Origin of the sequence: Nonomuraea aridisoli, assembly GCF_003236395.1 — a bacterium.
In the GTDB taxonomy this organism is placed as follows: domain Bacteria; phylum Actinomycetota; class Actinomycetes; order Streptosporangiales; family Streptosporangiaceae; genus Nonomuraea; species Nonomuraea aridisoli.
Window position 1 is genome coordinate 1 of the sequence record NZ_POUD01000013.1, and the last position, 56492, is coordinate 56492.

The following is a 56492-nucleotide window of genomic DNA, read 5'->3' on the forward strand; positions in this document are numbered from 1 at the left end:
CCCGGGCCCGGGCGCCCACCTGGCATCCCCAACCGCCGACCCGCCCCCCGCTACGACGTGGGCAAAACCGTCAGACGGGGCCGCACCCTCGCAGTACTACAACAATCCGGAGGATAAAGAACAAGCTGAGTGCCTGTTCCAAAGCCGTTGATCTTGGATAGGCCTGATCAGGAAGCCGTTTGGCGAGCGTCCTGGTGGTCATGATGCGGTGACGTCACAGTGGACTCGTGGGCGAGAAGAGCCAGCGACGGTGCCCGAGCTGCGGGCAGTCGCTGCCAGGCTGGTTACGACAGGACGCGGTGTTCTGCAGCACGGCGTGCAGGTCACGACACTGGCGCTGGGTACGGCGCAGCCGGGTCCGGGTGGCGACAATCCTGGACGGCTCGCCGGCCGCGCGGGCGCAGTGCGCGGAGTGTGGGACCGCGTGGGTGATGGGCGCCGAGCGTCAGGCCGGGGCGATCTACTGCAGTCCGCGATGCCGGACGCGGGCGTGGCGGCGGCGTAAAGCCGTTCGCGAGGGCGTCACCGTGACGGCGTTGCGAACGGCTGAATGATCCCGTATTGACCCGATCTGACCTGGGGGAAAGGGCTCCCTGTCCTCCTATTGTGACTTATTGCGATCACGAGCACACTCGCGGTCAGCGGTTTCCCGGATAGACGGGAACCCCGCGAAGGGAGCGCGTGATGGACACGTCCGTGACGCAGCAAGACAAGATCGGCCAGGTGAGCAGCGAGCGCTACCACCAGCTCGTGGCGCGCATCCTGCAGATCGACGAGCAGCAGACCCGCGGCCGCTTCGAGATCGGCGACGCTGGATTGGAGATCGAGCCGATTCAGCCGGTCGGCGGGTCCCGCCCGGGCAGCGACCTGTTCGGGGTGGAGGCGTCGCTGCAGCGGCTGTCCGACGACACCCGGATCCCGGTCAACACCCTCAAGACGCTGCGCTGGGTGGCCTCGCGCTGGCCTGTCGAGCACCGCCAGGCGGGCGTGTCGTTCGGGGTGCACAAGATCCTGGCCGACATCCCCGAGGACGCCGAGCGGTGGGCGCGCATCACCAAACCGCCGCTGAACGAGCGCACCGGCCGGCACGAGTGGACCGAGGACGCCGCCAGGCGGGAGGTCGGGCAGAAGGTCAGCAACCCGGTCTCGGTCACCGAGAAGGTCACCGCGATCCACGACCTGGCCCGCGATGAGCAGGTCGCCGCCTCGGCGGTCACCGATCTGCTGCGCCGGCCGAACGTGGCCTTCAAGGCCATGAGCGACCAGGTGGCACGGCACATGGTCAACCGCGCCCAGGTCGACCGCTCGGTGCAGGCGGCCGAACGCCACCAGGCACCGGCCCGCCCGGCGATCGAGCGCACCCGCCAGGCCGCGCAGTTCCTCGACCTGATCGCGGCCTGCTCGGCGTTCGTCGCCGCTGTCGGCCGCACCATGCCCACCCTGCACGGCCACACCTTCACCGAGCAGGAGCGCGAGGTCATCCTGGCCCAGATCGCCAAGGTCCGGGCGACCACCGACTGGATCGAGACCGCCGTCGAGACCGGCAACCTGAGCCTGGATGAGGCTCTGGCCAACCTGTTGCGCGGCGAGTAACGAAACGAGGCGCGACCATGCCAGCACGCAGGTCGCAGCCAGGGCAGCAGGGCGGGCGGCGCGGTGGGCTGCACGCCAGCGTCTGCGGCGAGCAGGTACGCATCACCCTGATGGAGGCCCGCCCGGCCGGGCTGACGCTCAAGCAGCTCACGGTGGCCACCGGGTTGTCGGCCCACCACGTCCGCAAGGGCCTGAACTACATCAAGGACACCGCCGCCCTGGAGCATCTGACCCCGCTGACCTACACCAGGAAAGACGGCTACCGCTTTCCTCCCGATCCAGCCGACTGGATCGCCTACGAGCTCGCGCAGCTTTCGGTCGAGTTCAACCGGATCAACCGGCTGATCACCGCGGTGATCGCCCCGCATGCCGCCGCCCACCCCGACAAGTTCGCCCAGCTCGCCCTGGAGCAAATCTCCGGCATCAAGGCGGGCCTGGCGATGGTGGTCATGGCCGGCGGCCGCTGAAACCCAGCACCTCCCCCTCCTGCTTTCGTGACCTTGGTCCGGGCGCGTTTCTGGCGCGCCCGGACCAAGCTCACCCCATCTCCCCTGTCTTGAGGATCGAGGCCCGCCCATGCGCCGACGCCGCTATCCCTCCGACACCACCACCGCCGAATGGGCGCTGATCGAACCGCTGCTCCCGCCCCCGGCCTGCCAGAGCCCCTATGGCGGGCGCCCCGAGGTGCACCCGCGCCGCGAGATCGTGGACGCCATTCGCTACGTCTGCGACAACGGGATCAAGTGGAGGGCCCTGCCCTCGGACTTTCCGCCCTGGTCCACCTGCTACAAGTGGTTCGCCAAGTGGGCCCGGACCGGGCTGCTGGCCAGGGTGCGTGACGCGTTGGTCGAACAGATCCGCCAGCGCGCCGGGCGCTGCGCCCGGCCGGTGACCATCATCGTCGACAGCCAATCGGTCAAGGCCGCCGAGACGGTCGCCAAAGCTGATCGCGGCTATGATCCCGCCAAGAAGATCAACGGGACGAAGAGGCACATCGCGGTCGATACGCGCGGGCTACTGCTGAACGCGATCGTCACCGCGGCCGACCTGCCCGACCGCGCTGTCGCCCGGGACATGCTCACCCGGCTGCGCCTGCTCCATCCTCAGATCACCCTGGTCTGGGCCGACTCCGCCTACGGTGGCGAGCTGGTCGAATGGGCCCGCACCCGCCTTTGTCTGACCCTGAAGATCGTGTCCCAGCCGCGCGACCAGCCCGGGTTCGTCGTCCTGCCGCGCCGTTGGATCGTGGAGCGCACGTTGTCGTGGATCATGAGAGCCCGCCGCAACTGCCGCGACTACGAGCGGCTCGCTTCGCACAGCGAGGCGTTCTTGAATTGGACGGCGATCACCTTGATGACCCGGCGGCTGACCCGCAAGCGACCCTCTCGCACCCAGTCCCCGGCCGCGCTGGCCGCCTAGTTAGCGTTACGTTCAAGCGTCACACCGTGACGCTTCCTGAACGCGTGACGGATAACGAACGCTACCGGCTTGTTGCGTCTCGTCGCATCTGAGGCAGTCTCATTGATCTGAGCTCTGGCGGTGAGCATTGTCATCGGACGGCGATTCACACGACGTAGATCGTCTTAGCGATTGGTGGTTACAGCCGCTCAGCCCGCCGCCACCACCTCGATCTCCACCAACCAGCCACTCGCGAGGGTCTGTGCCACGATCGCCGTCGTGGGCACCCGCCGTCCGCCCAAGGCAGCCACCCTGGCCTTCGCATTCGCCTCAGCGTAGGAGGGATCACGCAGGTAACTCGTGAGCCTCACGATGTTGTCCACACTCATCCCTGCCTCGGCGAGAATCACCCGAAGATTCGCCCAGATGAGCTCGAGCTGTTCTTCGAGCGTCGTGCCGGGGACGCCATCGGAATCCAGCCCCATCGTTCCCGCGATGAACAGAAACCGAGACGGACTCCGCACCTCAATCGCGTGCACGAAGTCATCGGTGGCGGCGTAGATACCCTCAGTCGGGTTGTGAACGATCATTTCCATGACCGCCATTCTGTCCCCCCGCAGAGTTCGCCCCAAGAGCCAATCTGACGCGATTGGTCCTCATCGCAAGACGAGATCTCGCCCGACCACCAAGATCAAGCGCGCTACTCCCAATGGGTGAGCATGCCTGCGATCAGTTTGTTCATGGGCACTGAGGCATTGATCGTTCCGTCTCACCTGTCTGAGGCAACCATCTCGGAGCAATCATGCCGCAGGTTCGGTGAGACGCGCACCACGAACGCTACTGGCTCGCCTGCGCTCGAAGATCGGCCAGCCATTTCGGCACCACGCCCTGCCGCTCGCGCCAGGCCGCGGTGCGGCAGCGGCGACTGCAGTACTTGGCGCCGGCGCGCTTTTGCAGGCCCGCCCACCATGTCCGACCGCACACCGGACAGCGCGATCGCGGCCGCCGCTGCTGAATCTCGCGGGTGGTCGGACCCTGGCCAACAAGGCCCTGGGCCACGAGCTCGTCCACTGCGGCGGCGTACTCGGCGCTCGATCGCCGCAGTTCACGCCACTGCTGCGCCCGGCACGCGGGCGAGCAATAGCGTCGCGACGACCGCGATTCCTCCGGCAGCAGGAGCCCGCAGTTCGCGCACGTCCGACCCACCGCACGCTGACCCACGCCACCGATTGTCGCAAGCCGAAGAGCTGATCGCCCTTACCCATCATTTCTGAATATCAGTAGCAAAGCGATCACGCTCCGTGAATCACAAACGGGATGTCCCATCCCTCAACCTGATCTTGATAGAAGATCGCCGGTTCAGGAACAGGCACTGACCGAGGAAATCCTGCGCCACTGATCGCTCACTTCGGCGCCCTACCGACGAAAGCATCCTCAACTACGGTGAGCTACTGACAGAACTTGTCGCCGACCGCTGTCAACTTCTCGCCGCTCAACACAGGGCATCGTCTACGCCACCACCACCGGTGCCGATCACAACGCCATCGACCCGAACCTCCTGGTGGACGCCTCGGGGCGGTGGTGGCTGAGCTTCGGCTCGCACTGGACCGGCATCCGCATGATCCGGCTCGACCCCGGGACCGGCAAACGCCTGGCCGCCGACCGGACCCTCTGCCACCTCGCCACCCGCCCGGACGCCCCGTACGCCGTCGAGGCTCCGTACGTCGTGCGGCGCGGCGGCTTCTCCTGCCTGTTCGCCTCCTACGACCGCTGCTGCGCGGGCGTCGACAGCACGTACAAGACCAAGGTGGGCCGCTCCACCAGCCCCACCGGCCCGTACACCGACCGCTCGGGCCACCCCATGCTGGTCGACGGTGGGCCTCCCCGACCGTTAGGGAGATTTTTTAATGATAGTCGCGCCCCGGCGACCGGGACAATAAGCGTTCATATCGCAAGGGAACGGCAATTCGGCTGCTTTTCGTCGCGCTCGGTGGTGCGGAAAAACCGGCCTACGGCTCCGCGGCCATGGACCTGCTCATGGCTCCCCCGACCGCGATTTCGCGGTCGACGACGAGCGGCAGCGGGATCTGCTCCATCAGGTCGGCGTGCTCAGCCCCGGCGCGTGCAACGCCCTCAGCAGGCACCCATCGAGCGCAGCAGCCGCCCCGGGATCGCGCCGAAGAGGCCCTCGTAGGCCACTCCCACGCCGGTGCCGAAGGCGAGCTTCGCAGGTGCCGTGATCGGGATCTCGGGGGTGGGCCTTGGTCCCGCCGGAATCGACGCCCGCGAACGCCTCCCCGGCCGGCCGGGGAAGGAGCTGGTCTGTCGGCAGGCTTCCGTCTCCGTTCAGTAGGCGATTTCCGTGGAACGGTCCCGCCGGGAACCGGCATGCCAATCACCAAAGATGGTGAATGAGGAATCCATATCCACCACGGCTATATCCCTGACATTTCTCCAGCACGGCCCGGAGCTATATCTCGGATATGTCCAGCGATTACGCTCGCCGGGCGATACCGGACGCCACGCCTGAAGGCGGCGCATTCCCCCGCACGGGACGCTCTGCTAACTTCGCCTTCACCCCCGGTACTCACCACGACGAAGGCGGACGAAGCTGACCACGCCGCAACCCCCCGTCCAGCCTCCGCCCGGCTACTACCGCGACCCTGGCGGGCAGCCCTGCCTGCGCTGGTGGGACGGGATCCGCTGGACCCCGAAGACGGCCCCGCTCCCGCCCGCGCCGAAGAAGGGCCCGGCCGGCAAGTGGCTCGTCGGCATCGGGATCGCCGCCGTCCTCGCGGCACTCGGGTGGCTGGTCCCGACGGCGGTGGCGATCCTCGGGGACGCCGACCCGGTGGTCCTCGTCATGAACGGCCAGGAGGTCCGGCGCGACGACCTGGCCCCGATCCTGGGGACCCTGTCGACGTACACCGGCATGAAGCCCGGAGAACCGGACGGCTCCGCGCGCCGCGCCTTCTGCGACGCCCTGCCGCGGGCTTTCGCGGCGAAGGGGGTGGAGGTGGGTTACCCGAGCGGCGAGGGGTCGTTCGTGGGGTCGTGCGTCCGAGCGCGCTGACCGGCCGCCACGCACTTCCGGCCCGTCCGAATGTGGCGTTGACAGCCGCACAAACCCGACTTTAGGTTGTGCGAAGCGTTTCGACCGCCCCGTTCCGCCCCCCACACGGCACTCCGCCAACGAGGGCCGTCCCATGACGAAGCCGCCCTGGAGGCATAGGCTCTCGAAGCGTGTTGGGAGCGCTCCCGCACCACCGACATCCGCCCAAGGAGTGACATGCCTGCCTTCCCCGACAACTTCCTGTGGGGCACCGCCACCGCCGCCTACCAGGTCGAAGGGGCCTGGAACGAGGACGGCCGCACCCCGTCCATCTGGGACACCTTCTCCCACACCCCCGGCCTGGTCGCGAACGGCGACACCGGCGACGTCGCCTGTGACCACTACCACCGCCTCGAGGAGGACCTCGACCTCCTGGCCGCGCTGGGCGTCGGGGCGTACCGCTTCTCCATCTCGTGGCCGCGTGTGCAGCCGGGCGGGCGCGGCCCGGCCAACGGGCCGGGGCTGGCGTTCTACTCCCGGCTCGTGGACGGCCTGCTCACCCGGGACATCGCCCCGGTGGCCACCCTCTACCACTGGGACCTGCCGCAGGAGCTGGAGGACGCCGGCGGCTGGCCGCAGCGCGACACCGCGCTCCGCTTCGCCGACTACGCCCGCCTCATGGGCGACGCGCTCGGCGACCGCGTGCACACCTGGATCACCCTGAACGAGCCGTGGTGCTCGGCCTACCTGGGCTACGCCTCCGGCGTGCACGCCCCGGCCCGCACCGAGCCCGCCGCCGCGCTGGCCGCCGTGCACCACCTGAACCTCGGCCACGGCCTGGCCGTCCAGGCGCTGCGCTCGACCGCCGCCAAGGACGCGCGGATGTCGGTCACGCTCAACCTGCACCACGTGCGCGGCGTGTCCGAGGCCGACGCCGACGCCGTGCGGCGCGCGGACGCGGTGGCCAACCGGGCCTTCCTCGGCCCGATGCTGGAGGGCGCCTACCCGCGCGACCTCATCGAGGACACCGCGGCGGTGACGGACTGGTCGTTCGTCCGCGACGGCGACGAGGCCACCGCCTGCCAGCCACTCGACGTGCTCGGGGTCAACTACTACAACCCCACCCTGGTACGCCAGTGGGACGGCGCCGGCCCCCGCGAGACCGCCGACGGCCACCAGGACGGCGCCGCCTCGCCGTGGATCGCCTGCGAGGACGTCGAGTTCGTCAAGCAGCCGGGGCCGTACACGGAGATGGGGTGGAACATCGACGAGACGGGCCTGACCGAGCTGCTGCTGCGCCTGCACCGCGACTACCCCTCGATGCCCACGATGATCACGGAGAACGGCGCCGCCTTCCCCGACCCGGTGGGCGAGGACGGCCGCGTCCACGACGAGGACCGGGTCGACTACCTGCGCCGCCACCTGACCGCCGTGGCCGAGGCGATGGAGGCCGGCGCGGACGTGCGGGGCTACTTCGTCTGGTCGCTGATGGACAACTTCGAGTGGGCGCACGGGTACGCCAAGCGCTTCGGCATCGTCCGCGTCGACCGCGACACGATGGAGCGCACCTGGAAGGACAGCGCGTACTGGTACCGGGACGTGGTGGCCACGGGCAAGCTCGGCTAGGGCTCTCCCAGCTCCGCGCGCAACAGGCGTGCGGCGCCCGTCATGGCCCGCATCTTGCCCTCGGCCGACGCCCTGGGCAGGTACTTCATGCCGCAGTCGGTGGAGATGACCAGGCGGTCGGGCGGCACCCGGTCGAAGGCCCGGCGCACCCGGCCCGCCACCACCTCCACCGGCTCGACCTCGGGCGTGGACAGGTCGATCACGCCGAGGATGATCGTCTTGTCCTTGAGGTCGGTCAGCACGCCGAGGTCGAGCCCGGACTGCGCGGTCTCGATCGACACCTGCCGGACGGGGCAGGCGGCCAGCTCCGGCAGGAACGAGTACGCCTCCGGCCGCTCGTGGATGATCGCGGCGTACCCGAAGCAGATGTGCACCGCGGTCGTGCCGGTGACGCCGTCGAGCGCGGCGTTCAGCGCGGCCAGCCCGTACGCGCGCGCCGCGTCCGGCCGGGCCTGCATGTACGGCTCGTCGATCTGCACGATGTCGGCCCCGGCGGCGAACAGGTCGCGGATCTCGGCGTTGACCGCCGCCGCGTAGTCCATCGCGGCGGCCTCGGCGTCGGGATAGTGGTCGTTCTGCGCCTGCTGGCTCATCGTGAACGGCCCCGGCACCGTCATCTTGACCACCCGGTCGGTGTGCGCGCGCAGGAACCGCAGGTCCTCCACCTGGACCTGGCGGGCACGGCGGATGGGGCCGACGATGCGCGGCACCGGGTTCGGGTGCCCGCTGCGGTCGAGCGCCGTGCCCGGGTCGTCGAGGTCGATGCCGTCGAGGGCGGTGGCGAAGTGGTTGGAGTAGCTCTCGCGGCGCATCTCGCCGTCGGTGACGATGTCCAGCCCGGCCCGCTCCTGGGCCCGGATGGCCAGCTCGGTGGCGTCGTCCTGGGCCTGGGAGAGGTGCTCGGGCGGGACCCGCCACAGCTCCCGGGCGCGGACGCGCGGCGGGAACCGTCCGGCCAGCCGGGCGCGGTCGATGAGCCAGTCGGGCTGGGGATAGCTGCCTACCAGGGACACCGGAAGCGATCTCATGACTCCACTGTGCGCTCCCGGCGCGGCCGCTACCAGCGGTCGAGGTGGAGAACCTCGTCCAGCGGCTGCCTGGGGGCGGGCCGGAAGGTGTCGCCGGTGTAGTAGGCGGTGGGCAGCAGCACGCCCTGCCGGACGTTTCCGGGGATGCCGAGCAGCTCGGAGATCTCGCTCTCGTACGCGAGGTGGAGGGTCGTCCAGGCGGTGCCCAGGCCGCGGGCGCGGGCGGCGAGCATGTAGCTCCACGCGGCGGGCAGCAGCGAGCCCCACAGCCCCGCCTGGTTGCCCTCGGGCAGGCCGCCGGGCGTGGAGATGCACCCGATCACCAGCACCGGCACGTCGCCCATGTGCTCACCCAGGTACGCGGCGCTGGACGACACCCGCTCCTGGATCTTCACCCGCTCCGGGTCGGCGGCGTACAGCGACGCCGCCGAGGAGCCGGAGCCGTAGTAGGTGTTCCAGGACCGCGCGTAGTAGTCGCCGATGGCCTTGCGCAGGTCGGGGTCGGTCACCACGATCCAGTGCCAGCCCTGCCTGTTGCCGCCGGTGGGCGCCTGCAGGGAGATCTCCAGGCACTCGCGGACCAGCTCCAGGGGGACGGGGCGGGTGAGGTCGAGGCGCTTGCGCACGCTGCGGGTGGTGGTGAGCAGTTCGTCGATCGTCATGCGCCCATCATGTCAATCGGCGGCGGGCAACCAGAGGTCCGAGCCGAACACCTCGTAGTGGACGTCCTTCGGGGCGACGCCGGCCTTCAGCAGGGCGCCGCGGACCTCCCGCATGAACGGCACCGGGCCGCACATGTAGACGACCGCGCCCTGCGGGATCTCGACGCCGTCCAGGTCCATCAGGCCGGCGTCGTCCTCGTACCAGAAGATCCGCTCGGCGGCGGGCAGGGCGTCGGTGAGGCGCTCCATGTCGGCGCGCAGGGCGTGGTCGGCGGGTGAGCGGTCGGCGTGCAGCAGCAGCACCCGCCGGGGGTCGCCGGTGCGGTCCAGGTGCTCCAGCATCGCGGTGATCGGGGTGCAGCCGATGCCCGCCGAGACCAGCACGAGCGGCGCGTCGCCGTCCTCCAGCGCGACGTCCCCGAACGGCGCCGACAGGGTCAGCTCGTCGCCCTCCCGCACGGTCGCGTGCAGCAGCGTGGACACCTCGCCCTCCGGCGCGTCGCCGCCGCGCACCCGCTTGACGGTGATGCGGCGCAGCCCGTCGGGTCCGTGGCCGGACAGGGAGTACTGGCGGAGCTGGTGGACGCCGTCGGGCATGCGGACGCGGACGCTGACGTACTGGCCGGGCCGGGCGGGCGGCACCGGCTCGTCGCCGACCGGCCGCAGCAGCAGCGACATGGCATCGGCGGTCTCCTCGCGCCGTTCGGCCACCGTCCAGGTGCGCCAGGTCCGCCCGCCGCAGGCGCCGGCCTCGGCGTAGACGCGGGCCTCCATGGCGATCAGCGCGCCCGCCATCAGCCAGTAGACCTCGTCCCAGGCCGCCGCGACCTGCGGGGTGACCGCGTCGCCGAGCACCTCGGCGATCGCGCCGAACAGGTACTTGTGCACGATGACGTACTGGTCGTCGGTCACGCCCACGGCGGCGTGCTTGTGCGCGATGCGCGTCAGCAGCGCGTCGGGCCGCTCGTCCGGGTGGGCGAGCAGCGCGCCGGCGAACCCCGCGATGGCGCCCGCCAGGGCCCGGCGCTGCTCCCCGCTGCGCTGGTTGCCCCGGTTGAACAGCCCGTCGAGCAGCTCGGGGCGCTCGGCGAACATGGTGTCGTAGAACCTGGCCGTGATCTCGTCGAGTCGGGCTCCCACCAGCGGCAGCGTGGCGCGGACGACGGCCGCGCTCTCCCCGGACAACATGCTTGACCTCCCGATGGACCAAAATTGGTATCTGGGATTCAGATTAAAGTGCCGGGGCGCCGGTCCTCTCTCCGGGGTCCGTGAGCGACAGCAGCAGGGGGCCGGTGGGGGCGTCCACCAGGGAGCCGACGGTCACCGTGTCGAGCGAGGCGTAGAAGGCCTCCTGGGCCCGGCGCAGCGCGGTGCGCAGCCGGCAGGCGGCCCGCAGCGGGCACGGCGGGTCGTCCTCGCAGCCCACGACGTCGCCGGCGGACTCTAGGGAGCGCACCAGGGCGCCGACCGTCGTGCCGCGCCCGGCCTCGGTGAGCTGCAGCCCGCCTCCCCTGCCGCGCCGGGCCTCGACCACGCCCAGCTCGCCGAGCCTGGCGACGGCCTTGGCGGCGTGGGTGTACGGGACGGCGAGCACGTCGGCCACGGCGCGGGTGGTGAGCAGGTCGTGCGGGCGCGCCACGGCCAGGCGCATGACGATGCGCAGGGAGATGTCGGTGAAGGCGGTCAGGCGCATGCCATCTACGGTAGGCGCTGCCGCGGACTGGCGCCCGCGTAGACCCAGCGGCCCTCGTGGCGCACGAACCTGCTGTTCTCCTCCAGCTCGCCCGGCCGGCCGCGGTCGAGGTAGTGGGCGCGGAAGCGGACGGTGCCCTCGGTGTGGACGACGCTGCCGCCGGTGGTCTCCAGGATCTCCAGCCGCACCCACCGCACCCGCCGGTCGAGCCCCGCCCTGGGCGGACGGGCCGAGGGATGCCAGGTGTGCAGCAGGTAGGTCTCGTCGCCGACGGCGAACGCGCTGAAGCGGGAGCGCATGAGCTGCTCGGCGGTCGCCGCGGCGGCCTCACCCCGGTGGAACCGGCCGCAGCAGTCACGGTAGGGAACGCTCGATCCACACGGGCACGTCGCAGGCATGCCCCCATTCTCCCCCCGTGCTACGTGCCGACCGTCTCCCCGTCGGCGGCGAGCCGGGCGGCGAGGTGGGTCAGGGTCGGGCCGAGCGGCGCGTCGAGGGTGAGCTCGGCCTCGGTGTCGCCGCCGGTGGGCCCCTGGTTGACGATCGCGATGGGGATGCCCAGCTCGGCGGCCCTGGTGACGAACCGCCGCCCGGACCTGACGGTCAGCGACGACCCCAGCACGAGCAGCGCCCGCGCGCCGCAGACGAGCGCGTAGCACTCGTCCACCCGGGGCCGGGGCACGTTCTCGCCGAAGAACACCACGTCGGGCTTGAGCATCCCCCCGCACGAGGCGCAGTCGACCACCTGGAACCCGGCGACCTGCTCGTCGGTGAGCGTGGCGTCGCCGTCGGGGTTGATCTCGTCGCTGGTGATCTGCCGGCCGGGGTTGGCCGCGCGCAGGCGGCGCTCGAGCTCGGCGCGGGACGTGCGCTCCCGGCAGGCCAGGCACACCACGCGGTCGAGCCCGCCGTGCAGCTCGATCACGCGGCGGGCGCCGGCCGCCTGGTGGAGGCCGTCGACGTTCTGGGTGACGATGCCGCTCAGCAGGCCGCGCCGCTCCAGCTCGGCCACGGCCCGGTGACCGGCGTTGGGGCGGACGCCCTCCATCTGCCGCCAGCCCACGTGGCTGCGCGCCCAGTATCGGCGGCGCGCCTCCGCGCTGCCGACGAACATCTGGTACGTCATCGGCTCGGCCCGCCTGGCCAGGCCGGTCGGCCCGCGGTAGTCGGGGATGCCCGACTCGGTCGACAGGCCGGCCCCGCTGAGCACGGCCACCCCTCCCCGGCCGACCAACTCCATCAGCTCGGCCACGTTCCCGGTGCTCGATCTCACGTTCCCATGGTGCCTCACCCGCGCCCCAGCCTCAGCCACGCTCCCCAGGCCGCGGATACGGGTACGGATGCGGCGCCCCGCCCTCCGTCCTCCTGGGCACCCCTCCAGGTCTCGCGCCGCCGCGCGGGAGAGCCGGAACCGGACGGGTGCCGACCTGCCCGGAGGCGGCCGGGCGGAGGTAGGCGCAGCGGAGTTCGGCCGCGAACCGCCGCTCGCCGTCCCGCAGCCAGCACTCCTCCGGCCCCGGCAGCACCTCCGTCAGCGTGAGCCGCTCGGCCGTGGCCGCCAGGCGTCCGAGCGCCTCGACGAGCGCCGGCGAGCGGGTGTCCACGTAGAACGGCCTGCGCCTGCGCGCCGACGCGGCGAAGAACGTGACCGGCAGGCCATGGGACTCGCGCAGCCGCGCCATCGCCAGCAGCAGCTCGCCGTCACCCGCCGCCTGCCCGAGCCCCTCGAACGACGTCCGGCCCACGCTCCAGCGCCGCCGCGAGATGACGATGTTCCCCAAGGTCAGCCGGGGCACGTGCGGAACGGCGGGAAGGCGCGGCAGCCGGATCATGGGCAGGGCCAGCGCCGTGTGCAGGGCGGTGACGTGCTCGCCGTGGTGGAACAGCAGCGGCTCCTCGACCCCCTTGGCGTGCAGGATGGCCCGCCGGCCGTCGCTGTGCACGTACAGCTCGTCGAGGCCGATCCTGCGGCGCGGGTCGGCCGCCACGCCGCCGAGCTCCAGCACGGGGCCGGGGAGCTCCGGCGGCGGCGTGCTCTCCGAGCGGCGCGGGACGACGTTCAGCACGGTGAACCCGGACAGCGCCCGCCTGACCGCCGCGTCGCGCTCCGCGAGGCACTCGGCGGCGTCCTCGTGGAACTGCAGCGACCACGGCGTGAGCAGCACCGTGTCGTGCAGCCCGCCGAGGACGAGCGGGGTCACCCCCGGTTCGTACGCCTCCAGTGAGGACGCGGCCACCAGCAGGTCGGCCGTGCAGAGCACGGGCGCGGCCGGCGGATCGGGGTCGTCCAGCAGCCCGGCGAGGTCGAGCACGTCCGCGCTCTCGGGCGTCTCCCGGATGAGGGAGGCGAGGCGGCCGGTCAGGCAGTCGCCGTGCTCGACGCCGAGTTCGGCGGTCGTCCGCAGCGCGTCCGCCAGCGCGAACGTGCCGGGGCCGAGCCGTCCGGCGACCAGCCGGTTGGTCAGCCTCCTGGTCAGATCGGCCTCGTCGGCGAGCAGGTCGAGCACCCGCGGCACCCGGTCGCGCAGGTCCGCCGCCAGCGCGCCGCCGAGCGTGACCCGCAGGGTGCCGGCGGCGGCCTCGTGCACGACGACGCGGCCGTCGCCCGGCCCGCCGCCCGCCAGCGCCTCGATCCGCCGCTGCACGGCCGCCTTCACGTCGGGCGAGGCGCCCGGGTACTGCTCCAGCAACGCGGAGATCTCACCGACCCGCCGCCCGACCGACGGCTCGGAGGCGGTACGCGCCCCGGCCGCGGGCCGACGCTGCGCCGGCACCTCGGCCGCCCCTCCCCCGACGACCCCCGGCGGTAGCGACCGAAGGCCGGGCTCGGGGACGTCCGTGATGCCCTGATCGGCGCCCGCCGCCGAGGAACCGCACGGCGCGTCATCGTCGTCCGGACCGCCGGGCGGACCGGTCGGTCCGCCCGCGCAGACCCGCACGCCGCCGGGCACACCGTCGGGCGCACCGTCGGGCGCACCGTCGGGCGCACCGTCGGGCGCACCGTCGGGCGCACTGGCGAGGGGCGGCACGGCACGGGCGGCCAGGCGGTCGCGCAGCCAGCCGAGGGGGTCGCAGACGGTGTCCGGCGGGCACAGGTCGTGGACGAGCAGCCCCCGGCGCACGGCCACGGCCAGCGCCGCGGCGGCCCGCTCCATGCCGATCCCCGTCTCGGCGGCGATCTCGGCCACCGTGCGGCGCCCGTCGCACCAGGCCACGAACGCGGCCCCGTCGGGCACCGGCCCCGCCCACGTCCTGCGCCGCGGCACGAGCCCGGCCACCAGCACCGGATCGGTCAGGATGCGCTGCTGGACGGCCTCGGCCACGCGCGCCGCCGGGAACGCCACCCGGCGGGGGCTCACCTCCGGCCCGTCCCAGACGTAGCCGGGGACCACGCCGGGGACCGCGCCGGGGGCCACGGCCGCGTAACCGACCGGCCCGAAGCAGCCCGCCGTCTCGGTCGCCGCCGCCAGTCGTTGCACGTGCGAGGCGAGCTGCCGGCGTATCTTGCCGCCCTTGGCCCCGTGACGCAGCTCGCGGTAGAGGCCGGGCGAGGAGCACACGAGCGCGTCGAGGAACCGCTCGTCGGCCACCATCGCCGCCACCGCCGCCCGTACGGCCGCCGCGTCCTCGCCGACCGCGCCGGCCAGGGTGGCGCGCGCCTCCTCCAGCAGGTGCGTCAGCTTGTTCCAATCGGCCAGCCAGTCGCCGGATCCGGGCGTGTCAGGGGGCAGCGGGCGCAGGTCACGCAGCCGGCTGCGCACGGCACGCAACAACCGCCCGCCTCCCGGTCCCACGGAGGTCGCGGCGGCGTCCCACCCGCTCTCGCAAGGCCCACCCGGAGGCGCCGGGGAGTCCCGGAGCGGCGGGGTGGCGAGGAGGCGGAGGGCCTGGCGTTCCAGGTGGACGACCGACTCGGCGGCCTGCGCGGCCCGGATGCAGGCGAGGGACAGGACCGACTCCCAGGGGAATCCGGCGCTGCGCACGACCACGGCCGGCAGCAGGGTCCAGGAGCCCTCCCCCACGCGCTCGCCCGCTCCGGATCCCGCGCGTTCGATGTCCATGTGGGCCGCTCCCTTTCCTGACAGGAATTTTGCGCAGCGCTTCTGAACTCCGATATTTACAAGATCATTTTTTTCTGTCAACGCATTCACCGATAGCAAGAAAAGAAGCTTCGATAATGCGCCCCAGGCCGGTCCGAACATTCTCCGTCAATCCCATAAAAACCCCGTCATAAGGGACGCGACTGTTTACTTTCCGTATCCGCCGTGCCTAAGATTCCATTACGTACAGTCATCACCGCTGGCCCACGGCCACCCCGACACGCCGGCGAGCACCACAGTCGAACCGCGCTTTCACACGTCGTCGAACGGTCCCGAAAAAGCGCGCCGGCACCAGGCCGCCGCCCATTCTCCGGCGCTCTCACAAACCGCGCCCGATAATCAATCGGCCCGTGTTCTTTATCGCGCCAGCCCCCGGAGAAGGGGGTCAAGGGCGCGCGCCGCACCCCTGGGAAGGACAATGGGCCTGGTACTCAGGCGAAACGGGGGTGACGGGGACCGGTGACCGAAGACGGCACGCGCGCGGGGCCGCGCCTGTCGGCGCTCGCGTTCGTGGTGGGGATGGTCCTCATCACGGCGGCGGTGATCGCGCTCGACCTCACCACGGGCCCGGTCGTACGGCTGTTCCCGCTGCTGATCTTCCTGCCCGCCATCGTCTCCGGCCTCGGCACGGTACGCCAGACGATCATCGCCTCGGCATGGGTGGTGGTGGCGGAGAGCGGGATCATCGGATTCACCGGCGCCGCGCTCGACGACAACCTGCTGGCGACGGCGTGCACGGCGGTGTTCGGGGCGCTGAGCGTCGCCGGCTGCCGTTATCGCGTGCGCCGCGAGGAGGAGGTCCACCGGCTGCGCTCGGCGGCGGCCGCCCTGCAGCGGCTCATCGTCCGCCCGCTGCCGCTGCGCACGGCCGACATCGTGGTGAACGGCGTCTACCAGCCGGTCGAGGAGGACGCGATGGTCGGCGGCGACATGTACGAGGTCGCCGTCTCCCGGCTCGGCACCCGCGTGCTCATCGCCGACGTCCAGGGCAAGGGCATCCCCGCGATCGGCACCGCGCTCGCCGTTCTCGGATCGTTCCGGGAGGCCGCCTACCGGGAGGACACCCTCACGGGTCTCGTGTCGTCCCTGGAGAACACCGTGGTCCGGCAGAACACCTTCGCCGCGCAGACCGGCGAGCCCGAGCGCCTGGTCACCGCGCTCGTGCTCGACTTCGGCACCGGCACCCTGGTCGAGGCGGTCAACTGCGGGCACATCGCCCCGTACGTCATCGCCGACGGCCACGCCCTGCAGGTGAACCTGGGCGAGCCGGCCCTGCCGCTCGGCCTGGCCTCGCTCACCGACACACCGCGGGGCGGGGTGCGGTTCGCGTTCCCGCCGGGCGCGACGCTGGTCCTGTGCACCGACGGCGTGACCGAGGCCCGCGACCCCGACGGCGCGTTCTACCCGCTGGAGGAACGGCTGCGCGACTGGGCCGCCGCCCCGCCCCCGGGCCCCCTGGCGCAGACGCTCGCCGAAGACCTGCGCGCCTTCACCGGCAGCGTCCCCCGCGACGACATCGCCATCCTCACCCTCACCAGGACGGCCCCCGGCCTGTGGGAGGCGTGAACGCCCTCAGGTCCGGATGCCGGCCATCAGGCCCGCCATGCCCCGCACGTACGCCCGCATCCGGGCCATCCCCAGCTCGCGCAGCTCCTCCACCCGGGCCGTGATGCGCTCCGGCCCCGCGCCGGCCTCCTCGCGGCGCCGCCGCAGCCCCGCCTCCAGATCCGCCAGGGCGGCGTTCACGGCGCTCACCACGCGCGCTTCCACCTGCCCTACCCCGCCGTGCAGGACGCGCGCCGGCACGCTCAGCGACACCAGCCGCGGCCCCGGCGCGCACACGGCGCCCACCGGGCCGCCGGACATGCCCCGCACGTCGTCGTCCGGCACACGGCCGATGGTCTCCAGCACGTCGATGAGCGGCCCGAACAGCTCGCCGAAGTCGAGCGCCGGCACCCCGCCGCCGGTGCGCACGCTGGCCTCGATCGTGGCCGTCACCCGCGCCATCCGCGCGTCGAGCCCGGCCTGGACGGCGCGCAGCTCCCGGGCCAGCGCCAGCGGCTCCACCAGCCCCGCGTCGCCGCCGTCGGCCCTGGCCTGGCGGAAGGCGGCGTCGACGGCCTCGGCGACGCCGGCCGCGACCCTGCCGGGCGGCTCGCGCAGCAGCCCGGGGCCGATCTCCAGCGAGACGAGCCTCCCCTTGGCGTAGACGGCGCGCACGCGCGTCCCCCGATCATTTCCACGCACTCGAACGAACTCCGACGACCGACCGGCACAACCAGTGCTGACACGGTATCCGCCGCGAAGAGCCGCGGGCGGCGGGGTCGCCGGGCGTTCGTCGTGATTTCACGGGGCGTTGGCGGGCCCGCACGTATTGTCGGTCCACCGGGGTACGCTGTCGCGTCCATTCCCCCTTGGCCAGGAAACCCTTCGCCCAGGAAACCTCTTTGCCAGGAAACCGCCGCCCCGACGATGGAAGGTCCCGTGCGATCCCACGACCACACCGCAGCTGACAGCCATGACCACATCCAGGTCCGCGGCGCCAGGGAGAACAACCTCAAGGGCGTCTCCCTCGACATCCCCAAGCGCCGCCTCACGGTCTTCACCGGGGTCTCCGGCTCCGGCAAGTCCTCGCTCGTCTTCGACACGATCGCCGCCGAGTCGCGCCGGCTGATCGACGAGACCTACACCGCGTTCATCCAGTCGTTCATGCCGAGCCTGGGCCGCCCCGACGTCGACGCGCTGCACAACCTGAGCGCGGCCATCATCGTCGACCAGGAGCGCATGGGCGCCAACCCGCGCTCCACGGTCGGCACCGCGACCGACGCCCACACCATGCTGCGCATCGTCTTCAGCCGCATCGGCGTCCCCTACGTCGGCCCGGCGTACGCGTTCAGCTTCAACCGCGCCGAGGGCATGTGCCCGGAGTGCGAGGGCCTCGGCAAGGCGTCCGAGATCGACGTCGACGAGCTGGTCGACCGGGAGCTGTCGCTCGACGAGGGGGCCATCAAGGTCCCCGGTTACGCGGTCGACAGCTGGCCGTGGCAGGTCGTGGCCGGCTCGGGCCTGTTCGACCCCGCGGTCAAGCTGAAGGAGTTCACCCCCCAGCAGTGGGACGACCTGCTCCACAAGCCCGCCACGAAGCTGAAGTACGGCAGCAACAACTTCACCTACGAGGGCCTGATCCTCAAGGTGAAGAAGTCCTACCTCGGCAAGGACCGCGACTCGATGCAGCCGTCGGCGCGCGCGTTCGCCGAGCGGGCCATCAAGCTGGCGGTCTGCCCGTCGTGCGGCGGCTCACGGCTCAACGAGGCCGCCCGTTCGGCCCGGATCAACGGGCTCGACATCGCCGAGTGCTCGGCGATGCAGATCAACGACCTGGCCGAGTTCGTCCGCGGCATCGGCGAGGCGGCGGTCGGCCCGGTGCTCGACGGGCTGCTGTCGACGCTCGACTCGCTGGTGGGCATCGGCCTGGGCTACCTCAGCCTCGACCGCGAGTCGTCCACGCTGTCGGGCGGCGAGGCGCAGCGGGTGAAGATGGTGCGCCACCTCAACTCCAGCCTCACCGACGTCACGTACGTCTTCGACGAGCCCACCGCGGGGCTGCACCCGCACGACATCCAGCGGATGAACACCCTGCTGCTGCAGCTGCGCGACAAGGGCAACACGGTGCTCGTGGTCGAGCACAAGCCGGAGCTGATCGCCATCGCCGACCACGTCGCCGACCTCGGCCCGGGCGCGGGCACGGCCGGCGGCCAGGTCTGCTACGAGGGCGACCTGGCGGGCCTGCGCGCGTCCGGCACCCTCACCGGCCGCTACCTCGACCACCGGGTGAGCCTGCGCGAGAGCGTCCGGCAGCCCTCCGGATGGTTGCCGATCAGGAACGCCACCCTGCACAACCTGCGCGACGTGAGCGTCGACCTGCCGCTCGGCGTGCTCACCGTGGTGACCGGCGTCGCCGGGTCGGGCAAGAGCTCACTGATCCACGGCCACGTCGCGGGCCGCGAGGGCGTGGTGGTGGCCGACCAGTCGCCGATCCGGGGCTCGCGCCGGAGCAACCCCGCCACCTACACCGGGGTGCTCGACCCGATCCGCACGGCCTTCGCCAAGGCCAACGGCGTCAAGCCGGGCCTGTTCAGCGCCAACTCCGAGGGCGCCTGCCCGGCGTGCAAGGGCATCGGCCTGATCTACACCGACCTGGCGATGATGGCCGGGGTCGCCTCGGTGTGCGAGGACTGCGAGGGCAAGCGGTTCACACCGCAGGTCCTGACGTACCGGCTGCGCGGCAAGAACATCAGCGAGGTGCTGGAGATGCCGGTGGCCGAGGCGCGCGACTTCTTCCCCACCGGCCAGGCGGGCGTGATCCTCGACCGCCTCGTCGGCGTCGGCCTCGGCTACATCGGCCTCGGCCAGCCGCTGACCACGCTGTCCGGCGGCGAGCGGCAGCGGCTCAAGCTCGCCATCAACATGGCGAAGAACGGCACCACGTACGTGCTGGACGAGCCCACGACGGGCCTGCACCTGGCCGACGTCGACCAGCTCCTCGGCCTGCTCGACCGGCTGGTCGACGCCGGCAACACGGTGATCGTGATCGAGCACCACCAGGCCGTCATGGCCCACGCCGACTGGATCGTCGACCTCGGCCCAGGGGCCGGTCACGACGGCGGCCGGGTGGTGTTCTCCGGGCCCCCGGCGCGGCTGGTGGCGGAGTCCGACTCGCTGACGGCCGTCCACCTGCGCGAATACGTGAGCTAGCCGGGAGCTACACGGCCAGGCGGGCCAGCACCCTGGCGAACTCGGGGGGCGGCGCCACCACGAGCCGGGTCTGGCCCTCGCGGGTGACGATCTCGGCCTTGATGAGGGTCAGCCGCCCCCCGTGCCACCAGTAGACCTGCGGGCTGAGCCCGTCGGTCCGGGCGGCGTGCACCCGCAGCCGCTCGATGGCCCGCACGACGCCGATGCCGTCGACGGGGTGCAGCAGCAGCGTGTACGGGTCGGGCAGCACGACGAGGGCGCCGTCGTCCGGCACGGCCAGGTAGTCGGCCAGCCAGCGCAGGTGCGTGGCGGCCGACGGCCGCTCGGCGGTGAGCCGCGTGACCGGGGTGCCCGACAACACGATCGACTCCGTGCGCAGCCGTTCGGCGCGGACGTTGGCGACGGCCAGGTCGAGCGCCTGCGCGGTCGCGAGCGGCCAGCAGCCGGCCTCCTCGGGGCGCACGACGCGCCCGCCGACGGTGAGCAGCTCCACCAGGTCGGCATTGAGGTGGCGGCCGACGACACGGGTCAGGTCGGCCACCTCGTCCACGGCCTCGACGCGGGTGCGCATCAGCGGCCGGGCCTGCTCCAGGTCGCACACGTCGACGCGGTCGGCCGCGGTGGCCAGGGCGTGCGACAGGTGCTCGGAGACCAGCATGGGCCAGTCTTCCCTGGCCCTGCGCCCGGCCTCGCGCCGCAACCCGGTCAGCTTGACGACCAGATCGCCGTCCGGCCTCCCCCGCAGCGTCAGCGAGGCGCCGTCGCGGGCGAACTCGAAGGTGTACCCGAGGGACTCCGCGACGAGCGCCAGCAGCGAGTCGAGGTCGACGTCCTCGACCGGCCGGCGGGAGGGCTCGCGGTCACGTCGAAACCAACTCACGCGCCGTGTCCCTTTCTGTCGGATTCGTCCCTCTTACCTTGCCTGCTCCCCATCGCGGTTCGAACCGGTCAGCGAGCACGATTCGGTATCGATAACACCAAGCGTCCCCAGCCACACGCTCATCTGGGGTGACTCGTGCCCCACCGGCAACCCGGCCAGGATCGGCACCCCGAGCGGCCCCAGCCGCTCGACCAGCACCGCGTACGGGTCCCCGCACTGCACCCACGACCCGAGCGCGATCCCCCGCACCCCGTCGAACGCGCCCGCGTGCAGCAGCTGGGTCAGCATCCGGTCGATCCGGTACGGCTCCTCCCCGATGTCCTCCAGGAAGGCGATCCGGCCCGCGAACGAGGGCTGCCAGCGCGTGCCGCACATCGAGGCCAGCAGCGACAGGTTACCGCCGCTCAGCACGCCTTCGGCGCGGCCGCGGGCGAGCACCCGGTCGCCGGCCACCCGGACGGGCTCGCCGGACAGCGCCGCGCGCAGGCTCTGCCACGTGCGCGGCTCGGGCCCGTCCTCGGCGGCGATGGCGTCGCAGGCGACCATCGGCCCGTGCAGCGTCGGCACGCCCAGCTCGACGGCGAACGCGTTGTGCAGCGCCGTGATGTCGCTCGAGCCGAGCAGCACCTTGGGGCCGGCCGCCCGCAGGGCGTCCCAGTCGAGCAGGCCGAGCAGCCGGCCCGCGCCGTAGCCGCCGCGGGCGCAGAACACCGCGGAGACGGACGGGTCGCACCAGGCGGCCTGCAGGTCGGCGGCGCGGGCGGCGTCGTCGCCCGCGAGGTAGGCGAACTCCTGCCGGTCGAGCGCGTGCGCGCCCACGACGACCTTGTAGCCGAGGCCCTCCAGGCGTTCGACGCCGCGCTCCAGCATGGCGGCGTCGGCGGGTCCCGACGGTGAGACGACGGCGACGGTGTCACCTTGCTGCATCGATCAGCTCCTTGACGAGCGCGGGCAGGGCCTGGCCGATCGGCTCGCGGACGACCCGGCCGGCGAAGGGATCGTAGGGCGTGGGCTCGGCGTTCACGATCACCAGGGTGGCGCCCGCGTCGAGCGCCACGCCGCAGAGCCCCGCGGCGGGGTGGACGGTCAGCGAGGTGCCGACCGCGACGAACAGCTCGCACGAGCGGGCGGCCTCGACCGCCGCGTCGATCACCTCGGGCCTGAGCTCCTGGCCGAAGGAGATCGTGTTGGACTTCTGGATGCCGCCGCAGCGCGGGCAGGGCGGGTCGTCCTCGCCGGCGGCCACCCGGGCCAGCACCTCGCTCATGGGCGTGATGAGGTCGCACGACAGGCACTCGGCGCGGTGCATCGTGCCGTGCAGCTCGATGACCTTCTCCGGCGCCGACCCGGCGCGCTGGTGCAGCTCGTCGATGTTCTGGGTGATGAGGGCGCGCAGCAGGCCCGCGCGCTCCAGGTCGACCAGGGCGCGGTGGGCGGCGTTCGGACGGGCCTCCCAGGCGGGGTGGCCGAGCCGGGTCCGCCACGCGGCGCGCCGGACCTCGGGGTCGGCCAGGTAGCGGTCGATGGTCGCGTTCACCGCCGCCTGCGGGTTCTTCGTCCACACGCCCTGCGGCCCCCGGTAGTCGGGGATGCCGGAATCGGTGGAGATGCCCGCTCCCGTGAGCACCGACACTGGCGTTGGCTCGTTCACCTGGCAAACGGTGTCACACTTACCTGACGTATGCGACTTCCGCCCCACATCCTCGTGGTCAACGGCATCAAGGTCCGCCGGCCGGTCTTCCTGCTCGGAGCTCCGCATTCCGGCACGGACCTGCTCGCGCGCGCGCTCAAGCGCTCCCCCGGCTTCCACGTGACGATGGGCCGCTCGTGCGTGGCCCACGTGGTGTACGCCTTCGCCCGCAAGCCGTCCATCGCCCAGACCTCCGGCGCCGTCCGTGTGCTGCGCGACGCGCTCGCCGAGTCGTGGCAGGTGCTGCCGGGGTCGTGCGGCGCGTGCGCGCCGGCGTGCCGGGAGGCGGGCGGCGTCACGGGCAGCGGGCCGTGCGTGTCCACCGCCGAGGTCACGCGCTTCGGCGACGGCAGCCCCGACCTGCTCTACAGCGCTCCCGTGCTGCTGCGGGCCTTCCCCGACGCCCGGTTCGTCCAGCTCATCCGCGACGGCCGCGACGTGGTCGCCGACATGCTGGCCGACCCGGCGTGCCTGGCCTGGTTCAGGCCCGCGATGCTGACCGAGCAGACCGAGTTCCCCAACGCCTTCCTCGGCCTCAACAAGGACGAGCACCTCGACCGGTGGAAGGTCATGCCGGCGGCGGGGAAGAGCGCCCTGCGCTGGCGCAGCGCCGTGCGCCTGAGCGCCGAGCTGCGCCGCGCCCTGCCCGCCGGCCAGCTCATGACCGTCCGGTACGAGGACCTCGTGCGCAAGCCCCCGCAGACGGCCTCGGCGCTCGGCGAGTTCCTGGAGACCAGGGTCGCCAAGGCCGTGCTGTACGACGCCGCGGTGCCCCAGGTGGGCGCCTGGCGCACCCGGCTCAGGGGCGAGGACCTGGCGCTGGTGGAGAAGGTGGCCAGGGAGGAGCTCAAGCGGCTGGGCTACCGGAGTCCTTGAACTGGGTGCGGTAGAGCTCGGCGTACAGGCCGCCGCGCGCCAGCAGTTCGTCGTGCCGGCCGCGCTCGGCGACGCGTCCGTCGTGGACGACGAGGATCTCGTCGGCCTCCCTGATCGTCGACAGCCGGTGGGCGATGACGAGCGACGTGCGGCCCTGCAGCGCCGTCTTCAGCGCGACCTGTACCGCCGCCTCCGACTCGGAGTCGAGGTGGGCGGTGGCCTCGTCGAGCACGACCACGCGCGGCGCCTTCAGCAGCAGCCGGGCCAGCGCCAGGCGCTGCTTCTCGCCGCCGGACAGGCGGTAGCCGCGCTCGCCGACCACGGTCTCGAGCCCGTCGGGCAGGCTCTCGACCAGCTCACCTATCTGCGCGGCCCTGAGAGCCTCCCAGATCTCCTCGTCGGTGGCCCCCGGTCTGGCATAGCGGAGGTTGGCCGCGATCGTGTCGTGGAAGAGATGAGCGTCCTGCATGACCACGCCCACGGTGTCGCGCAGCGAGCCGAGCGTGGCCTCGCGCACGTCGAGCCCGTTGATCCGCACCGCGCCCTCGTCGACGTCGTAGAGCCGCGACACCAGGGAGGTGATGGTGGTCTTGCCCGCGCCGGAGTGACCGACGAGGGCGATGAGCTGCCCCGGCGCGGCCGTGAACGACACGCCCTTGAGCACGGGCTGGGACGGGCCGGTGTCCTGCCTGGCGACCGACTCCAGCGAGGCCAGCGACACCTCGCCGGCGGCCGGGTAGCGGAAGTGCACGTCGTCGAACTCGATCGTCACCGGGCCGGCCGGCACCGGCACGGCCCCGGGCTTCTCGGCCACCATGGGCTCGAGGTCGATGATCTCGAAGACGCGGTCGAAGCTCACCAGGGCGGTCATCACGTCGACGTGCACGTTGGACAGCGACGTGAGCGGCCCGTAGAGCCGCATGAGCAGCGCGGCGAGGGCCACGAGAGTGCCGAGCTCGAAGGCGCCGGAGACCGAGAGGACGCCGCCGATGCCGTACACCAGGGCGGTGGCCAGGGCGGCGACCAGGCCGAGCGCGACCCGGAAGACCGTGCCGTACATCGCGACGGTCACGCCGACGTCGCGCACCCTGGCCGCCCGGCCGCCGTACACCGCGGCGTCGTCCTCCGGGCGGCCGTAGAGCTTGGCGACCGTCGCGCCGGCCACGTTGAACCGCTCGGTGGTGACCGAGCTCATCTCGGCGTCGAGCTGCATCTGCTCGCGGGTCAGCACGGACATGCGGCGGCCGACGTATTTCGCCGGCACGACGAAGATCGGCAGCAGCACGAGCGCGACGAGCGTCACCTGCCACGACAGCGCCAGCATCGCGCCCAGCACGAGGACCAGGCTGACCACGTTGGACACGACGGACGACAGCGTGCTGGTGAGGGCGCGCTGGGCGCCGATCACGTCGGTGTTGAGCCGGCTGACCAGCGCGCCGGTCTGGGCGCGCATGAAGAACGCGACCGGCATGCGCTGCACGTGGTCGAAGACCTCGGTGCGCAGGTCGTAGATCAGGCCCTCGCCGATGCGGGCGGAGAACCACCGCTGCACGAGCGTCAGCCCGGCGTCGACGAGCGCCAGCACGCCGATCGCGACGGCCAGCCAGACGACCACGCCGGTGTCCCGCGGCAGGATGCCCTCGTCGATGATCGCCTTCATCAGCAGCGGGTTGGCGATCACGATGAACGCCCCCGCCACGACGAGCACCAGGAACGCGGCGATCTGCCGGGAGTGCGGCCGGGCGTAGCGCGCGATGCGCCGCACGGTGCCGGGGCGCAGCCGCTGCTTCGTCACCGACTCGTCGCGCCGCAGCGACGCCATCACCTGGGGGCCGAAGCCCCCTCCCATCATCGCCATGCGGGGGATCCCCTTTCCTCCCCCGGAGTCGCGCAGCCGGGGCCTCAGCCACGACAGCGCGCGGTGAACGCCCGAAGATTCCCCCGTCCGCTCACCGCGAAACCGGCCTCCAAACCCGGCTCCCCGTAATGAGCCCTTCGAACGGGCCTTTGATCGGTTCAGCCTCCGAAGAGCGCCTTGAGGCGCGCGGCCTGCTCCCTGCCCTCGGCCGCGCACTGCTCCTCCAGGGAACGGCCCTGCGCGCCCTGGAGGAGTCGCTTGGTCGCGATCGCCGCGTCGCGGTTGGTCGCCAGCAGTTCGGCGACCTTGTCGCGTACGGCTTGTTCCAGGTCGCTCCCGGCGACCACTTTCTCGGCGAGGCCGATGCGCATGGCCTCGTCGGCGTGCACGGTCCTGGCGGTAAGGCAGATGTCGATCGCCTTGGCCAGGCCGACCAGCTCCACCAGGGGCTTGGTCCCCGTCAGGTCGGGCACCAGGCCCAGTGCGGGCTCTTTCATGCAGAACTTGACGTCGTCGGCCACGATCCGCAGATCACAGGAGAGCGCGAGCTGGAACCCCGCACCGATCGCGTGCCCCTGCACTGCGGCGATGGAAACGATCTCCGGGCGGCGCAGCCACAGGAACCCCGCCTGGGCCTTGCTCACACTCTGCGCGATGTCCGAGTCGCCGCTTGTGGCCGCCGAACTGAACGAGCCCTGTCCGGGCACCCCCTCGGGTGTGAACATCCGCAGGTCGATCCCTGCCGAGAAGGACGGTCCCTCACCTTTCACGACGACGACGCGCACCTGCTCGGGCAGGTTCTCGCCGATGCGAGCCAGTGCCGACCATGTCGCGAACGTCTGCGCGTTGCGCTTTTCCGGCCGGTCCAGCGTGATCGTCGCTATCTCACCGTCCACCTCGAAGCGGAGCCCTATCTCCGCCAGCCTTTCGGCGGAGACGTCCTCCGCGTACCCCCCACGCTGTCGCGCCTGCGCTTCCGCCATCGCCCGCTCCCTGTCGTCGGAGTGCTGACCGTCGCGCCCGAGCCTACAGAATATCGTTCTGGCCCGGGCGCGACGTCGGCTGACTGGGGACGAGCGGCTGCGGTCGCACGTTCCGAGGCGGCCGTCAGCGCTTGGACTTGCCTCGGGTCGCCCCGCCGCGCCCGCGCAGAGTCACACCGGACTCGCTCAGGATGCGGTGGATGAACCCGTAGGACCGACCGGTGGAAGCGGCCAGGGCGCGGATGCTCTCACCCGCGGCGTAGCGCTTCTTCAGATCGCCGGCCAGTTTCTCCCGGTCGGCCCCGGTGACCCGGGTGCCCTTCTTCAGTGTCTCGGCCACGAGTACCTCCTGTAGTGCCGGACTTCCGCAGCGTTACTCCGCCATGATCAGTCATTTCAGCGGGATCGGCTACCTACTCCACGGGAAAAGATCCGTACCCACTCAAATTAAGATCAGGCAAGTGCCACAAGATCGGAAAATTCGGCGCTCCATGCGTCTTCAGTTCCGTCCGGTAGCAAGATCACCCTATCCGGTGACAGGGCGTCAACGGCACCCTCGTCATGTGTGACCAGGACGATTGCTCCTGAATACGACCTCAGCGCGTTGAGAACCTGCTCGCGGCTGACGGGATCGAGGTTGTTCGTGGGCTCGTCGAGAAGCAGCACATTCGCGCTGGAGAGCACCAGCATGGCGAGCGCGAGGCGGGTCTTCTCGCCGCCGGAGAGCACCCCGGCGGGCTTGTCGACGTCGTCCCCGGAGAACAGGAACGAGCCCAGCACCTTGCGCAGCTCGGTGTCGGTGAACGTGCCGCCGGCCGAGCGCATGTTCTCCAGCAGGGTGCGGTCGGCGTCGAGGGTCTCGTGCTCCTGGGCGTAGTAGCCGACCTTCAGGCCGTGGCCGGGCCTGATCTCGCCGGTGTCGGGCTTCTCCAGGCCGCCCAGCAGGCGCAGCAGCGTGGTCTTGCCGGCGCCGTTCAGGCCGAGGATGACGACCCTGTGACCTCGGTCGATGGCCACGTCGACGTCGGTGAAGACCTCCAGCGAGCCGTACGACTTCGACAGTCCCTGCGCCATCAGCGGGGTGCGCCCGCACGGCTGGGGGTCGGGGAAGCGCAGCCGCGCCACCTTGTCGCTCTGGCGCTCCTCCTCCGTCGAGGACAGCAGGCGGTGCGCCCGGCGCATCATGTCCTGGGCCGCCTTGGCCTTGGTGGCCTTGGCCCGCATCTTGTCGGCCTGCGCCAGCAGCGCCCCGGCCTGCTTCTCGGCGTTGGCGCGCTCGCGCTTGCGGCGCTTCTCGTCGGTCTCGCGCTGGGCGAGGTAGGCCTTCCAGCCGACGTTGTAGTGGTCGATCGTGGAGCGGTTGGCGTCGAGGTGCAGGACCTTGTTGACCGTCGCTTCAAGAAGCCCGACGTCGTGGCTGATGATCACCAAGCCACCTTGATGACTTCGCAAAAAATCGCGAAGCCAGCTGATTGAGTCTGCATCGAGGTGGTTTGTCGGCTCGTCGAGAAGGAGAGTTTCCGCTCCGCTGAAAAGAATTCGTGCCAATTCCACGCGGCGCCGCTGACCGCCGGAAAGCGTTTGCAACGGCTGGCCGAGCACCCGGTCGGGCAGACCCAGGCTGGAGGCGATCGAGGCGGCCTCCGACTCGGCGGCGTACCCGCCGAGCACGTGCATCTGGTCCTCGAGGCGGCCGTACTTCCTGACGGCCCGCTCCCGCGTGCGCTCGTCGGCGGAGGACATGCCGAGCTCGGCCTCGCGCAGCTCCTTGATGATCTGGTCGAGGCCGCGCGCGGACAGGATGCGGTCGCGGGCCAGCACCTGCAGGTCGCCGGTACGCGGGTCCTGCGGCAGGTAGCCGATGCTGCCACTGGTGGTCACGGTGCCGGCCGCGGGCAGGGCCTCGCCCGCCAGCACCTTGGTCAGGGTGGTCTTGCCGGCGCCGTTGCGGCCGACGAGCCCGATCTTGTCACCGGGGTTGACCCGGAAGGAGGCTTTCTCGATGAGCAGGCGCGCGCCGGCGCGCAGCTCGATGTCACTGGCGATGATCATGATGGCGGAACCACTCCCGAGCTAGGAAACGAGGGTTGGGCGTGCGACGCCGGTCAATCGGGAGTAGGCATACCGATCAGTGTAGGTGCCGACGGTCGGGCTCGACCTCTGGTTAACGTCGCGGCAGGTGCCCGCCGATCAGGGCCAGGTTGTGAACGGCGGCCAGGGCGTACTGCGCGGCGCCGTTGGTGCCGACGAACGGCGCCTCGTGCACGGGGTGCGGCACGTGCGGCCCGTCGACCAGGGTCAGGCGCCACTCGGGCTCGCGCTGCAACGGGTTGTTGTTGAGCTGGTCGCCCTCGTCGAGGAAGAACTTGCGCCACGCCCACGCGGCCAGCTCGGCGGCCTGCTCGGCGTCGCCGGTGCGCGCCGCAGCGTACGCGGTGAGCCTGCTGTGCGCCTGGACCAGCGAGATCCCGCTCAGCCGCCGCCCCAGCTCGGCCTCCTGCCGCTCCGGCGGGGCGAGGTAGAGGCGGCAGTAGTCGAGCCAGGCCCGTTCGAAGCCGGGCACGCCCAGGTCGAGCGCGATCAGTTCGGCGCAGATCTCCGGCAGCCCGAACAGCGCCGACAGGTGCGAGACGGAGACGGCGTCGCGCCCGGTGTCGAAGCGCCCGGTGGCCAGGTCGAGCCGGGCCTCGCCGGTCAGGAACCCGTGCGGCAGCGCGCCGATGTCGGCCATCGTGCCGAGCAGCCGGTCTCTGGCCCGTTCGTCGCCGTGCCGCTCCCAGCGGGTGAGCCAGGCCGCCGCGAGCGCGCCCCAGTCGGTGCCGAGGCCGACCGACAGGGCCGACGGGTCGGGGGTGTAGGCGTCCTCGCGCACCTTGCGCAGCGGGTCGACGGCCAGGAACGTCTCCTCGGGCGCGCTCAGCTCGTCCAGGAGGTCGCCGGTGCGCTCGTCGGCGGTCAGGTAGTAGTGGAAGCGCCGGTAGGCGGCGTTGGAGATGCGCACCTGCTTGCAGCTGCAGCCCCAGTGCTGCACGTTGTGCCGGCTGCCGAGGCCCTTCCAGCGGCCGAGGTGGTGGACGTCGACCTCGCCGGTGTGGCGGGTCATGGCCTCGGCGAAGCGGAAGACGTCGGCCCGGCCGGTGCGCAGGTACTGCAGCCACAACCACAGGTCGGGCGAGAGCTCGGAGTTGTCCCAGGCGTAGCCGCCGACGTCGTAGCGCCAGGTGTGCCGGTCGGGGTCGTAGGTGTGCATGACGTCGCCGTAGTCCCAGAAGCCGTACCAGCGGCGTTGTTCGCGTTCGCGGACGTACAGGTCGAACAGGAAGTCGAGGCGGTCCTCGATCTCGGCGTGGGCGGGGGTGGAGCGGTCGGGCAGTCCCCAGACGCCGAACACGCCCGCCGCGCGCACCCGCTCGGGCGCGCAGGTCAGCAGGCCGGGCTCGTTCAGGGCGGCGGCGTGCGCGGCCAGCTCGGCCGCGCCGGGCGTGCCGTCGTGGGCGCGCAGGCCCAGCTCGTGCGTCCGCGCGACGCCGCGGGCGTCGCCGAAGCCGGGCTCGTAGTCCTCGTACGTGATCTCCAGGCCCTCCAGCTGCTCGGCGAAGGTGTCCTGGCCCAGGCCGTCGTGGTAGAAGCGCACGTCCATGGCGGGGGCCGACGGCGACCAGAGCCAGACGGTGACCGTGGCCAGGCCGGTGGCTGCGTTCCTGACGTCGAGGCGGGTGGGGTGCAGGCGCCAGAAGTCGCGCAGCCCGAAGGCCAGGCCGCCGCTCGGCCCGCCGGCGTAGCCGTAGCCGGCCGAGCGGGTGCCGGACGGGGCGGTCACCCAGGCGTGGCCCTCGCCGGTGCGTTTGCGCAGCGTGTAGCCGTCGGCGCCGCCCTGGTCGAGGGTGTGGTCGTTCCAGGCGGGGATCAGGTGCAGCCGGCTCGCGACGTCCGGGTGCAGCTCGCCGGCGGCCCTGCCCTCGACCTGGGCGCGGCGGGCGCTCCGGCCGGGGTCGCGGCGCAGGCCGGTCAGCCCGCGCACGGCCTCGGTGTGGAAGCCGTGGCCGCCGGCCAGCCTGATGTGCCGGTCGTGGAGCTCGTCGCGCATGACGACGTCGGCGCGCAGGCCGAGCCCGGCCAGGAAGTCGCGCTCCGGGTCGCCGTCCCAGACGAAGGTGTGCATGATCCGCACGTGCTCGGCGCCGGCGTGGAAGTACAGGCGCACCGTGAACGGCAGCCAGTCGCCGTGGCGGCCCTCCAGGCGGACGACGGCGCGCACGGGGCCGTCCTGCTCGACCGTGACCCGCTCCACCAGGCCGGTCGCCTGCTCGCGGGCGACGGTTCCGCCCTCGTCGGGGGTGGGCTCGCGCTGGCGCAGGCTCACCAGGCGGACGTCCCTGGCGATCTCGCGCCCGCCGCGCGCGATGGAGCGGGCCAGCGTGCTCCGGCCGCCGATCGTCCAGGTGACGACGCCGGTGTCCACCCGCAGCACGCCGTCCTCGCGGGTGACGGTGACGGGCGTGCCCGGCACGGCCGGCTCGCGCCCGGGTTCCAGCCGGTACCACTCCGCGGCGGGCCCGGCCCCCACGGCGTGCGCCGACCACTTGACCGAGCCGTCGGGCCAGGTGGCGGTCACCCAGCTCTGCACCGGCACGTCCCGGCCCGCGGCGTCGCTCAGCGCGAACGGCGTGCCCGGCCGCACCTGGCCGCGCGTCCACGGCACCCCCCAGGTCACCCCCTGCTCTCCCGGCCGGTCCAGCCAGCGCAGCACGGTCATGCGGTCACTCCTTCACGCTTCCGATCAGCACGCCCTTGGCGAAGTGCTTCTGCAGGAACGGGTAGAAGCACAGGATCGGCAGGGTCGCGATCACCACGACGGCGAACTTGAGCCCCTGGGCGGGGAAGAAGGCCGCCGAGTCCAGCGCGCCGATGGCGTTGGCCGCGTCGGGGCTGGTGAGCTGGCGCACGAGCACCTGCAGGGTCCACTTCTGGTTGTCGTTGATGTACAGCAGCGGCGACATGTAGTCGTTCCAGATCCCCACCGCGTAGAACAGCGAGAACGTCGCGATGATCGGCTTCGACAGCGGCAGGACGATCTTGAGGAAGACGCCCATCTCGTTGCAGCCGTCGATCCGCGCCGCCTCCTCCAGCGCCTGCGGCAGCTCCTGGAAGAACGACTTCACGATGATCAGGTAGAACGGGTTGATCGCCAGCGGCAGGATCAGCGCCCAGTAGCTGTCCAGCAGCCCGAGGTCGCGCACCACCAGGTACGTCGGCACGATGCCGCCGCCGAACACGAGCGTGAAGATCACCAGGTTGAGCACCAGCGTCCGGCCCGGCAGGTACCGCTTGGCCAACGGATAGGCCATGGTGAACGTCAGCGTCACCTGCAACACCGTGCCGACGGCCGTCACCACGACCGTGGTGATCATCGCCCGCAGCAGCGTGTCGTTGGCGAAGATGAACGCGTACGTGCTGGTGACGAAGTTCTCCGGCCACAGGAAGAACGGCCGCGCGCGGATCTCGCCCTCCGTGGCGAACGACCCCGCCAGCACATAGAGCAGCGGCAGGACGGTGATCAGCGCCAGGCCGCCGAGGACGATGACGTTCAGGGTGTCGAACACCCGGCTGCCCGGGGAGCTGTAGTGCTTGACCGCGGAAGGCTTGGCAGTGGTTCTCACGGCGCGCTCCCCTAGAACAGTCCGCGCTGGCCGAGGCGCTTGGCCAGCCAGTTGGAGCCGAAGATCAGGATGACGCCGGCCACGCCCTTGAACAGGCCGACGGCGGTGGCGTAGCTGTAGCCGCCCTGCTGGACGCCGACGTAGTAGACGAAGGTGTCGAACACGTCCGCGACCGAGCGGTTCAGCGAGTTGGTGAGCAGCCAGATCTGCTCGAAGCTCTGGTCGAGCAGGTTGCCCGAGGTCAGGATGGCCATGACCACGATCGTGGGCCTGATGGCGGGCAGCGTGACGTGCCAGAACTGCCGCCAGCGGCCGGCGCCGTCCATGCGGGCCGCCTCGTACAGGTTGCGGTCCACGCCGGCCAGGGCCGCCAGGTAGATGATCGTGCCCCAGCCGGACGTCTTCCACAGCAGCTGCAGGATCACCAGCGGCCGGAACCACTCCGGCCGGGCCATGTAGTCGACCCTGGGCCCGCCCGTCAGGCCGTGGATCCAGCCCGCGACGACCCCGAAGTCCACCGCGAACAGCAGGTACGTCAGCGAGAAGACGATCGTCCACGACAGGAAGTGCGGGATGTAGATGAGCGACTGCACGAAGCGCTTGAGGACCGCGACGCGCAGCTCGTTCAGCAGCAGCGCCACGACGATCGGGGCGGGGAAGACGAAGACCGCCGTCAGCAGCGCGAGGAACAGCGTGTTGAACAGCAGCCGGCCGAAGTCCGGGCCGGTGAACAGGTCCTCGAAGTGCTTGAAGCCGACCCAGGGGCTGCCGGAGTAGCCGAGGAACGGCACGAAGTCCTGGAAGGCGATGGTCAGGCCGTACATCGGCAGGTACTTGAACAGCGCGAAGTAGACCAGACCGGGGACGAGCATCAGGTACAGCCAGCGGTAGCGCAGCAACGCCGCGCGGATCGGCACCCTGCCCGGCCGGTCGCCGGGGGAAGCCGGCTTCGTGGCCGGCGGCGCCAGATCGGTGGCCACTGTCGGCCTCCTTTCGCGGAAAGGGGCCCGGCTCGCTCCGGGCCCCTCGGTCGGGCCGGCTCAGCCGCCTATCTTCGCGATCCCGGCCTGCAGCTCGGCCAGGATCTGGGTGCCGCCGGAGTCGTACCAGCGCTTGATCTCGGCCCTGAACTGCTCCTCGGTGAGCTCACCCGCCAGGTACTTGACGCGGGCGTCGGTCGGGATCGGGTTGAGCGTGGCGCCCCGCTCCACCGCGGTCTGCGAGATGACCGGCAGCGAGGGGTCGTGCACGGCGGTCTGCAGGTCGAGGTTCATCAGCTCGTCGCGCTGCTCGAGCCACTCCTTCTCCGCCTCGCTGGGCCGCATCCACTCGTAGGCGTCACCGGCCACGCCGACGCTGGAGGTCATGCCGAGCTGGATGAACGCGAAGTCCACGTCGTTGTTGATCACCTTGACCGCCGGGTCCTGATCGTTGATCTTGACGGCGTAGCCGTCCTCGACCCGGAAGTTGCGGCCCTCGATCCCGTTGTTCAGCAGGATCGCGCCCTCCTTGGCGGCCAGCCTGTCCAGCGTGCGCAACACGTCGTCGAGCTGCTCCTCGGTGCGCACGCGCTGTTTGGAGATCGCCACGATGCCGTTGAACCCGGTGAACGGGTAGGAGAACTTCCGCCCGTCCGGCAGCGACAGGTTGCCGGCCATCGCGACCTTCTCGTGGTACGTCTCGCGGTCGAGCTCCTTGAACTCGTCGAACAGCTCCCCCGCCCGGACGTTGACGTCGATGATGATGCCGCCCTTGCCCTGCACGAACGGGTCGTTCCACCGGCCGGTGTCCAGCGTCGCCCAGTCGGGGTTGACCAGGCCCTCGTCGATGAAGCGCTTGATGTACTTCTGCGCCTCCCAGAACTCCGGCACGTCGAACTCGGGCACGAGCTTCCCGTCGCGCATCCCCACGTTGTTCGGCGTGCCGAACCAGACGTCGATCACGTTGTACGGGCTGGAGGCGGCGAAGTTCGTGCCCGGCCACTTCGGCAGGATCAGGCCGTAGGTGTCCTTCTCGCCGTTGCCGTCCGGATCGCGCTCGGTGAACGCCTTGGCGATCTCGTACAGGTCCTCGGTGGTCTTGGGCGGCTCCAGGCCGAGCTTGTCCAGCCAGTCCTTGCGCAGCACGACGGCCGAGCGCAGCAGCGGGCGCACCCGGTAGACGCCGTAGTTGCGGCCGTCGGTCTTGGAGTTGATCCAGGCCTGCTCGGACTTGGGCTTCAGGTTCGGGTACTTGTCGAGCTTGTCGGTCAGGTCCCAGAACGCCCCGGCCTTGGCCGCCTGGACGAACGACGGGCCCTTGTTGTCCTGGATGACCATGACGTCGGGGATCGAGTCGGAGGCCAGCACGACGTTGACCTTCTCGTTGTACTCCGCGTTCGGCGTCCAGCTGATGCTGAGCTTCTTGCCGGTCAGCTTCTCGACGGCCTGGTGGATCTCGCCCTGCGGGTCGGGGGCGGTGCCGAACAGCGGGACCATCATGGTCAGGGTGTCGCCGTCCGCCTCCGTCCCGCCGCCGACGTCCGAGCAGGCGGACAGGGCGAGGGCGGTCGTTAGCGTTAACACACCGGCGAGGATCCGGCGGCGAGATGCGCTCATGGGTTCCCTTTCGCTTGCAGCCGCGCCTCGTTCTCCTCGAAGAAGCGCAGGCAGAGCCACGTGTTCAGACAGATCCACGCGCCGACGCTGACGATCGGGGCGAGGACGGGCACCGTCGCGGTCACGAAGGCGATGGCCGACAGGGCGAACAGCAACAGCGCGGTGGAGGCCGGCCTGGTCAGGGCCACGAGCGACGCCTTCGGGAAGTAGCTCCACAGCGGCAGCTCGTAGTGCGCGTACAGCGGCCCGAGGTAGACGCCGGCCGCCGCCAGGACGGTCAGCGCGGCGTACGTCGCGGCCCGCAGCGGGCCGGCGTCGAGGGCGGAGAGGTTGCCCGCCAGCACGATCGCGGGCAGGGCCCCGGGCAGGACCAGCAACGAGGCGCGGACGAACTCCCTCCGGTAGACGGTCCAGTAGTCGCGCCAGTGAATCGATTCACCGCGCGCGTGCCGCCGGGCCAGCACGTACGCGGCCACCGTGGCCGGGCCGAACCCCAGCACCACCCCGCCGAGCAGGGTGAAGACGAGCCACATCAGGTTGAGCCTGGCCGCCCAGAAGAGCTCGGAGCAGACCGCGTGCACCTTCATCGACATGGCTGGATGGCTCATCCCGCAGCACCTTCTGACGGCGTGTGCGCGGACACGCGGTGGGGGCGTCACCCCGGGGTTCCCCGCTCGTTACGAACGGATGAACCGCGGCCGGTGTTGCGAAAGTAGTGTTGAATCGACTCAAAGTCAATGACGCTAAATCCGTATATTTCCGTACTCGACTGCGGTCGGGGCGGTGCTTTTGGAGCGGGCGGCGCGGTCAGCGGGTGCGGTGCGGCGCGCTGGACTCGCGGACCACCAGGTCGGGCTGGAAGATGACCTGCCGGTGGCGGTGCCGCCCGGGGTCGGCCACCTCGTCGAGCAGCAGGTCGACGGCGGTACGCCCGAGGAGCTCGCGGGGCTGGCGGACCGACGACAGCGGCACGGCCGCCGCCGCCGCGAAGTCGATGTCGTCGTAGCCGACGATGGCGAGGTCCTCCGGGACGCGCAGCCCGTGAGCGGCCATGGCCTGCAGGAACCCCAGCGCCATCATGTCGTTGGCGCAGAAGGCGGCGGTGGGGCGCTCGCCGGCGGGCAGGGCGGCCACCCGCTCCCCGATGGACCGCCCCCCTGCCACGGTGAGGGCGGGCGCGGCGTAGGTGAGCAGCTCGGCCGCCCCGCCGCCGGCCGCGACGGCCTCGGCCACGCCCGCGTGCCGCTCGGCCACCTGCCGGACGGACGGCGGCCCGCCGGCGAACACGATGCGCCGATGCCCGCGGCCGAGGAGGTGGTCGCCGGCCAGCCGCCCGCCCAGCCGGTCGTCGACCGCCACCGAGCAGCGCGGCCCGGTCGCCGGGCAGTCGACCAGCACCACGGGCGTGCCCCGCTCGGCCATCTCGGCCGGCCACGGGTCGTCCCGCTGGACGGGGGTGATGAGGACGCCCAGCACCCGGTGTTGCTCGAGCTGGTCGAGGTGGCGGCGCTCGCGCTCCGGGTCGCCGGCGCTGTTGCAGAGCACCACCATGGTGTCGTGCTCGTCGGCCACCGACTCGGCGCCCTGGGCGACGTCCACGAAGAACGGGTTGGAGACGTCGAGCACGACGAGCCCGATCGTGCGGCTGCGGCCGACGCGCAGGTGGCGGGCCACCTCGTTGCGGACGAAGCCGAGCTCCCTGATGGCGTCGAAGACGCGTTCGCGGGTGGCGGGCGAGACGATCTCGGGGCGGTTGAGCACGTTGCTGACCGTGCCCACGGAGACGCGCGCCAGCTGCGCGACCTCCTTGATGCTCCTGGTCGCCATCGATCCTCACGGGGCCGTGCTGCCGGAAGAAGTGCGGGAACGCGCTGCTAGGGGGCAGGCCTTCCGATGCGGCCCACCGGGAACGCGGCTCATCATAGCCGCATTCAAGATTGTTTTGAATCGTCTCAACGGGTCGGCTCCGGTGACGGGACGGCGGTGTCCGCCTTCATGCCGTCGAGCATCAGCCGCAGGTACCGTCCGAGGTCGGCGGCCACGGGCGCCGGCAGCCCGTCCGGATGGCAGGTGAAGACGGCCAGGAGGTGGATGAGCTCCTCGACGCCGACGTCGGGTCGCATCGCGCCCTCCGCCTGGGCGCGGCGGACGAGCCCGCCGAGCCGTTCCACCCACTCCTCGCGCGCCTCGGCGAACTCGGCGCGGCCCGTGGTCGCCTCCTCCGGGAGCACGGCGAGCGCGGAGGCCAGCGCGACGCGGCCGGGCGCGGCGGCCCAGGCCACGAACCGCCCGATCGCGTCCCAGGCGTCGGCGCTCTCCTGGGAGATGACGTCGACCATCCCGGCCATCGTGCGCACGTAGTGGTCGCCGATGGCGGTGATCAGCGCGTCACGGTCGGGGAAACGGCGGTAGAGCGTGCCGACGCCGACCCCGGCACGCCTGGCGATCAGCTCCATGGGGACGGTGACGCCGCGTTCGGCGACGATCTCGGCCGCCGCTTCGACGATCTTGTCCCGGTTGCGCCTGGCGTCCGCGCGCACGTACGACTCCTAAGTGGACGGTTTGCTTCCGGTTAGTGTAGCGTCCGCGGCAACCGGAAGATTTTCGTCCACTTATGGAGGTGCAGGCGTGATCGTGGTGACCGGCGCGACCGGCGTCATCGGCCGCACGCTCGTCGGGCTGCTGCGCGGGGGCCGGCGGCCGCCGCCGGAGGTGCTCGCCGTCGTCCGGCGTCCCGCCGGCGACCTGGGGTGCCCGTACACCCTGGCCGACTTCGAACGGCCCGAATCGATCGGCGCGCTGCTGTCGCCGGGAGACCGGCTGTTCCTCAACAGCGCACTGTGGCCCGGCTTCGCCGACGCCCACCGCGCCGTCATCGACCTGGCCGCCCGCGCGGGCGTCGCCCAGATCGTCGCCGTGTCCGTACGCGGCGCCGCGCCCGGCGGGAGACTCGGCACGGGCATGCACGGCGTGGTCGACGCCCACCTCAGGAGGTCGGGGGTGCCGTGGACGATCCTCCAGCCGAGCGGCTTCCTGCAGAACCTGCCGCACGACTTCCGCGACGGCGTCATGCACGGCTCGTACGGCCCCGGCCCGGTCTCCTACGTCGACGCCCGGGACATCGCCGAGGTGGCCGCGTCGCTGCTCACCCGCCAGGTGGGCCCGGACGCCGAACACGTCCTCACCGGCCCGCAGGCGCTCTCCCACGACCGCATCGCCGAAGAACTCACCAGGGAGCTGGGCCGCCCCTTCCGCTACGTGGACCTGCCCGTCCCCGAGATGACCGCCCACCTGGAACGCCAGGGCACGCCCCATCCCCTGGCCGCCGACCTGGCCGCCCTCATGGCGGAGACCGGCGACGGCCGCTGGTCCACGACCACGACGGCGGTCCAGGAGGTGACCGGCCGCCCGCCCCGCTCCCTGAGCGCCTTCCTGCGCGAGCACCGGGAGTCGTTCGCCTGACGGCTCACTCCGGATCGACGACCCGCACCCGTACGGCCCGGAACTGGGCGGGGGTGTCGCGCAGCACCGCGTGCTTCGGGTCGGGCACCACGAGGAACGGCTCCTTCTCCAGCGCCAGCAGCGGCGCGAGCCGCCGGTCGGGCCGCAGGGCGTCCACCGCACGGCGATCCCCGCCGAGCACCACCCCGTCCAGCTCCCCCAGGTACGGCGTCAGCACCCGCACCGCCGTCTCCACGGCGTCGTCGAACACCCGGTCCGCCTGGTTGCGCCGGCGTCTGGCGAACCGCTGCTGCGACCACCCGCCGGCCGCCGTACGCCCCTGCACCAGCCGCGACCCCACCTTGGACGACACCAGCGCCGGCCCGTGGAACACCCCCGCCGCGTAGCCGCCGAGCCGGACGAGGAAGACCCCGATCCGCCGGTCGGCGTTCGCGTGGGCGACGAGCCGGGTGACGTGCGGCGGCCCGGGCGGCGTCATCGGCGGGAACGGCACGTGCAACTCGGCCACCGCCCCGTCCTCGGCCACCAGCCGCACCACCCGCTCGTCCCCGCCGGCGGAGAAGGGCCCGTGCCGGTCGGCGAACCCGTCGATCCACGGATGCACCCGCTCGGGCGGCACGGAGACCCACCGCCCACCACCCTTCGCCGGCCGCCCGCTCATGCCCCGAGGCTAACCGATCACCACCCCTGCCCTGGTGGTGGGGGTTTTCGAGAACCTCAACCGAAATATCGGTTAATTCTGTTTCGCGGGGCTTCTGATGCCGCTGTGGCAGGAGCACGATTCGATACGTGCCCTCCCTGCTCGCCAGTCCCCTCGTGGATCTCGACACCGGGGCCGTCATCGCACACCCCGCCTTCGTGGAGCCGGGCGGCGTCCTGCGGGCGGCGCCGCTTCCCATGGTGCTGGAGTTGCCGATCCGGGTGGTGCTGGCGGGCGCGGGCGCGCTGACCCCGCTCCACGAGGCGCTGAGACGCGCGGGCCGCCATCCGCGGGAGGCCATCCTGCTCATCACTGGACCGTGCCAGGAGCACGAGCGCCCGCTGCTCAAGGTGGCCCTGGACGGCCTGCGCGCGATCGGCTACCTGTACGGCTTCTCCGACGTCGGCAGCATGGGCCCCACGCTGGACATCGTCACCGACACCGCCCCGTACCTGGTGGCCCTGCACCCCGAGCTGGTGGCGCGCATCCCGGGCGACCACCGGGCCGCGGCGGTGGCACGCGCGGTGGCCACGCTGGCCCGCGGCATCGGCGCGCACGTCATGGCTCCCGGTGTGGAGCACGAGGCCCAGGTGGCGACGATCCGCGGCCTCGGCGTCCGTCTGGCGAACGGCCCCCTGCTCGCCCCGGGCCCCGACGGCCGGGTACGCGTCCCGCTGCCGATCGCCGACGAGTCCGCGGCCTCGGCCATGCTCGGCCCGCGCGTGCAGGAGCTGCTGCTCCCGGCGGTGACCCTGCCCGCGGAGGCCAAGGCGGAGGAGGCGGTGGCGGCGTTCGGGGAGGAGCCGACGATCACCAGCGTGATCCTGGTGGACGAGTTCCAGCGGCCCAAGGGCAGCCTCGACCGCAGCCGCTTCCTGCTGTCGTTCGCGACCCGCTACGGCCACGCCCTGCACGGCTCGAAGCCGGCGCAGCGCCTGGCCGACCCGCCCCGCACGGTCCCGCGCACGACCCCGGCGATCGCGGCCATGCAGGCGGCGGGCCGGGACGCGGCCCGCGTCTACGACGACCTGGTGGTCACCGACGAGCTGAACCGCTGCCTCGGCATCGTCCGCGTCTCCGACCTGATCAGGCAGGTCACCTCGCTCAGGAACTGAACGGACCGGCGCGCGTGCTGGGCGGCCGGGCGCGGCCGGGATAGGAAGGGAGCATGGATCGGCCGCTGAACAGACGCACCCTGCTGGGCGCGGGCATGCTCGCCGGGGTGACCGCGTGCACCGCGAGCCCCTCCCCCGCGAACCCGTCACCCGGGAACAACGGGGTGGTCCTCGACCCCGCCGACTGGGCGTCCGTGCGCGCCCAGTTCGCGCTCGACCCCGCCTACGGCCAGTTCGCGGCGTTCGTGCTGGCCCCCGCGCCGGCGCCGGTGCGCGAGGCGATCAGGACGCACCGCGACGCCCTGGACGCCGACCCCGAGTACGTCCCGCCCGGCGGCGACCCCGACCAGACCGTACGCGAGGCCGCGGCCCGCTACCTGGGCGGCGAGCCCGGCGACGTCGCGCTGACCGACAGCACCACGATGGGCCTGGGCCTGCTCTACTCCGGCGTCGTGCTGCGCCCCGGCCAGGACGTGCTCACCACCGAGCACGACTTCCTGGCCACCCACGAGGGCCTGCGCCTGCTCGCCGCCCGCACGGGCGCGAAGGTCCGCAGGGTCAGGCTGTACGACGACCCGGCCGCCGCCTCGGTGGACCGGATGGTCTCGGCGATCAAGGAGGGGCTGGGGCCGCGCACCAGGGTGGTGGCGGTGACCTGGGTGCATTCGAGCACGGGCGTGCGGGTGCCGGTGCGAGCCATCGCCGACATGCTGGCCGAGGCCAACAAGGACCGCGCCGAGCACGACCGGGCGCTGCTGTGCGTGGACGGCGTGCACGGCTTCGGCGCGCTGGCCGACGGCGTCACCGACCTGGGCTGCGACTTCCTGGCCAGCGGCACGCACAAGTGGCTGTTCGGCCCGCGCGGCACCGGGATCGTGTGGGGCCGCGCCTGGGACACGATCGCGCCGATCGTGCCGAGCTTCAGCGGGGCGGCGTTCACCGCCTGGCACGGCGGCTCCGCGCCGGGGCCGAGCACGGCCGAGCTGGTCACCCCCGGCGGCTACAAGGCGTTCGAGCACCGATGGGCGATGCCGGAGGCGTTCGCGTTCATGACGGCGATCGGCAAGGACCGGGTGGAGCGGCGTACACAGGAGCTGGCCACCCGGCTCAAGGCGGGCCTGGCCGAGCTGCCGCACGTCACGCTGGCCACCCCGCGGGCGCCCGAGCTCTCGGCGGGCCTGGTGTGCTGCTCGGTCACAGGCATGGAGCCGTTCCAGGCCGTGCAGCGGCTGCACGCGCTGAAGGTGGCGGCCAGCACGACGCCGTACAACCCCTCTCTGCTGCGCTTCGGGACGAGCATCGTGACCGGCCCCGATCAGGTGGATCACGTGATCAGGATCATGGAGGGGCTGAGATGAACGAGCGGGGTCAGGTCACGCAGCTCACCAGCCCCGTGTCGAGAGCATGATCCAGATCCGCCTGGCTTCACCACGCCAGGCAACCGTTTCGTTACGCACGGCTGCGATATGCCCGGCATGGCGGTGACCTAGCGGGAAGATGTCAGAGGCGGCAGGCGTAGATGTCGGTGACCAGAATGGCTCTTGCGCCGATGTCCCACAGTTTGTCCATCACCTGCTGGTGGCCCTTGCGCCGCACCATCGCGCGCACCGCCACCCAGCCCTCGCGGTGCAGCGGGGAGACCGTGGGGCCCTCCATGCCGGGCGTGAGCGCGATGGCCTCCTCGATGCGCTCGGCACGGATGTCGTAGTCCATCATCACGAAGTCGCGGGCGGTCACGACGCCCTGCAGGCGGCGTACGAGCTGCTCGACGCCCGGCGTGTCGATCGCGCCCTGCTGCTTGATGAGCACGGCCTCGGAGCGCATGATCGGGTCGCCGAACACCTCCAGGCCCACGTTGCGCAGGGTGGTGCCGGTCTCCACGACGTCGGCCACCGCGTCGGCCACGCCGAGCCGGATCGCGGTCTCGACGGCGCCGTCGAGCTTGATCACCCGCGCGTCCACGCCCTCGTCGGACAGGTATTTCTCCAGCAGGCCGGCGTAGGAGGTGGCGATGCGCTGGCCGTCGAGGTCTTGGACGGACGTCATCGCGCCCGCCCGGGCGGCCAGGCGGAAGGTGGAGGCGCCGAAGCCGAGCGGCATGATCTCCTCGACCGGGGCGCCGGAGTCGATGAGCATGTCGCGGCCGGTGATGCCGGCGTCGAGGGTGCCCTCCCCGACGTAGACGGCGATGTCGCGCGGGCGCAGGAAGAACAGCTCGCAGCCGTTGGCCTCGTCGACCACGACGAGCTCCTTGCTGTCCCTGCGCGACCGGTAGCCGGCCTCTTTCAGCATGCTCTGCGCGCTCTCGCTGAGCGCGCCCTTGTTCGGTACTGCCAGACGCAGCATGTCAGGTCCTCGATGTCTCGATGGTGCTTCTCCAGGGGGCTACGGCGGTGGCGGGCGCGGCGCGCCCTAGAGATGCTTGTAGACCTGGTCGAGACCGATGCCTTTGGCGATCATGAGCACCTGGACGTGGTAGAGGAGCTGCGAGATCTCCTCGGCGGCCCTGTCGTCTGACTCGTGCTCGGCCGCCATCCAGGTCTCGGCGGCCTCCTCGACGACCTTCTTGCCGATGGCATGGACGCCGGCGTCGAGCGCGGCCACGGTGCCCGAGCCCGCGGGTCTCGTCCTGGCCTTCTCTGACAGCTCGGCGAACAGCTCTTCGAAGGTCTTCATGGTCTCTCTCGTCGGTCGGCTGACGTGCATATCAAGCCTAGTCTGCGTCATACGGTGGCCGGGTCCGGCGTCCGCCACGCGAGACGGGCCGTCTTAGAGCCGTTCGGCGATCCGGTGCACCGCCCGGTACGCCGTCTCGATCGCGCCGTCCACGAACCCGTGGTAGGCGGCGTCGGTGGTGGAGACCATGATCCGGCCGACCCCCTCGCTCAGGATGTCCGCCGGGGTCGGGCCCTGCGGCCAGAACGCCTCGTCCGCCGGCAGCCGGTAGTAGCGGGCGTAGCCGTGCGCCCACCGGTTCACGGTGATTGCCGCGATGTCGCTCGCGGGGTCGAATCCAGAGGGGCCGAGCGCCCGGGCGAGCGAGTCGCGCAGGCTGCGTTCGAAGTCCCTGAAGGAGATCCCGGTCAGCTCGCCGCGGCCCGCCTTCGCGCCGGCCTGCGCGGTCATGCCGGGCTGGGTGAGGCAGGCGCCGGCATGGACGACGATCGGCTCGTCCGGGCCGCTGGAGAACCGGTACGTCCCCATGCTGACCGGCATGTCCAGCGACATGCTCGACCAGAACCCGGCCGGGAAGCCGATGTTGGCCACGCCGAGCCGCTGCCAGGCGCGCCAGTTGGTCAGCGCGATGTTGACGTACAGCAGGGGGTACTTCACCGCCTCGCGACCCGCGGCCCGCTGCTCGGGGGAGAAGTCCGGCGCGATGTACGGGATCATCGCGTTCCAGCAGGCCATCACGACGCTGCGGGCGCGCGCCCGGTGCACCTTGCCGTCGCGGGCGTAGAGCACGTCGATCCACCTGGCCCGGTCCGGGCGGCCGCGGTGCGCCACCCGCACCGCCGTGCTGTTCAGGCGGATACGGACCCTGTTGCGCCCCTGGTCGAGCCTGGAGTAGTCGCAGCGCGCCGTGACGAGGTCCTCCATCGTCCCGCCGGGGATCGCCCCCGGCACGAGGCGGCGCACCAGCGCGCGGGCGACCCCGGCGTTCCCGTCGGGGAAGTGGTGGATGTACGGGTCGTCGTGCCCCCAGAACCGGGTGCTCGTCTTGCCCAGGCCCGGCCAGGGGCCGCCGGAGCGGTCGAGGCCGAGCCCGTTCACGCCGGTGTAGCCGCGGGCCGCGCCGTCGAGGGCGGGGAACTGGTCCATGTTCAGGCCGGTCCCGCCGGCGATCGACCTGATCAGGTACTTGCGCGTGTCGGGGAGGAGCCCGACGTAGTCGTCCATGAACTGCATCACCGTGCGCTTGCGCAGCTCGGCCAGCTTCTGTTCCTGATCGAGGCCGGTCAGCCAGTCGCGTGGGCTGTCGAGGAGCTCCGCGAGCTGCCGCCGGGCGTCGGGGGCGAGCGGCGCGTCGGCGAGGAGCTGCGCGTTGGTCATCCCGGGCCGGCGCAGGGCGAGGTGGTCGCGGCCCCAGGTCTCCTTGAGGAAGTACGTCGCCCGGTTGACCAGGCCGTGCCGCTGGTTGAACTCCCGGTCGTAGTAGGTCTCGAACCGGTCGACCTCGATGCCCACGTCGAGCAGGAGCCGCTTCGCCTCCTCCGGGTACGCGCTCGGCGTGTCGATCGACTGCGAACCCCCGTAGCCGATCAGGGTGCGCCCGCCGACCCGGAACTCGTTGCGCTTGGCGTGCCCGCCGAAGTCGTCGTGCGGGTCGATGATCAGGATCCTGGCCCGCGGGTCGACGTCGCGGAGGTAGAAGTGGGCGGCGGACAGGCCGCTGATGCCGGCGCCGACCACCACGAGGTCGTACTCCTCGCCGGTGTCGCGCACCTCGCCGACGTCGAACGTGCCGTCACGTAAGGCGTGCGCGGTCTCGAACGAGCCGGCGTGACTTCCGCGCAGCCCTGTCAGCGCGGGCGGGTAGTCGCCCGGCCGTCCTGCCGCGTGCGCGGTGCCGGTGCCGGCGAGCAGCCCGCCGGCGGCGGTGGCGCCCACGGCGAGCGCCATGCCGTCCAGGAAGTCGCGACGGGTGATGCGCCGGTCCATGCCGAGCTCGCGATCGGACCGGTCGGAGGAGAAACGGGGGTCGGCGTTCATCATGGGTGTGCCTCCGGGGGTGGTGGGCGTGACGACGGCACGCCGTCACTGTGGGTGGCGGAGGGGGCCTCGCGTGACGACGGCGGCGCCGTCGCTGCGGGGGTCGCTCTCCGCGGACGGGGCGCCGTCCCTGGTCAGCGCGACGACCTGGGCGTGCCCGACCAGTTCGGAGCCGGCGGGAAGCCGGACCATGGGCGCGCCGGTGGCGGCCAGCGCCGCGACCGTCCGCGCGGGGGCGTCGGCCTCGACGCTGACGGTGTCCTCGGGGTCGTCCACCTCCATGCCGCCGACCACCCAGCGCGGCGCGGCCACCGCCTCGGCCGTGCTCGCGCCGGCGAGCAGCCGCAACAGCACCTGGGTGTGGATCTGCGGCTGGGCCTTGCCGCCCATGGTGCCGAGAACCCAGGCGAGCCGGTCGCCCTCGGTCACCATGACGGGCATCAGGGTGTGGGCGGGCCGTTTGCCGGGCGCCAGCAGGTTGGGCGACCCGGGGTCGAGGGAGAAGAACGATCCCCGGTTGTGCAGCAGCATCCCGGTGGACGGCTCCAGCACGCCGGAGCCGAAGCTGTGGAACAGGCTCTGGATCAGCGAGACCGCGTACCCGTCGGTGTCGGCGGTCACCACGGCCACGGTGTCGCCGCCGGCCCGCCCGCCGGCCGCGGGCGCCACCGGCTCGTCCTCGACGCGGTCCAGGTGGCCGGGGTCGAGCAGGGCGTCGACGTCGACGGGCGCGAACCGGGGGTCGCCCAGGTGCCGGCCGCGGTCGCGGATGCCCCGGTGGAAGATCCGGGCCAGTCGTCCCGCGCCGTCGCCGAGCGGGTCGGGCCCGTCGTCGCGCCGGGCCACCGCGCCCAGCGCCTGCAGCAGCAGGAATCCGTGCGTGTTGGGCGGGCTGGTGTACACCTGGTGCCCGCGGAACGTCCGGCACAGCGGGGCGGTCGGCTCCGCCCGGTAGGAGGCCAGGTCGGCGAGGGTGAGCGGGGAGCCGAGCGCGCGCAGCCCCGCGGTCAGCCGGGCGCCGACCCGACCGCCGTACATCGTGTCCGGGCCGTCCGCGGCGAGCTCGGCCAGCGTCGCGCCGAGCGCCTCCTGCCGGAGCGTCTGTCCCTCGGTCAGCGGCCTGCCGCCCGGGCTGAACACGGCCCGCATGCCGGCGTCGGCGGCTATCAGCCCGGAGCACTCCGCGATGGCCGCGGCCAGGCCGGGGGCGACGGCGACGCCGGCCGCGTGCGCCGTGGCGGCGGTGAAGTGCCCGGCCCAGTCCAGCCGCGCGCCGGCCCGGTGCAGTGCGGCCCACCCGGCCACCGCGCCGGGAACGGTGATCGTGTCGGGCCCGGAGACCGGCAGCCGGCCGCCGTGGCGCGCGGCGACGGCGGCCGGGTCCGTCGCCGCGGGGGCGGGCCCGCTGGCGTTGACGCAGACGATCCGCCCGTCGGGCGTCCTGACGAGGGCGATCAGGTCGCCCCCCAGAGCGGTGTTGTGCGGGTAGACGACGGTGAGCGTGACCGCCGCGGCCAGCGCGGCGTCGATCGCGTTGCCGCCGCGGCGGACCGCCGCGTCGGCCGCGGCCGTGGCCAGGGCATGCGGGGTTGCGATGGCACAGGTAGGTGTCATGACCGTCTTTCAGCTGAGCTTCGACAGGACGGATCTCGTACGGTCGTGCCGCGCGGTGACGTTCACCGGGCCCGCGCCGGCGCGGCGGCGTCCGGCGGGCGGGCGGCCGACTGCGCGACCGGGATCCCCGGTGGCGCGCCGCGCCCGCCGCCGAAGAGCCGCTGGATGACCGACGGCGGTCGCGGCGCGCCGGTCGCGGCGTTGAGCCTGCTCTCGATCCACGCCTGCACGAACGACCAGAGCGTGGTGAGCAGCAGGTAGTAGAGCGCCGCGACGATGAAGATCTCGAACGTGCGGAACGTCGTGGAGCTGACCGCCTGCGTGTTGAGGAAGAGCTCCTCCACTCCGATCACGCTGAGGATCGACGTGGTCTTCATCATCGCGTTGAAGTTGTTGCCGAGCGGCGGCACGATGAAGCGCAGCGCCTGCGGCAGGATGATCCACCGCATCGCCGCCCTCGGGGTCATGCCGATCGCGAGCGCCGCCTCCAGTTGGCCCTTGCCCACCGAGTCGATGCCGGCCCGGATGATCTCCGCCATGTAGGCGCTCTCGTTGATCGCCAGGGTGAACAGCGCCGCCTGGATCACCCCCGGGACGACCAGCCCGAACAGGGTGGCGTCGGAGAAGGAGTAGATCTTCGCCGCGGCCAGCCCGTTGTAGACCAGGACCAGCTGCACCAGCAGCGGGGTGCCGCGGATGACCCAGATGTAGAAGCCGGCGATCCCGGCGACCCAGCGCTTCTTCGAGCGGCGCATCAGGGCGATGCCGAGACCGATGACCACGGCCAGCGCCTGGGCGACGACGGAGATGTACACCGTCTGCCACAGCCCGTCCAGGAAGGCGGCCGACGGGTGGAGCAGTGCGTCCCAGAAGAACGCCGAGTCGAAGTTCAGGCCTCCGTCGGGGGCGGCGATGACGTGCACGAGAGGGTTCTCCTCGGATCAGAGCTTGTCCACCTGCAGGTTCCACTTGGCGAGGATCTGGTCGTAGGTGCCTTCCGAGCGGATCTGCTCGAAGGCCTTGGTGATCGCGTCATGGAGGCCGGTGTTGCCCTTGCGCACGGCGATGCCCGCCTTGACCTTGTCGAAGGCGGCGCCGGCGAACTCGTACGTCTCCTTCTGCTGCCCCATGTAGTAGGCGGCCGTCTCGCTGGTCGTGGCGTACGCGTCCGACCGGCCGAGGGCCAGCTCCTGCAGGGCGGCGATGTCCTGGTCGAAACGGGTGATCTTGATGGCCGGCCTGCCCGCCTGCTCGCACTTCTTGGACTGCTCGTCGATCCGGCTCGCCGCCGTGGTGGAGATGAGCGTCGAGACGGCGAGCCCGCACAACGTCTCGTCCAGGCCGCCGACGCGCTTGGGGTTGCCCTTGGGCACGAGGATCGACTGCCCCGAGTACATGTACGGGACGAAGTCCACGACCTCCTCGCGTTCGGGCTTGATGTACAGCTGCGACAGGATCGCGTCACACTGCCTGGCCACGAGCGTGGGGATGATGGAGGCGAACTTGGTGTGCCGCCACACCGGCTGGACGCCGAGTTTCCGCGCGATCGCGTCGCCGATCTCGATGTCCGCGCCCTGCGGTTTGCGCGCCGCGTCGTAGAACTCCAGCGGCGGGGCGGAAATGTCAGAACAGTAGACGATCTGCCCTTCCTTGATCACCGCAGGCGGGGCGACGGCCGCCTTCGCCACGGCCGCTCCCTGCGTGGCCGGTTGGGGCACGGACCCGCACGCTGACAGGGCCACCACGGAGATCACTGCGGCGGCGACAGAACGGAAATCCCGGTTCATCCGTTACCTCCACCAAAGTACTGGTGAGCCCCATTGAGATTGATTAATCAATTAACCGCAAGACGTGCGGCGCGACGGTTTCAACGGCGTTGTCCGGCGGGCACCGGCGGATTCCGCATCTGAACGCCCGATCCACTGTCGTAACCTTTGTTAATCCGGCTGATACACGGAGCGTGAACAGCGGCGTATCATGCCGAATGTGCCTCGTAGAGCGTCGGCCGCCGTCACCTTGGCGGATATCGCGCGGGTGGCCGGAGTATCGACCGCGACGGTGTCCAACGCCCTCAACTCGGTCGGGCGCATGTCACAGCACACGAGGCGGCACGTACGCTCGATCGCCCGCGAGCTCGGCTACGTCCCCTCGGGCGGCATCAGGAAGAGCCGGACCCTCGGTCTCGCGGTCACCACCGACCACCCGGTCTCGTGGGGTTTCGCCGAGATCGCGTACTTCTCGCAGGCGGTGCAGGCCGCCACCGCGGTCGCGCACGAGCACGGCTACAGCCTCGTCGTGCAGCCCACCGCCGGCCGGTGGGAGAGCCGGGCCGAGCTCGAGGTCGACGGCATGATGCTGATCGACAGCCCGCAGGGCGATCCGGTGCGCGCCGAGTTGCGCCGCCGCGGCGTCCCCGTCGTGTTCTCCGGACGGCCGCCGGTGCCGGAGGACGACGACGTCTGGATCGACAACGACCTCGAGAGCGCCGTCCGCGGGGTGCTGGACCATCTGGCCGCCTCGGGCGCGCGGCGCATCGCCCTGCTCGGCGGCGACACCACCGACTACTACATCCAGTCGTGCATGGCCACCTACCGGCAGTGGTGCGCCGAACGCGGCCAGCCGCCGATCGTCGAGCTGATGAGGTGCAAGGACCCGGTCCCCGCGGCCGCCCGCCTGCTCGCCCGGCGCCCCGCGCCCCGCGCCCGACGCCGTCTACGGCCCGTACGACCGCTGCGGCCATGCCCTGATCGCGGCCGCCCGCAGCGCGGGCCTGCGGGTGCCGGAGCAGCTCCGCGTCGTCTGCGCCAGCGAGTCCGGCTCGTACGAGACCACCTCGCCACCGGTCACCACGCTGTCCCTCGACCCCCTCGGGATCACCAGGCTGGCGATGGAGCTGTTGATCGAGGTCGTGGAGGGCGGCGTGCCCCCCACGCCGAGAGGGGCGATCCACCCGACGCGCCTGTTCCCGCGCGCTTCTTCACTGCCGCACCGGGGGTGACGCCCGCCTCCGGGAAGGCCCTTGGAAACGGCGCTGCCCGCCGTGCCTCCCTCTGGCGAGGGCGCACGGCGGGCAGCGGTGAAACAGGGGTCAGCGCTCGAAGCGGCGCCCGCCGGAGTTGCGGCGGAAGCCGTTGCCGCGCTCGTCCGGACGCCCGCCACCGGAACGGTAGCCGTCGCGCGGCCCGCGGTCGTCGGAGCGGAAGCCCCGGTCGCGGTCGGCCGAGAACGGACGACCCCGGTCGGAGCCGTAGCGCGTGCCGCGGTCGTCGGGACGGAAGCCGGGGCCGCGGTCGTCCTGGCGGACGGGGCGGTCGTCGGAGCGGTAGCCGCCCCGCGGCCGGCTGTCGCGGCGGCGATCGTCACCGAACGTCCGCGACTCCTGGGGACGGCCGAACGGCCGCTCCCCCTCGGCGTGCCGGCGCGGCCGGCGGTCGTCCGAACCGGACGCGAACGGCCGATCGCCGTTCTCGTGGCGGCGCGGGCCGGAGCCGAACGAACGCTCGCCGTCGTTGTCGTGGCGGCGCGGGCCCCGCCCGAACGAGCGGTCGCCGTCGAAGTCACGGCGTCCGCGACGGCCACGGCGCTCGGAGACGCCGCCGTCGCGGCGCGGGCGCAGCGGCTTGCGGACGTCGGGCTCCCACACGGGGATGGCCTCGCCGCTCGGCGTGCGGGCGCCCGTCACCTCGGCGACCCGAGGGTGACCGGGAGTGGCCTTCAGCCGGAACGGGTGGATGCCGGCGCGGCGGGTGAGCGCGTCGGTCGAGCGGCGCTCGTTGGGCAGCACCAGCGTGACGACCGTGCCCTTCTCCCCCGCACGGGCCGTGCGGCCGCCGCGGTGCAGGTAGCTCTTGTGGTCCTGCGGCGGGTCGACGTGCAGCACCAGGCTGATGTTGTCGACGTGGATGCCGCGCGCGGCGACGTCGGTGCAGACCAGCACGTTGATGGCGCCCTCGCGGAACTCGGCGAGGATGCGGGTGCGCTGGTTCTGGCGCTTGCCGCCGTGCAGGCCGCCCGCCTTGACGCCGACCCTGGCCAGCTGCTTGCAGAGCCGGTCGACGCCGTGCTGGGTGCGGACGAAGATGATCGTCCGGCCCTCGCGGTTGGCGATCTCGGCGATGACGTCGAACTTGTCGTCGCGCGTGACCTGCATCACGTGGTGCTCCATGGTCTCGACCGGCGAGGTCGCCGGGGCCACGGAGTGTGTGATCGGGTCCTTCAGGAAGCGCTGCACCAGCTTGTCGACGTCGCCGTCGAGCGTGGCGGAGAACAGCAGCCGCTGCCCGTCGGACGGAGTCTGCGCGAGCAGCTCGGTGACGACGGGGAAGAAGCCGAGGTCGCACATGTGGTCGGCCTCGTCCAGAACGCTGACCTCGACCTCGGCCAGCGAGCACTCGCCCTGCCGGATCAGGTCGCCGAGCCGGCCGGGGGTGGCGATGACGATGTCGACGCCACGCCGCAGCGCCTCGATCTGCTTGCCCATGGACATGCCGCCGACGACGACCTTCATGCGCAGCCCGAGGCCGCGGCCGAGGGGCTCGAGGGCGTCGTGGACCTGGAGGGCGAGCTCACGGGTGGGCACGAGGATCATCGCGCGCGGGTGGCCCGGGGCGGGCCGGGTGCCGGCGATGCGTGCCATGGTGGGCAGGCCGAAGGCCAGCGTCTTGCCGGAGCCGGTCTGGCCGCGGCCGAGCACGTCGTGGCCGGCGAGCACGTCGGGGATGGTCGCGCTCTGGATGGGGAACGGGCTGTCGAAGCCCAGCTTGGCCAGCCCGTTGACGAGCGGCTTCGGCAGGCCGAGCAGCTCGAACTCGGACGGGCCCGGCTCGGGGGTCTCGCCGAGCGTGGGCATGACAGCGTCAAGCATGGTCACGAAATTCGTGCCTTTCCGTCGAAGTGGCACGTCACTTCTGCGAAAGGACGAGCCGGGACGTGCGGCTCGTGGCCGCACTCGTTCAGGGGCACCCGCCGCCATGGGGGCGGGATCTAAGTGAGGGGGATACACCAGGGCACCGGCCGCAGGCGATGCGAGACGCGCGATGAGGCGTTCGGTGTACGTGTACCTCGTGCCAACGCCGGGGATGTTATCGGATATTCCCCGTCATGGACCGAGACTTTCCGAAAACCCGCTGCTGGCACACACTGAAACGGCTGACGTGGGACGCCAGCCGTGACAGCGACGAGAAGATCAGACGTTGAAGCCTAGCATACGGAGCTGCTCACGCCCCTCGTCGGTGATCTTGTCCGGCCCCCATGGCGGCAGCCAGACCCAGTTGATCTTCACTTCGGAGACCATGCCGTCCAGCGCGGAGTTGGCCTGGTCCTCGATCACGTCGGTGAGGGGGCACGCGGCGCTGGTCAGCGTCATGTCGATGGTGGCCACGGGCTTGCCGCCGTCGGTGGGGTCGAGGTTGAGCCCGTAGACCAGGCCGAGGTCGACGACGTTGATGCCGAGCTCGGGGTCGACGACGTCCTTCAGCGCCTCCATGACCTCGTCCACGCTGGCCTCGCCGTCGAAGTCGGTAGGGGTCTCCACTGGCTTGCTCATTCGGCGCTCCTCACAACAGCGTCCTTGTAGGCCATCCACGAAAGCAGCGCGCACTTGACGCGCGCGGGGAACTTGGCCACGCCCGCGAACGCGACCGCGTCGCCGAGGACGTCCTCGTCGGGCTCGACCTGTCCCCTGCCCTGCATCAGCCGGGTGAACTCGTCGACCACGGCGAGCGTCTCCTCGACCGTCGAGCCGGTGGCGAGCTCGTGCAGCACCGAGGCGGCGGCCTGGCTGATCGAGCACCCCTGGCCCTCGTAGGAGACGTCGAGCACCTTGCCGGCGTCGCCCACCTTGACCCTGAGCGTGATCTCGTCGCCGCACGTCGGGTTGACGTGGTGCACCTCGGCGTCGTACGGCTCACGCAGCCCCCGCCCCTGCGGGTGCTTGTAGTGTTCCAGGATCAGCTCCTGGTACATCGACTCGCCGATCATGGCTATGCGAACACCTTCTGAACGTGGTGGAGGCCGCGCACCAGGGCGTCGATCTCGCCCGTGGTGTTGTACAGGTAGAACGACGCCCGCGTGGTCGCCGGTATTCCGAAGCGCAGGTGCAGGGGGCGCGCGCAGTGGTGACCGACGCGTACGGCGACGCCGAACCGGTCGTCGAGGATCTGCCCGACGTCGTGCGGGTGGATGCCCTCGATCGTGAACGACACCGTGCCGCCGCGCTGCTCCAGCGAGTCGGGGCCGATGATGCGCAAACCGGGCAGGTCCCTCAGGGCGTCGAGCGCGTACGCCGTCAGGCTGCGCTCGTGCGCCTCGATGGCCTCCATGCCGACCTCGGTGAGGTAGTCGACCGCCGCGCCGAGCCCGATGGCCTCGACGATCGGCGGCGTCCCGGCCTCGAACTTGTGCGGGACCGGCGCGTACGTCGAGCGGTCCATCCAGACCGCCTCGATCATCTCGCCGCCGCCCAGGAACGGGGGCATGGCCTCCAGCAGCTCGGCCCGGCCCCACAGCACGCCGATGCCCGAAGGGCCGACCATCTTGTGGCCGGTGAAGGCCACGAAGTCGGCGCCCAGCCCGGTCACGTCGACCGGGTGATGCGGCACGGACTGCGAGGCGTCCAGCATGACGAGCGCGCCGACCTCGTGCGCCCGCCTGGCCACCTCGGCGACCGGGTTGACGGTGCCGAGCACGTTGGACTGGTGGGCGATCGAGACGATCTTCGTCCGCTCGGTGATCAGGCCGGGCGTGTAGTCGAGCCGCCCGTCGTCGGTGACGCCGAACCACTTCAGCGTCGCGCCGGTGCGCTGCACGAGCAGCTGCCACGGCACGATGTTGGAGTGGTGCTCCATCTCGGAGATGACGATCTCGTCACCCGGGCCGAGCGTGAAGCGCGGATCGGTGTTGGCGGGGTTGCCGAAGGAGTAGGCGACGAGGTTGAGCGCCTCGGAGGCGTTCTTGGTGAAGATCACCTCGTCGCGGGACGGCGCCCCGACGAAGCCCGCGATCTTGTCGCGGGCGTTCTCGTAGGCGTCGGTCGACTCGGCCCCGAGCACGTGCATGGCGCGCCCGACGTTGCTGTAGTGCAGCGCCAGGTGCTCCCGCATGGTCTCGATGACCTGGTTGGGCTTCTGTGAGGAGTTGCCCGAGTCGAGATAGACGAGCGGTCGCCCGTCGGGCAGCTCGCGGGAGAAGACCGGGAAGTCCTTCCTGATCTTCTCCACATCGAAGCTGATGGAAGTCATGCAGATGCCTTCGTGTACTGCTCGTAGCCCTCGGACTCGAGCTTGTCGGCCAGTTCGGGGCCGCCCGCCTCCACGATGCGGCCGCCCGCGAAGACGTGCACGAAGTCGGGCTTCACGTAACGCAGGATGCGGGTGTAGTGCGTGATCAGCAGCACGCCGGTCTCGCCCGTGGCGCGGAAGCGGTTGATGCCCTCCGACACCACGCGCAGCGCGTCGACGTCGAGGCCGGAGTCGGTCTCGTCGAGCACCGCGATCTTCGGCTTGAGCAGCTCCATCTGGAGGATCTCGTGGCGCTTCTTCTCGCCGCCGGAGAAGCCCTCGTTCAGGTTGCGCTGGGCGAAGGCCGGGTCGATGGACAGCGCGTCCATGCCGTTCTTCAGGTCCTTGGCGAACTCGCGCAGCTTGGGCGCCTCGCCGCGGACCGCGGTGACGGCCGAGCGCAGGAAGTTGGACACCGACACCCCGGGCACCTCGACCGGGTACTGCATGGCGAGGAACAGGCCGGCGCGGGCCCGCTCGTCGACCGACAGCTCCAGCAGGTCGGCACCGTCGAGCAGCACCTGGCCGCCGGTGATCGTGTACTTGGGGTGACCGGCGATCGCGTAGGCGAGCGTCGACTTGCCCGAGCCGTTGGGGCCCATGATGGCGTGAGTCTCACCCGACTTCACGGTCAGGTTGACGCCGCGCAGGATTTCCTTGTCCTCGACGGCGACCTGCAGGTCACGAATCTCCAGGGTTGACACTTATGACTCCTTCGAGAGCGAGACGAGGACGTCATCGCCGTCGATCTTGACTGTGTAGACGTTCACGGGCTTGGTGGCGGGCGGGCCGGTGGGCTTGCCGGAGCGGACGTCGAAGCACGAGCCATGCAGCCAGCACTCCAGCGTGCCGTCGTAGACCTCGCCCTCGCTCAGCTTGACCTCGGCGTGGGAGCAGACGTCGTGCAGCGCGAAGACCTCGCGGCCCTTGCGCACGAGCGCGACCGGCGTCTCACCCACCTCGACACCGAGGGCACCCCCGTCGGGGATGTCCTCGAGCGCACACACCTTCTCGTAGCTCATGAGTCGTTCACCACTCCTCATTCGCTACGCGGGCCGCTCCTTCGTCGCGGACCGCTTCGCTCACTGCGTCGGGTTCTCTCCTACTCATCGGGCGAGCTCATCCTCCAGGGCGGCGAAGACCCGGTCGCGGATCTCCTCGATCTGGATCTTCTCGATGAGCTGGCCGAGGAAGCCCCGCACGACCAGGCGGCGTGCCTCGTCATGGGGGATGCCGCGGGCCTGCAGGTAGAAGATGTGCTCGTCGTCGAGGCGGCCGGAGGCGGAGGCGTGCCCCGCTCCCGCGACCTCGCCGGTGAGGATCTCCAGGTTGGGCACCGAGTCGGCGCGGGCGCCGTCGGTGAGGATGAGGTTGCGGTTGAGCTCGTAGGTGTCGGTGCCCTCGGCCTCGACCCGGATGATCACGTCGCCGATCCAGACGGCGTGCGCGTCCTGGCCCTGCAGGGCGCCGCGGTAGTCGACGTTGCTCTTGCAGTTGGGCTGCGAATGGTCGACCAGGAGGCGGTGCTCCAGGTGCTGACCGGCGTCGACGAAGTAGACGCCCGACAGGTCGGCGTCACCGCCGGCGGCGGTGTAGGACACGCTGGGCGACAGGCGTACGAGGTCGCCGCCGAGCGTCACCACGAAGCTGCGGAACGTCGCGTCCTTGGCGAGCTGGGCGTGGTGGTGGGAGACGTGGACGGCGTCGTCGTCCCAGTCCTGCAGGCTGACGATCTTGAGGCTGGCGCCGTCGCCGACGACGAACTCGATGTTGTCGGCGTAGACGCCGCTGCCCTTGTGGTCGAGCACGATCGCGGCCTCGGCCATCGGCTCCACCTTGATCACGAGGTGACCGTAGGCGGCGCCGTCGCCGGAGCCGGTCAGTGTCAGGACGGTGGGCTTGGACGTGACGGCCTCGCGCGGCACCGTGATCACGGTGGCCTTCTCGAAGCTGTTCCACGCCTGCGCGCTCACCCGGTCGGCGGGCACGAACGACTTGCCCACGCGGGCGTCGTCGCGGCCGACCGTCTCGACGGTGACCTCGGGGGCCGCGTCGACGTCCACGCGCACGTGGCCGACCGGTTCGGCCTTGCCGTTGTGCAGGCCCTTCAGCCGCGACAGCGGCGTGAAGCGCCACGCCTCCTCGCGCCCGGTCGGGACCTCGAAGTCCGCCAGGTCGTAGGACGCCTTCTCGTGCAGGGTCGACAAGGGCTTCTCGTTCAGGCCCATCAGCCGACGGCTCCTTCCATCTGCAGCTCGATCAGCCGGTTGAGCTCGAGCGCGTACTCCATGGGCAGCTCGCGCGCGATCGGCTCGACGAAGCCGCGCACGATCATCGCCATCGCCTCGTCCTCGTCGAGGCCGCGGCTCATGAGGTAGAAGAGCTGGTCCTCGCTGACCTTGGAGACCGTGGCCTCGTGGCCCATCGAGACGTCGTCCTCGCGGACGTCGACGTAGGGGTAGGTGTCGGAGCGGCTGATCTGGTCGACCAGGAGCGCGTCGCACTTGACGGTGCTGGCGCTGCCGTGGGCGCCCTCCTCGATCTGCACGAGACCGCGGTAGGAGGTGCGGCCGCCGCCGCGCGCCACCGACTTGGAGATGACGCTGGAGCTGGTGTTGGGCGCCAGGTGCACCATCTTGGAGCCGGCGTCCTGGTGCTGGCCCTCGCCGGCGAACGCGACGCTCAGCGTCTCGCCCTTGGCGTGCTCGCCCATGAGGTAGACGGCCGGGTACTTCATCGTGACCTTGGAGCCGATGTTGCCGTCGATCCACTCCATGGTCGCGCCCTCGTAGGCCACGGCGCGCTTGGTGACCAGGTTGTAGACGTTGTTGGACCAGTTCTGGATGGTCGTGTAACGGCAGCGGGCGTTCTTCTTCACGATGATCTCGACGACGGCGCTGTGCAGCGAGTCGCTGGAGTAGATCGGCGCGGTGCAGCCCTCGACGTAGTGGACGTAGCTGTTCTCGTCGACGATGATCAGCGTCCGCTCGAACTGGCCCATGTTCTCGGTGTTGATCCGGAAGTAGGCCTGCAGCGGGATCTCGACCTCGACGTTCGGCGGCACGTAGATGAACGAGCCACCGGACCACACGGCGCTGTTGAGCGCGGCGAACTTGTTGTCGCCCACCGGGATCACGGAGCCGAAGTACTCCTGGAAGAG

General features: G+C 71.3%; 52 protein-coding genes and 5 pseudogenes (1 of these 57 running past the window's edge). 16 read left to right on the forward strand and 41 right to left on the reverse strand.

The features are described from left to right. Positions 1-684 precede the first annotated feature (684 nt). The 3 genes and pseudogenes from C1J01_RS05295 to C1J01_RS05305 form a co-directional block, all read left to right on the forward strand. The gene (locus tag C1J01_RS05295) at positions 685-1593 is read left to right on the forward strand and encodes a DUF6192 family protein (RefSeq protein WP_111176618.1); all 909 of its coding nucleotides are present in this window, start codon (positions 685-687) and stop codon (positions 1591-1593) included. 17 nt (positions 1594-1610) lie between these two features. Beyond that, positions 1611-2060: a hypothetical protein gene (locus C1J01_RS05300; protein ID WP_220039745.1), complete on the forward strand. Its 450-nt coding sequence runs from the start codon at positions 1611-1613 to the stop codon at positions 2058-2060. Positions 2061-2169: 109 nt separating this feature from the next. Next, positions 2170-3006 (forward strand): annotated as a pseudogene (locus C1J01_RS05305) (IS5 family transposase); the annotation flags it as partial. Between the two features lie 194 nt (positions 3007-3200). On the opposite strand, the gene C1J01_RS05310 reads toward C1J01_RS05305, so the two are convergent. Together C1J01_RS05310 and C1J01_RS49000 are read right to left on the reverse strand one after the other, a co-directional pair. Further along, the gene (locus C1J01_RS05310; RefSeq protein WP_111176718.1) at positions 3201-3587 is read right to left on the reverse strand and encodes a RidA family protein; all 387 of its coding nucleotides are present in this window, start codon (positions 3585-3587) and stop codon (positions 3201-3203) included. Between the two features lie 241 nt (positions 3588-3828). Then, complete coding sequence (locus tag C1J01_RS49000) at positions 3829-4062, reverse strand: hypothetical protein (protein WP_146615476.1); 234 nt, start codon at positions 4060-4062, stop codon at positions 3829-3831. 490 nt (positions 4063-4552) lie between these two features. On the opposite strand from C1J01_RS49000, the pseudogene C1J01_RS51910 reads away from it, so the two are divergent. Next, positions 4553-4813: pseudogene (locus tag C1J01_RS51910) on the forward strand (family 43 glycosylhydrolase); the annotation flags it as partial. A gap of 187 nt (positions 4814-5000) precedes the next feature. On the opposite strand, the gene C1J01_RS52975 reads toward C1J01_RS51910, so the two are convergent. Beyond that, the gene (locus tag C1J01_RS52975) at positions 5001-5135 is read right to left on the reverse strand and encodes a hypothetical protein (protein ID WP_268958578.1); all 135 of its coding nucleotides are present in this window, start codon (positions 5133-5135) and stop codon (positions 5001-5003) included. Between the two features lie 467 nt (positions 5136-5602). On the opposite strand from C1J01_RS52975, the pseudogene C1J01_RS53655 reads away from it, so the two are divergent. The 3 genes and pseudogenes from C1J01_RS53655 to C1J01_RS05330 form a co-directional block, all read left to right on the forward strand. Then, positions 5603-5722: pseudogene (locus C1J01_RS53655) on the forward strand (DUF2510 domain-containing protein); the annotation flags it as partial. Positions 5723-5815: 93 nt separating this feature from the next. Continuing rightward, positions 5816-6064 carry a hypothetical protein gene (locus C1J01_RS51915; RefSeq protein ID WP_111176624.1) on the forward strand — a complete coding sequence of 83 codons (249 nt, stop codon included), beginning with the start codon at positions 5816-5818 and terminating at the stop codon, positions 6062-6064. 216 nt (positions 6065-6280) lie between these two features. Further along, the gene (locus C1J01_RS05330) at positions 6281-7669 is read left to right on the forward strand and encodes a GH1 family beta-glucosidase (protein WP_111176626.1); all 1389 of its coding nucleotides are present in this window, start codon (positions 6281-6283) and stop codon (positions 7667-7669) included. Here C1J01_RS05330 and C1J01_RS05335 read toward each other — a convergent pair. Genes C1J01_RS05335 through C1J01_RS05365 form a run of 7 tightly spaced genes read right to left on the reverse strand, consistent with a single transcriptional unit; the run spans position 7666 to position 15113 of the window. Continuing rightward, positions 7666-8697 carry a uroporphyrinogen decarboxylase family protein gene (locus tag C1J01_RS05335; RefSeq protein ID WP_111176628.1) on the reverse strand — a complete coding sequence of 344 codons (1032 nt, stop codon included), beginning with the start codon at positions 8695-8697 and terminating at the stop codon, positions 7666-7668. The genes C1J01_RS05330 and C1J01_RS05335 overlap by 4 nt on opposite strands. A gap of 29 nt (positions 8698-8726) precedes the next feature. Beyond that, complete coding sequence (locus C1J01_RS05340; RefSeq protein ID WP_111176630.1) at positions 8727-9359, reverse strand: nitroreductase family protein; 633 nt, start codon at positions 9357-9359, stop codon at positions 8727-8729. 12 nt (positions 9360-9371) lie between these two features. Continuing rightward, positions 9372-10547 carry a globin domain-containing protein gene (locus tag C1J01_RS05345; RefSeq protein ID WP_111176632.1) on the reverse strand — a complete coding sequence of 392 codons (1176 nt, stop codon included), beginning with the start codon at positions 10545-10547 and terminating at the stop codon, positions 9372-9374. A gap of 43 nt (positions 10548-10590) precedes the next feature. Further along, positions 10591-11052, reverse strand: coding sequence for an RrF2 family transcriptional regulator (locus C1J01_RS05350; RefSeq protein WP_111176634.1), 462 nt, complete (start codon positions 11050-11052; stop codon positions 10591-10593). A 5-nt stretch (positions 11053-11057) separates the two neighbouring features. After that, a complete protein-coding gene (locus tag C1J01_RS05355; protein WP_111176636.1) occupies positions 11058-11450 on the reverse strand; it encodes a YchJ family protein in 393 nt (130 codons plus the stop codon). A gap of 20 nt (positions 11451-11470) precedes the next feature. Continuing rightward, positions 11471-12325, reverse strand: coding sequence for an NAD-dependent protein deacetylase (locus C1J01_RS05360; RefSeq protein WP_438943091.1), 855 nt, complete (start codon positions 12323-12325; stop codon positions 11471-11473). 31 nt (positions 12326-12356) lie between these two features. After that, positions 12357-15113, reverse strand: a complete 2757-nt coding sequence (locus tag C1J01_RS05365; protein ID WP_111176638.1) for a lantibiotic dehydratase — start codon at positions 15111-15113, stop codon at positions 12357-12359. Between the two features lie 498 nt (positions 15114-15611). On the opposite strand from C1J01_RS05365, the gene C1J01_RS05370 reads away from it, so the two are divergent. Beyond that, positions 15612-16718 carry a PP2C family protein-serine/threonine phosphatase gene (locus C1J01_RS05370; protein ID WP_235854266.1) on the forward strand — a complete coding sequence of 369 codons (1107 nt, stop codon included), beginning with the start codon at positions 15612-15614 and terminating at the stop codon, positions 16716-16718. A gap of 6 nt (positions 16719-16724) precedes the next feature. On the opposite strand, the gene C1J01_RS05375 is transcribed toward C1J01_RS05370, so the two are convergent. Continuing rightward, the gene (locus tag C1J01_RS05375; RefSeq protein ID WP_111176640.1) at positions 16725-17372 is read right to left on the reverse strand and encodes a hypothetical protein; all 648 of its coding nucleotides are present in this window, start codon (positions 17370-17372) and stop codon (positions 16725-16727) included. A 252-nt stretch (positions 17373-17624) separates the two neighbouring features. Here C1J01_RS05375 and C1J01_RS05380 point away from each other — a divergent pair, with 252 nt between their 5' ends. Continuing rightward, entirely contained in the window at positions 17625-19907 is a 2283-nt protein-coding gene (locus tag C1J01_RS05380; RefSeq protein WP_111176642.1) for an ATP-binding cassette domain-containing protein, read from the forward strand. A 7-nt stretch (positions 19908-19914) separates the two neighbouring features. On the opposite strand, the gene C1J01_RS05385 is transcribed toward C1J01_RS05380, so the two are convergent. Genes C1J01_RS05385 through C1J01_RS05395 form a run of 3 tightly spaced genes read right to left on the reverse strand, consistent with a single transcriptional unit; the run spans position 19915 to position 22438 of the window. Beyond that, on the reverse strand, positions 19915-20787 hold the full coding sequence (locus C1J01_RS05385) for a hypothetical protein (protein ID WP_111176644.1): 873 nt from the start codon (positions 20785-20787) through the stop codon (positions 19915-19917). Positions 20788-20820: 33 nt separating this feature from the next. Continuing rightward, positions 20821-21714: a S66 peptidase family protein gene (locus C1J01_RS05390; RefSeq protein WP_111176646.1), complete on the reverse strand. Its 894-nt coding sequence runs from the start codon at positions 21712-21714 to the stop codon at positions 20821-20823. Next, complete coding sequence (locus C1J01_RS05395; protein ID WP_235854268.1) at positions 21701-22438, reverse strand: SIR2 family NAD-dependent protein deacylase; 738 nt, start codon at positions 22436-22438, stop codon at positions 21701-21703. The genes C1J01_RS05390 and C1J01_RS05395 overlap by 14 nt, the downstream gene beginning before the upstream one ends. Before the next feature lie 30 nt (positions 22439-22468). Here C1J01_RS05395 and C1J01_RS05400 point away from each other — a divergent pair, with 30 nt between their 5' ends. Further along, positions 22469-23353, forward strand: coding sequence for a sulfotransferase family protein (locus C1J01_RS05400; protein ID WP_111176648.1), 885 nt, complete (start codon positions 22469-22471; stop codon positions 23351-23353). Here the strand turns inward: C1J01_RS05400 and C1J01_RS05405 are convergent. The 11 genes from C1J01_RS05405 to C1J01_RS05455 all read right to left on the reverse strand — a co-directional run bounded on the left by C1J01_RS05405 (position 23325) and on the right by C1J01_RS05455 (position 36991). Then, positions 23325-25211, reverse strand: coding sequence for an ABC transporter ATP-binding protein (locus C1J01_RS05405; RefSeq protein WP_111176650.1), 1887 nt, complete (start codon positions 25209-25211; stop codon positions 23325-23327). The genes C1J01_RS05400 and C1J01_RS05405 overlap by 29 nt on opposite strands. A gap of 158 nt (positions 25212-25369) precedes the next feature. Then, a complete protein-coding gene (locus C1J01_RS05410) occupies positions 25370-26194 on the reverse strand; it encodes an enoyl-CoA hydratase/isomerase family protein (RefSeq protein ID WP_111176652.1) in 825 nt (274 codons plus the stop codon). 124 nt (positions 26195-26318) lie between these two features. Next, positions 26319-26534, reverse strand: coding sequence for a helix-turn-helix domain-containing protein (locus tag C1J01_RS05415; protein WP_020547488.1), 216 nt, complete (start codon positions 26532-26534; stop codon positions 26319-26321). Between the two features lie 113 nt (positions 26535-26647). Next, positions 26648-28246, reverse strand: coding sequence for an ABC-F family ATP-binding cassette domain-containing protein (locus C1J01_RS05420; RefSeq protein ID WP_111176654.1), 1599 nt, complete (start codon positions 28244-28246; stop codon positions 26648-26650). Positions 28247-28358: 112 nt separating this feature from the next. Beyond that, positions 28359-30950: an exo-rhamnogalacturonan lyase family protein gene (locus tag C1J01_RS05425; protein WP_111176656.1), complete on the reverse strand. Its 2592-nt coding sequence runs from the start codon at positions 30948-30950 to the stop codon at positions 28359-28361. A gap of 4 nt (positions 30951-30954) precedes the next feature. Further along, positions 30955-31854 carry a carbohydrate ABC transporter permease gene (locus C1J01_RS05430; RefSeq protein WP_111176658.1) on the reverse strand — a complete coding sequence of 300 codons (900 nt, stop codon included), beginning with the start codon at positions 31852-31854 and terminating at the stop codon, positions 30955-30957. 11 nt (positions 31855-31865) lie between these two features. After that, positions 31866-32834 (reverse strand): ABC transporter permease, encoded by a 969-nt coding sequence (locus C1J01_RS05435; RefSeq protein WP_235854269.1) that lies wholly within the window; start codon positions 32832-32834, stop codon positions 31866-31868. 60 nt (positions 32835-32894) lie between these two features. Continuing rightward, entirely contained in the window at positions 32895-34418 is a 1524-nt protein-coding gene (locus tag C1J01_RS05440; protein ID WP_235854270.1) for an extracellular solute-binding protein, read from the reverse strand. 29 nt (positions 34419-34447) lie between these two features. Then, the gene (locus C1J01_RS05445) at positions 34448-35059 is read right to left on the reverse strand and encodes a YesL family protein (protein ID WP_235854271.1); all 612 of its coding nucleotides are present in this window, start codon (positions 35057-35059) and stop codon (positions 34448-34450) included. A gap of 199 nt (positions 35060-35258) precedes the next feature. Continuing rightward, positions 35259-36278 carry a LacI family DNA-binding transcriptional regulator gene (locus C1J01_RS05450; RefSeq protein WP_111176662.1) on the reverse strand — a complete coding sequence of 340 codons (1020 nt, stop codon included), beginning with the start codon at positions 36276-36278 and terminating at the stop codon, positions 35259-35261. Between the two features lie 125 nt (positions 36279-36403). Then, positions 36404-36991, reverse strand: a complete 588-nt coding sequence (locus C1J01_RS05455; RefSeq protein ID WP_111176664.1) for a TetR/AcrR family transcriptional regulator — start codon at positions 36989-36991, stop codon at positions 36404-36406. A gap of 88 nt (positions 36992-37079) precedes the next feature. Between C1J01_RS05455 and C1J01_RS05460 the strand changes: the two genes are divergently transcribed. Further along, complete coding sequence (locus tag C1J01_RS05460; protein WP_111176666.1) at positions 37080-37913, forward strand: NAD(P)H-binding protein; 834 nt, start codon at positions 37080-37082, stop codon at positions 37911-37913. A gap of 4 nt (positions 37914-37917) precedes the next feature. Here the strand turns inward: C1J01_RS05460 and C1J01_RS05465 are convergent, their stop codons facing one another. After that, positions 37918-38574: an acVLRF1 family peptidyl-tRNA hydrolase gene (locus C1J01_RS05465; RefSeq protein WP_111176668.1), complete on the reverse strand. Its 657-nt coding sequence runs from the start codon at positions 38572-38574 to the stop codon at positions 37918-37920. Between the two features lie 128 nt (positions 38575-38702). Between C1J01_RS05465 and C1J01_RS05470 the strand changes: the two genes are divergently transcribed. Both C1J01_RS05470 and C1J01_RS05475 read left to right on the forward strand, forming a co-directional pair. Beyond that, the gene (locus C1J01_RS05470; RefSeq protein ID WP_111176670.1) at positions 38703-39728 is read left to right on the forward strand and encodes an EAL domain-containing protein; all 1026 of its coding nucleotides are present in this window, start codon (positions 38703-38705) and stop codon (positions 39726-39728) included. Between the two features lie 53 nt (positions 39729-39781). Continuing rightward, on the forward strand, positions 39782-41086 hold the full coding sequence (locus C1J01_RS05475) for an aminotransferase class V-fold PLP-dependent enzyme (RefSeq protein ID WP_111176672.1): 1305 nt from the start codon (positions 39782-39784) through the stop codon (positions 41084-41086). A 142-nt stretch (positions 41087-41228) separates the two neighbouring features. On the opposite strand, the gene hisG is transcribed toward C1J01_RS05475, so the two are convergent. From hisG to C1J01_RS05505, 6 genes are all read right to left on the reverse strand, one after another. Continuing rightward, complete coding sequence (hisG, locus tag C1J01_RS05480; RefSeq protein ID WP_111176674.1) at positions 41229-42074, reverse strand: ATP phosphoribosyltransferase; 846 nt, start codon at positions 42072-42074, stop codon at positions 41229-41231. 66 nt (positions 42075-42140) lie between these two features. After that, the gene (locus C1J01_RS05485; RefSeq protein WP_111176676.1) at positions 42141-42404 is read right to left on the reverse strand and encodes a phosphoribosyl-ATP diphosphatase; all 264 of its coding nucleotides are present in this window, start codon (positions 42402-42404) and stop codon (positions 42141-42143) included. Between the two features lie 93 nt (positions 42405-42497). Then, positions 42498-44444, reverse strand: coding sequence for an NAD(P)-binding protein (locus C1J01_RS05490; protein WP_111176678.1), 1947 nt, complete (start codon positions 44442-44444; stop codon positions 42498-42500). Between the two features lie 42 nt (positions 44445-44486). Further along, the gene (locus C1J01_RS05495) at positions 44487-46055 is read right to left on the reverse strand and encodes a gamma-glutamyltransferase family protein (RefSeq protein ID WP_111176680.1); all 1569 of its coding nucleotides are present in this window, start codon (positions 46053-46055) and stop codon (positions 44487-44489) included. Between the two features lie 62 nt (positions 46056-46117). Then, a complete protein-coding gene (locus C1J01_RS05500; protein WP_220039747.1) occupies positions 46118-46978 on the reverse strand; it encodes an amino acid ABC transporter permease in 861 nt (286 codons plus the stop codon). A gap of 18 nt (positions 46979-46996) precedes the next feature. Next, positions 46997-47743, reverse strand: a complete 747-nt coding sequence (locus tag C1J01_RS05505; RefSeq protein WP_181448581.1) for an ABC transporter substrate-binding protein — start codon at positions 47741-47743, stop codon at positions 46997-46999. A 289-nt stretch (positions 47744-48032) separates the two neighbouring features. On the opposite strand from C1J01_RS05505, the pseudogene C1J01_RS53660 reads away from it, so the two are divergent. After that, a pseudogene (locus tag C1J01_RS53660) lies at positions 48033-48146 on the forward strand (LacI family DNA-binding transcriptional regulator); the annotation flags it as partial. Here C1J01_RS53660 and C1J01_RS49005 read toward each other — a convergent pair. Beyond that, on the reverse strand, positions 48147-48563 hold the full coding sequence (locus tag C1J01_RS49005; protein ID WP_146615477.1) for a hypothetical protein: 417 nt from the start codon (positions 48561-48563) through the stop codon (positions 48147-48149). Positions 48564-48617: 54 nt separating this feature from the next. Here C1J01_RS49005 and C1J01_RS53665 point away from each other — a divergent pair. Both C1J01_RS53665 and C1J01_RS53670 read left to right on the forward strand, forming a co-directional pair. Continuing rightward, positions 48618-48683 (forward strand): annotated as a pseudogene (locus tag C1J01_RS53665) (hypothetical protein); the annotation flags it as partial. Between the two features lie 118 nt (positions 48684-48801). Then, entirely contained in the window at positions 48802-49053 is a 252-nt protein-coding gene (locus C1J01_RS53670) for a substrate-binding domain-containing protein (RefSeq protein ID WP_369122748.1), read from the forward strand. Positions 49054-49143: 90 nt separating this feature from the next. Here C1J01_RS53670 and C1J01_RS05525 read toward each other — a convergent pair whose 3' ends face one another. The 8 genes from C1J01_RS05525 to sufB form a co-directional block, all read right to left on the reverse strand. After that, complete coding sequence (locus C1J01_RS05525) at positions 49144-50919, reverse strand: DEAD/DEAH box helicase (protein WP_111176732.1); 1776 nt, start codon at positions 50917-50919, stop codon at positions 49144-49146. Between the two features lie 321 nt (positions 50920-51240). Then, the gene (locus C1J01_RS05530; protein WP_111176688.1) at positions 51241-51600 is read right to left on the reverse strand and encodes a metal-sulfur cluster assembly factor; all 360 of its coding nucleotides are present in this window, start codon (positions 51598-51600) and stop codon (positions 51241-51243) included. Continuing rightward, positions 51597-52034 (reverse strand): Fe-S cluster assembly sulfur transfer protein SufU, encoded by a 438-nt coding sequence (gene sufU, locus C1J01_RS05535; RefSeq protein ID WP_111176690.1) that lies wholly within the window; start codon positions 52032-52034, stop codon positions 51597-51599. The genes C1J01_RS05530 and sufU overlap by 4 nt, the downstream gene beginning before the upstream one ends. A gap of 2 nt (positions 52035-52036) precedes the next feature. Beyond that, positions 52037-53293, reverse strand: coding sequence for a cysteine desulfurase (locus C1J01_RS05540; RefSeq protein WP_111176692.1), 1257 nt, complete (start codon positions 53291-53293; stop codon positions 52037-52039). Then, on the reverse strand, positions 53290-54036 hold the full coding sequence (gene sufC / locus C1J01_RS05545; RefSeq protein WP_111176694.1) for a Fe-S cluster assembly ATPase SufC: 747 nt from the start codon (positions 54034-54036) through the stop codon (positions 53290-53292). Before sufC ends, C1J01_RS05540 begins: the two co-directional genes overlap by 4 nt. Then, entirely contained in the window at positions 54037-54354 is a 318-nt protein-coding gene (locus C1J01_RS05550; RefSeq protein WP_181448582.1) for a Rieske (2Fe-2S) protein, read from the reverse strand. Positions 54355-54438: 84 nt separating this feature from the next. Next, positions 54439-55560: a Fe-S cluster assembly protein SufD gene (gene sufD, locus C1J01_RS05555; protein ID WP_111176698.1), complete on the reverse strand. Its 1122-nt coding sequence runs from the start codon at positions 55558-55560 to the stop codon at positions 54439-54441. Next, positions 55560-56492, reverse strand: the 3' portion of a protein-coding gene (gene sufB / locus C1J01_RS05560) for a Fe-S cluster assembly protein SufB (RefSeq protein ID WP_111176700.1). The gene runs 480 nt beyond the window's last position; the window shows 933 of its 1413 coding nt (coding positions 481-1413); its start codon lies off the right edge, out of view; it ends in the stop codon at positions 55560-55562. Before sufB ends, sufD begins: the two co-directional genes overlap by 1 nt.

Bases quoted from the DNA above. Each gene is read 5' to 3' on its own strand.
- C1J01_RS05295 (WP_111176618.1), top strand. From the start codon at position 685: ATGGACACGTCCGTGACGCAGCAAGACAAGATCGGCCAGGTGAGCAGC.
- C1J01_RS05300 (WP_220039745.1), top strand. From the start codon at position 1,611: ATGCCAGCACGCAGGTCGCAGCCAGGGCAGCAGGGCGGGCGGCGCGGT.
- C1J01_RS05310 (WP_111176718.1), bottom strand. From the start codon at position 3,587: ATGGAAATGATCGTTCACAACCCGACTGAGGGTATCTACGCCGCCACC.
- C1J01_RS05330 (WP_111176626.1), top strand. From the start codon at position 6,281: ATGCCTGCCTTCCCCGACAACTTCCTGTGGGGCACCGCCACCGCCGCC.
- C1J01_RS05335 (WP_111176628.1), bottom strand. From the start codon at position 8,697: ATGAGATCGCTTCCGGTGTCCCTGGTAGGCAGCTATCCCCAGCCCGAC.
- C1J01_RS05340 (WP_111176630.1), bottom strand. From the start codon at position 9,359: ATGACGATCGACGAACTGCTCACCACCACCCGCAGCGTGCGCAAGCGC.
- C1J01_RS05345 (WP_111176632.1), bottom strand. From the start codon at position 10,547: ATGTTGTCCGGGGAGAGCGCGGCCGTCGTCCGCGCCACGCTGCCGCTG.
- C1J01_RS05350 (WP_111176634.1), bottom strand. From the start codon at position 11,052: ATGCGCCTGACCGCCTTCACCGACATCTCCCTGCGCATCGTCATGCGC.
- C1J01_RS05355 (WP_111176636.1), bottom strand. From the start codon at position 11,450: ATGCCTGCGACGTGCCCGTGTGGATCGAGCGTTCCCTACCGTGACTGC.
- C1J01_RS05365 (WP_111176638.1), bottom strand. From the start codon at position 15,113: ATGGACATCGAACGCGCGGGATCCGGAGCGGGCGAGCGCGTGGGGGAG.
- C1J01_RS05380 (WP_111176642.1), top strand. From the start codon at position 17,625: ATGGAAGGTCCCGTGCGATCCCACGACCACACCGCAGCTGACAGCCAT.
- C1J01_RS05390 (WP_111176646.1), bottom strand. From the start codon at position 21,714: ATGCAGCAAGGTGACACCGTCGCCGTCGTCTCACCGTCGGGACCCGCC.
- C1J01_RS05400 (WP_111176648.1), top strand. From the start codon at position 22,469: ATGCGACTTCCGCCCCACATCCTCGTGGTCAACGGCATCAAGGTCCGC.
- C1J01_RS05405 (WP_111176650.1), bottom strand. From the start codon at position 25,211: ATGGCGATGATGGGAGGGGGCTTCGGCCCCCAGGTGATGGCGTCGCTG.
- C1J01_RS05410 (WP_111176652.1), bottom strand. From the start codon at position 26,194: ATGGCGGAAGCGCAGGCGCGACAGCGTGGGGGGTACGCGGAGGACGTC.
- C1J01_RS05420 (WP_111176654.1), bottom strand. From the start codon at position 28,246: ATGATCATCGCCAGTGACATCGAGCTGCGCGCCGGCGCGCGCCTGCTC.
- C1J01_RS05425 (WP_111176656.1), bottom strand. From the start codon at position 30,950: ATGACCGTGCTGCGCTGGCTGGACCGGCCGGGAGAGCAGGGGGTGACC.
- C1J01_RS05445 (WP_235854271.1), bottom strand. From the start codon at position 35,059: ATGAGCCATCCAGCCATGTCGATGAAGGTGCACGCGGTCTGCTCCGAG.
- C1J01_RS05450 (WP_111176662.1), bottom strand. From the start codon at position 36,278: ATGGCGACCAGGAGCATCAAGGAGGTCGCGCAGCTGGCGCGCGTCTCC.
- C1J01_RS05465 (WP_111176668.1), bottom strand. From the start codon at position 38,574: ATGAGCGGGCGGCCGGCGAAGGGTGGTGGGCGGTGGGTCTCCGTGCCG.
- C1J01_RS05475 (WP_111176672.1), top strand. From the start codon at position 39,782: ATGGATCGGCCGCTGAACAGACGCACCCTGCTGGGCGCGGGCATGCTC.
- hisG (WP_111176674.1), bottom strand. From the start codon at position 42,074: ATGCTGCGTCTGGCAGTACCGAACAAGGGCGCGCTCAGCGAGAGCGCG.
- C1J01_RS05485 (WP_111176676.1), bottom strand. From the start codon at position 42,404: ATGAAGACCTTCGAAGAGCTGTTCGCCGAGCTGTCAGAGAAGGCCAGG.
- C1J01_RS05490 (WP_111176678.1), bottom strand. From the start codon at position 44,444: ATGATGAACGCCGACCCCCGTTTCTCCTCCGACCGGTCCGATCGCGAG.
- C1J01_RS05495 (WP_111176680.1), bottom strand. From the start codon at position 46,055: ATGACACCTACCTGTGCCATCGCAACCCCGCATGCCCTGGCCACGGCC.
- C1J01_RS49005 (WP_146615477.1), bottom strand. From the start codon at position 48,563: ATGGTCCAGCACCCCGCGGACGGCGCTCTCGAGGTCGTTGTCGATCCA.
- C1J01_RS05525 (WP_111176732.1), bottom strand. From the start codon at position 50,919: ATGCTTGACGCTGTCATGCCCACGCTCGGCGAGACCCCCGAGCCGGGC.
- C1J01_RS05530 (WP_111176688.1), bottom strand. From the start codon at position 51,600: ATGAGCAAGCCAGTGGAGACCCCTACCGACTTCGACGGCGAGGCCAGC.
- sufU (WP_111176690.1), bottom strand. From the start codon at position 52,034: ATGATCGGCGAGTCGATGTACCAGGAGCTGATCCTGGAACACTACAAG.
- C1J01_RS05540 (WP_111176692.1), bottom strand. From the start codon at position 53,293: ATGACTTCCATCAGCTTCGATGTGGAGAAGATCAGGAAGGACTTCCCG.
- C1J01_RS05550 (WP_181448582.1), bottom strand. From the start codon at position 54,354: ATGAGCTACGAGAAGGTGTGTGCGCTCGAGGACATCCCCGACGGGGGT.
- sufD (WP_111176698.1), bottom strand. From the start codon at position 55,560: ATGGGCCTGAACGAGAAGCCCTTGTCGACCCTGCACGAGAAGGCGTCC.